General features: G+C 36.6%; 61 protein-coding genes, 1 other RNA gene and 1 riboswitch (1 of these 63 cut by a window edge). Of the genes, 37 read left to right on the forward strand and 25 right to left on the reverse strand.

Annotation, left to right across the window (positions count from 1 at the left end; genetic code table 11):
• The first annotated feature begins 64 nt into the window (after positions 1-64).
• A complete protein-coding gene (locus NST76_RS01650) occupies positions 65-1579 on the forward strand; it encodes an SNF2-related protein (protein WP_058843977.1) in 1515 nt (504 codons plus the stop codon).
• Positions 1580-1596: 17 nt separating this feature from the next.
• The gene (locus NST76_RS01655) at positions 1597-2376 is read left to right on the forward strand and encodes a YqhG family protein (protein ID WP_036117946.1); all 780 of its coding nucleotides are present in this window, start codon (positions 1597-1599) and stop codon (positions 2374-2376) included.
• A gap of 40 nt (positions 2377-2416) precedes the next feature.
• Here NST76_RS01655 and NST76_RS01660 read toward each other — a convergent pair whose 3' ends face one another.
• Together NST76_RS01660 and NST76_RS01665 are read right to left on the reverse strand one after the other, a co-directional pair.
• The gene (locus NST76_RS01660) at positions 2417-2737 is read right to left on the reverse strand and encodes a metalloregulator ArsR/SmtB family transcription factor (RefSeq protein ID WP_271912159.1); all 321 of its coding nucleotides are present in this window, start codon (positions 2735-2737) and stop codon (positions 2417-2419) included.
• A complete protein-coding gene (locus tag NST76_RS01665) occupies positions 2737-3159 on the reverse strand; it encodes an SRPBCC domain-containing protein (protein ID WP_036117940.1) in 423 nt (140 codons plus the stop codon). The genes NST76_RS01660 and NST76_RS01665 overlap by 1 nt, the downstream gene beginning before the upstream one ends.
• Before the next feature lie 228 nt (positions 3160-3387).
• On the opposite strand from NST76_RS01665, the gene NST76_RS01670 reads away from it, so the two are divergent.
• From NST76_RS01670 to ytxJ, 6 genes are all read left to right on the forward strand, one after another.
• Entirely contained in the window at positions 3388-4026 is a 639-nt protein-coding gene (locus tag NST76_RS01670; protein ID WP_342544551.1) for a LysE family translocator, read from the forward strand.
• A gap of 398 nt (positions 4027-4424) precedes the next feature.
• Positions 4425-5333 (forward strand): LysR family transcriptional regulator, encoded by a 909-nt coding sequence (locus NST76_RS01675; RefSeq protein ID WP_101966965.1) that lies wholly within the window; start codon positions 4425-4427, stop codon positions 5331-5333.
• A gap of 83 nt (positions 5334-5416) precedes the next feature.
• On the forward strand, positions 5417-6124 hold the full coding sequence (locus tag NST76_RS01680; protein ID WP_058843972.1) for a CoA transferase subunit A: 708 nt from the start codon (positions 5417-5419) through the stop codon (positions 6122-6124).
• Positions 6124-6759, forward strand: a complete 636-nt coding sequence (locus NST76_RS01685) for a 3-oxoacid CoA-transferase subunit B (RefSeq protein ID WP_036117929.1) — start codon at positions 6124-6126, stop codon at positions 6757-6759. The genes NST76_RS01680 and NST76_RS01685 overlap by 1 nt, the downstream gene beginning before the upstream one ends.
• Before the next feature lie 72 nt (positions 6760-6831).
• Positions 6832-7245 (forward strand): VOC family protein, encoded by a 414-nt coding sequence (locus tag NST76_RS01690; RefSeq protein WP_058843970.1) that lies wholly within the window; start codon positions 6832-6834, stop codon positions 7243-7245.
• Positions 7246-7345: 100 nt separating this feature from the next.
• Entirely contained in the window at positions 7346-7684 is a 339-nt protein-coding gene (gene ytxJ, locus NST76_RS01695) for a bacillithiol system redox-active protein YtxJ (RefSeq protein WP_036117923.1), read from the forward strand.
• A gap of 39 nt (positions 7685-7723) precedes the next feature.
• On the opposite strand, the gene NST76_RS01700 is transcribed toward ytxJ, so the two are convergent.
• The gene (locus NST76_RS01700; RefSeq protein WP_058843969.1) at positions 7724-8182 is read right to left on the reverse strand and encodes a hypothetical protein; all 459 of its coding nucleotides are present in this window, start codon (positions 8180-8182) and stop codon (positions 7724-7726) included.
• A 311-nt stretch (positions 8183-8493) separates the two neighbouring features.
• Between NST76_RS01700 and NST76_RS01705 the strand changes: the two genes are divergently transcribed.
• From NST76_RS01705 to NST76_RS01720, 4 genes are all read left to right on the forward strand, one after another.
• Complete coding sequence (locus NST76_RS01705) at positions 8494-8658, forward strand: phage holin family protein (RefSeq protein WP_155273175.1); 165 nt, start codon at positions 8494-8496, stop codon at positions 8656-8658.
• 124 nt (positions 8659-8782) lie between these two features.
• Positions 8783-9109 carry an N-acetylmuramoyl-L-alanine amidase gene (locus tag NST76_RS01710; RefSeq protein WP_051891571.1) on the forward strand — a complete coding sequence of 109 codons (327 nt, stop codon included), beginning with the start codon at positions 8783-8785 and terminating at the stop codon, positions 9107-9109.
• 156 nt (positions 9110-9265) lie between these two features.
• Positions 9266-9421 carry a hypothetical protein gene (locus tag NST76_RS01715; RefSeq protein WP_170829845.1) on the forward strand — a complete coding sequence of 52 codons (156 nt, stop codon included), beginning with the start codon at positions 9266-9268 and terminating at the stop codon, positions 9419-9421.
• A 411-nt stretch (positions 9422-9832) separates the two neighbouring features.
• Positions 9833-10651: a hypothetical protein gene (locus NST76_RS01720; protein WP_036117894.1), complete on the forward strand. Its 819-nt coding sequence runs from the start codon at positions 9833-9835 to the stop codon at positions 10649-10651.
• 334 nt (positions 10652-10985) lie between these two features.
• Here the strand turns inward: NST76_RS01720 and NST76_RS01725 are convergent, their stop codons facing one another.
• Positions 10986-11159 (reverse strand): hypothetical protein, encoded by a 174-nt coding sequence (locus NST76_RS01725; RefSeq protein ID WP_244504844.1) that lies wholly within the window; start codon positions 11157-11159, stop codon positions 10986-10988.
• Positions 11160-11354: 195 nt separating this feature from the next.
• On the opposite strand from NST76_RS01725, the gene NST76_RS01730 reads away from it, so the two are divergent.
• Genes NST76_RS01730 through NST76_RS01740 form a run of 3 tightly spaced genes read left to right on the forward strand, consistent with a single transcriptional unit; the run spans position 11355 to position 12431 of the window.
• On the forward strand, positions 11355-11651 hold the full coding sequence (locus tag NST76_RS01730; RefSeq protein WP_230593749.1) for a helix-turn-helix domain-containing protein: 297 nt from the start codon (positions 11355-11357) through the stop codon (positions 11649-11651).
• Between the two features lie 9 nt (positions 11652-11660).
• Entirely contained in the window at positions 11661-12236 is a 576-nt protein-coding gene (locus tag NST76_RS01735; protein WP_230593748.1) for a helix-turn-helix domain-containing protein, read from the forward strand.
• Between the two features lie 27 nt (positions 12237-12263).
• Positions 12264-12431 carry a hypothetical protein gene (locus tag NST76_RS01740; RefSeq protein ID WP_155273174.1) on the forward strand — a complete coding sequence of 56 codons (168 nt, stop codon included), beginning with the start codon at positions 12264-12266 and terminating at the stop codon, positions 12429-12431.
• A 144-nt stretch (positions 12432-12575) separates the two neighbouring features.
• Here NST76_RS01740 and ssrS read toward each other — a convergent pair.
• Positions 12576-12768: non-coding RNA, 6S RNA (gene ssrS, locus NST76_RS01745), on the reverse strand.
• 246 nt (positions 12769-13014) lie between these two features.
• Here ssrS and NST76_RS01750 point away from each other — a divergent pair.
• Complete coding sequence (locus NST76_RS01750; RefSeq protein ID WP_036117890.1) at positions 13015-13353, forward strand: zinc ribbon domain-containing protein YjdM; 339 nt, start codon at positions 13015-13017, stop codon at positions 13351-13353.
• A 57-nt stretch (positions 13354-13410) separates the two neighbouring features.
• Here NST76_RS01750 and NST76_RS01755 read toward each other — a convergent pair whose 3' ends face one another.
• Both NST76_RS01755 and NST76_RS01760 read right to left on the reverse strand, forming a co-directional pair.
• A complete protein-coding gene (locus NST76_RS01755) occupies positions 13411-13923 on the reverse strand; it encodes a zf-HC2 domain-containing protein (RefSeq protein WP_101966956.1) in 513 nt (170 codons plus the stop codon).
• Positions 13924-14023: 100 nt separating this feature from the next.
• Complete coding sequence (locus NST76_RS01760) at positions 14024-14665, reverse strand: YfbR-like 5'-deoxynucleotidase (RefSeq protein WP_080717022.1); 642 nt, start codon at positions 14663-14665, stop codon at positions 14024-14026.
• Between the two features lie 172 nt (positions 14666-14837).
• Here NST76_RS01760 and NST76_RS01765 point away from each other — a divergent pair, with 172 nt between their 5' ends.
• The gene (locus tag NST76_RS01765) at positions 14838-15278 is read left to right on the forward strand and encodes a DUF2269 family protein (protein WP_036117885.1); all 441 of its coding nucleotides are present in this window, start codon (positions 14838-14840) and stop codon (positions 15276-15278) included.
• 152 nt (positions 15279-15430) lie between these two features.
• Here NST76_RS01765 and NST76_RS01770 read toward each other — a convergent pair whose 3' ends face one another.
• From NST76_RS01770 to NST76_RS01790, 5 genes are all read right to left on the reverse strand, one after another.
• On the reverse strand, positions 15431-17272 hold the full coding sequence (locus NST76_RS01770) for an ABC transporter permease (protein ID WP_036117882.1): 1842 nt from the start codon (positions 17270-17272) through the stop codon (positions 15431-15433).
• Positions 17262-18023 (reverse strand): ABC transporter ATP-binding protein, encoded by a 762-nt coding sequence (locus tag NST76_RS01775; protein ID WP_036117879.1) that lies wholly within the window; start codon positions 18021-18023, stop codon positions 17262-17264. The genes NST76_RS01770 and NST76_RS01775 overlap by 11 nt, the downstream gene beginning before the upstream one ends.
• Positions 18024-18192: 169 nt before the next feature.
• Positions 18193-19179 carry a sensor histidine kinase gene (locus tag NST76_RS01780; protein WP_036117876.1) on the reverse strand — a complete coding sequence of 329 codons (987 nt, stop codon included), beginning with the start codon at positions 19177-19179 and terminating at the stop codon, positions 18193-18195.
• Positions 19176-19865, reverse strand: coding sequence for a response regulator transcription factor (locus tag NST76_RS01785; protein ID WP_036117873.1), 690 nt, complete (start codon positions 19863-19865; stop codon positions 19176-19178). The genes NST76_RS01780 and NST76_RS01785 overlap by 4 nt, the downstream gene beginning before the upstream one ends.
• A 136-nt stretch (positions 19866-20001) precedes the next feature.
• Entirely contained in the window at positions 20002-23043 is a 3042-nt protein-coding gene (locus tag NST76_RS01790) for an ATP-binding protein (protein WP_051891569.1), read from the reverse strand.
• 294 nt (positions 23044-23337) lie between these two features.
• Between NST76_RS01790 and NST76_RS01795 the strand changes: the two genes are divergently transcribed.
• Positions 23338-24354, forward strand: coding sequence for a GGDEF domain-containing protein (locus tag NST76_RS01795; protein ID WP_271912195.1), 1017 nt, complete (start codon positions 23338-23340; stop codon positions 24352-24354).
• A 59-nt stretch (positions 24355-24413) separates the two neighbouring features.
• On the opposite strand, the gene NST76_RS01800 is transcribed toward NST76_RS01795, so the two are convergent.
• Positions 24414-25565 (reverse strand): response regulator, encoded by a 1152-nt coding sequence (locus tag NST76_RS01800; protein WP_271912197.1) that lies wholly within the window; start codon positions 25563-25565, stop codon positions 24414-24416.
• A gap of 35 nt (positions 25566-25600) precedes the next feature.
• Positions 25601-25780 carry a YjfB family protein gene (locus NST76_RS01805; RefSeq protein WP_141905175.1) on the reverse strand — a complete coding sequence of 60 codons (180 nt, stop codon included), beginning with the start codon at positions 25778-25780 and terminating at the stop codon, positions 25601-25603.
• Positions 25781-26078: 298 nt separating this feature from the next.
• Between NST76_RS01805 and NST76_RS01810 the strand changes: the two genes are divergently transcribed.
• The 5 genes from NST76_RS01810 to nhaC all read left to right on the forward strand — a co-directional run bounded on the left by NST76_RS01810 (position 26079) and on the right by nhaC (position 30975).
• Positions 26079-26855: a 3D domain-containing protein gene (locus tag NST76_RS01810; RefSeq protein WP_036117861.1), complete on the forward strand. Its 777-nt coding sequence runs from the start codon at positions 26079-26081 to the stop codon at positions 26853-26855.
• Positions 26856-27044: 189 nt separating this feature from the next.
• Positions 27045-27593 carry a superoxide dismutase family protein gene (locus NST76_RS01815; protein WP_036117859.1) on the forward strand — a complete coding sequence of 183 codons (549 nt, stop codon included), beginning with the start codon at positions 27045-27047 and terminating at the stop codon, positions 27591-27593.
• A gap of 192 nt (positions 27594-27785) precedes the next feature.
• A complete protein-coding gene (locus tag NST76_RS01820; RefSeq protein WP_170829843.1) occupies positions 27786-27929 on the forward strand; it encodes a hypothetical protein in 144 nt (47 codons plus the stop codon).
• 205 nt (positions 27930-28134) lie between these two features.
• On the forward strand, positions 28135-29244 hold the full coding sequence (locus NST76_RS01825) for an amidohydrolase (RefSeq protein ID WP_271912199.1): 1110 nt from the start codon (positions 28135-28137) through the stop codon (positions 29242-29244).
• 282 nt (positions 29245-29526) lie between these two features.
• On the forward strand, positions 29527-30975 hold the full coding sequence (gene nhaC, locus NST76_RS01830) for a Na+/H+ antiporter NhaC (RefSeq protein WP_340809782.1): 1449 nt from the start codon (positions 29527-29529) through the stop codon (positions 30973-30975).
• A 62-nt stretch (positions 30976-31037) separates the two neighbouring features.
• Here the strand turns inward: nhaC and NST76_RS01835 are convergent, their stop codons facing one another.
• The gene (locus tag NST76_RS01835; RefSeq protein ID WP_342544555.1) at positions 31038-32279 is read right to left on the reverse strand and encodes a hypothetical protein; all 1242 of its coding nucleotides are present in this window, start codon (positions 32277-32279) and stop codon (positions 31038-31040) included.
• Between the two features lie 80 nt (positions 32280-32359).
• Between NST76_RS01835 and NST76_RS01840 the strand changes: the two genes are divergently transcribed.
• Both NST76_RS01840 and NST76_RS01845 read left to right on the forward strand, forming a co-directional pair.
• Positions 32360-33472: a dipeptide epimerase gene (locus NST76_RS01840; RefSeq protein WP_340809882.1), complete on the forward strand. Its 1113-nt coding sequence runs from the start codon at positions 32360-32362 to the stop codon at positions 33470-33472.
• A gap of 11 nt (positions 33473-33483) precedes the next feature.
• Complete coding sequence (locus tag NST76_RS01845; RefSeq protein ID WP_036117848.1) at positions 33484-34167, forward strand: hypothetical protein; 684 nt, start codon at positions 33484-33486, stop codon at positions 34165-34167.
• A gap of 59 nt (positions 34168-34226) precedes the next feature.
• Here NST76_RS01845 and NST76_RS01850 read toward each other — a convergent pair whose 3' ends face one another.
• Positions 34227-34937, reverse strand: coding sequence for a Fe-S oxidoreductase (locus NST76_RS01850; protein WP_036117844.1), 711 nt, complete (start codon positions 34935-34937; stop codon positions 34227-34229).
• A gap of 118 nt (positions 34938-35055) precedes the next feature.
• On the opposite strand from NST76_RS01850, the gene NST76_RS01855 reads away from it, so the two are divergent.
• Positions 35056-35487 carry a DUF4395 domain-containing protein gene (locus tag NST76_RS01855; RefSeq protein ID WP_058844788.1) on the forward strand — a complete coding sequence of 144 codons (432 nt, stop codon included), beginning with the start codon at positions 35056-35058 and terminating at the stop codon, positions 35485-35487.
• A 281-nt stretch (positions 35488-35768) separates the two neighbouring features.
• Here NST76_RS01855 and NST76_RS01860 read toward each other — a convergent pair whose 3' ends face one another.
• From NST76_RS01860 to NST76_RS01870, 3 genes are all read right to left on the reverse strand, one after another.
• Positions 35769-36731, reverse strand: coding sequence for a multidrug resistance efflux transporter family protein (locus tag NST76_RS01860; protein WP_036117785.1), 963 nt, complete (start codon positions 36729-36731; stop codon positions 35769-35771).
• A gap of 180 nt (positions 36732-36911) precedes the next feature.
• The gene (pepT, locus tag NST76_RS01865) at positions 36912-38141 is read right to left on the reverse strand and encodes a peptidase T (RefSeq protein ID WP_271912205.1); all 1230 of its coding nucleotides are present in this window, start codon (positions 38139-38141) and stop codon (positions 36912-36914) included.
• An 89-nt stretch (positions 38142-38230) separates the two neighbouring features.
• Positions 38231-38881 carry a lysoplasmalogenase gene (locus tag NST76_RS01870; protein ID WP_036117779.1) on the reverse strand — a complete coding sequence of 217 codons (651 nt, stop codon included), beginning with the start codon at positions 38879-38881 and terminating at the stop codon, positions 38231-38233.
• A gap of 131 nt (positions 38882-39012) precedes the next feature.
• Between NST76_RS01870 and NST76_RS01875 the strand changes: the two genes are divergently transcribed.
• Complete coding sequence (locus NST76_RS01875; RefSeq protein ID WP_036117776.1) at positions 39013-40692, forward strand: hypothetical protein; 1680 nt, start codon at positions 39013-39015, stop codon at positions 40690-40692.
• Between the two features lie 42 nt (positions 40693-40734).
• On the opposite strand, the gene NST76_RS01880 is transcribed toward NST76_RS01875, so the two are convergent.
• Both NST76_RS01880 and chrR read right to left on the reverse strand, forming a co-directional pair.
• Positions 40735-41163 (reverse strand): hypothetical protein, encoded by a 429-nt coding sequence (locus NST76_RS01880; RefSeq protein ID WP_036117773.1) that lies wholly within the window; start codon positions 41161-41163, stop codon positions 40735-40737.
• Positions 41164-41368: 205 nt separating this feature from the next.
• Positions 41369-42100, reverse strand: a complete 732-nt coding sequence (chrR, locus tag NST76_RS01885) for a class II chromate reductase ChrR (protein WP_141905162.1) — start codon at positions 42098-42100, stop codon at positions 41369-41371.
• 359 nt (positions 42101-42459) lie between these two features.
• Between chrR and NST76_RS01890 the strand changes: the two genes are divergently transcribed.
• Positions 42460-43983, forward strand: coding sequence for a succinate CoA transferase (locus NST76_RS01890; RefSeq protein ID WP_271912210.1), 1524 nt, complete (start codon positions 42460-42462; stop codon positions 43981-43983).
• Between the two features lie 68 nt (positions 43984-44051).
• Here the strand turns inward: NST76_RS01890 and NST76_RS01895 are convergent, their stop codons facing one another.
• Positions 44052-45533, reverse strand: a complete 1482-nt coding sequence (locus NST76_RS01895; protein WP_058844783.1) for a DASS family sodium-coupled anion symporter — start codon at positions 45531-45533, stop codon at positions 44052-44054.
• A gap of 196 nt (positions 45534-45729) precedes the next feature.
• Positions 45730-46362, reverse strand: a complete 633-nt coding sequence (locus NST76_RS01900) for a glycerol-3-phosphate acyltransferase (RefSeq protein WP_271912213.1) — start codon at positions 46360-46362, stop codon at positions 45730-45732.
• A 155-nt stretch (positions 46363-46517) separates the two neighbouring features.
• A riboswitch (SAM riboswitch) is annotated at positions 46518-46631 on the forward strand.
• A gap of 111 nt (positions 46632-46742) precedes the next feature.
• Between NST76_RS01900 and NST76_RS01905 the strand changes: the two genes are divergently transcribed.
• From NST76_RS01905 to NST76_RS01915, 3 genes are all read left to right on the forward strand, one after another.
• Entirely contained in the window at positions 46743-48044 is a 1302-nt protein-coding gene (locus NST76_RS01905; protein WP_036117757.1) for an O-acetylhomoserine aminocarboxypropyltransferase/cysteine synthase family protein, read from the forward strand.
• A gap of 336 nt (positions 48045-48380) precedes the next feature.
• A complete protein-coding gene (locus NST76_RS01910; protein ID WP_342504175.1) occupies positions 48381-48767 on the forward strand; it encodes a hypothetical protein in 387 nt (128 codons plus the stop codon).
• 477 nt (positions 48768-49244) lie between these two features.
• Complete coding sequence (locus NST76_RS01915) at positions 49245-50231, forward strand: homoserine dehydrogenase (protein WP_036117793.1); 987 nt, start codon at positions 49245-49247, stop codon at positions 50229-50231.
• Positions 50232-50295: 64 nt separating this feature from the next.
• On the opposite strand, the gene NST76_RS01920 is transcribed toward NST76_RS01915, so the two are convergent.
• The gene (locus NST76_RS01920; protein WP_036117751.1) at positions 50296-50526 is read right to left on the reverse strand and encodes an excisionase; all 231 of its coding nucleotides are present in this window, start codon (positions 50524-50526) and stop codon (positions 50296-50298) included.
• 156 nt (positions 50527-50682) lie between these two features.
• On the opposite strand from NST76_RS01920, the gene NST76_RS01925 reads away from it, so the two are divergent.
• The 4 genes from NST76_RS01925 (at position 50683) to NST76_RS01940 (ending at position 54668) form a co-directional block, all read left to right on the forward strand.
• Complete coding sequence (locus tag NST76_RS01925; protein WP_036117748.1) at positions 50683-51546, forward strand: EamA family transporter; 864 nt, start codon at positions 50683-50685, stop codon at positions 51544-51546.
• Between the two features lie 76 nt (positions 51547-51622).
• Positions 51623-52315 carry a response regulator transcription factor gene (locus NST76_RS01930; protein WP_036117745.1) on the forward strand — a complete coding sequence of 231 codons (693 nt, stop codon included), beginning with the start codon at positions 51623-51625 and terminating at the stop codon, positions 52313-52315.
• Entirely contained in the window at positions 52293-52448 is a 156-nt protein-coding gene (locus NST76_RS01935; protein ID WP_155273172.1) for a hypothetical protein, read from the forward strand. Before NST76_RS01930 ends, NST76_RS01935 begins: the two co-directional genes overlap by 23 nt.
• Positions 52449-52463: 15 nt before the next feature.
• Positions 52464-54668: a HAMP domain-containing sensor histidine kinase gene (locus NST76_RS01940; RefSeq protein ID WP_058844779.1), complete on the forward strand. Its 2205-nt coding sequence runs from the start codon at positions 52464-52466 to the stop codon at positions 54666-54668.
• 35 nt (positions 54669-54703) lie between these two features.
• On the opposite strand, the gene NST76_RS01945 is transcribed toward NST76_RS01940, so the two are convergent.
• Positions 54704-55852, reverse strand: coding sequence for an acyl-CoA dehydrogenase family protein (locus tag NST76_RS01945; RefSeq protein WP_058844778.1), 1149 nt, complete (start codon positions 55850-55852; stop codon positions 54704-54706).
• Positions 55853-56155: 303 nt separating this feature from the next.
• Here NST76_RS01945 and NST76_RS01950 point away from each other — a divergent pair, with 303 nt between their 5' ends.
• Positions 56156-57235: a metallophosphoesterase gene (locus tag NST76_RS01950; RefSeq protein WP_342544557.1), complete on the forward strand. Its 1080-nt coding sequence runs from the start codon at positions 56156-56158 to the stop codon at positions 57233-57235.
• Positions 57236-57342: 107 nt separating this feature from the next.
• Positions 57343-57671, forward strand: the 5' end (the start) of a protein-coding gene (locus NST76_RS01955; RefSeq protein ID WP_036117790.1) for an undecaprenyl-diphosphate phosphatase. Its footprint extends 505 nt past the window's final position; 329 of the gene's 834 nt are visible here — the first part of the coding sequence; the start codon lies at positions 57343-57345; the stop codon falls past the right edge of the window.

Genomic DNA, 57671 nt, shown 5'->3' on the forward strand with positions numbered 1-57671 from the left:
ATCTAAAAAGAACATATCTTTCCCTTTTTTGGACAACCTAAGCTAGAAAAAATAACATGAGGTGATGATCATGAAAATAGAAAGGTCGTCCGAGTGGGAAGAAGGCTTTAGCAATCGATTAAATCATCTTGAACAATGGCAGAGCTGGACATTATATAAGATGAACTATGATATTGTGAAAAGGAAATTAATCCCTGATTTTACGGGATTACAAGCAACTAAGTATTTACCGCACTTAAAACCATTAGTACACCAGTTAGAAGCGGCTGAAACAGTTATTGAGCGCATGAATGGAAAAGCGATTTTAGCCGATGAAGTAGGTCTTGGTAAAACGATTGAAGCGGGCTTAATTTTAAAGGAATACCTTATTCGAGGCCTTGTTAAAAGGGCATTAATTTTAGCACCTGCTTCTCTCATTAATCAGTGGATTGAAGAGTTAAATTTAAAATTTCATATACCGGCCATCGCCTATAAGAAAAATTGTCCAATAGAGCGCTACGATGTCCTCATTATGAGTATGGATACGGCTAAAAAAAGTCCCCATAAAGAGCGCATTTATGAGCAGGATTACGACATGATTATTATTGATGAGGCACATAAATTAAAGAATAATAAAACACAAATTTATGAGTTCGTACAAGGGTTAAAGAAAAAGTTTTGCTTATTATTAACAGCCACACCTATTCAGAACGATGTGTTCGAACTGTATTATTTAATTTCCTTATTAAAGCCAGGGCATTTAGGGAATTACGATACATTCCAGTCAGCCTTCTCTGCTAGTAAGCATCATTTAGAACATGATGATTATTTAAAAGAATTGGTCAATCAGGTAATGGTGAGAAATCGGCGAGAAGATACAGGGATTGAATGGACAAATCGCTGTGTTCAAATTGTACCGATTACATTTACGGAGGCAGAGAGGGAAGTTTACGATTTGCTTGGAGCCCTTGAAAATACAGGTTCCTTTTCATTAATTACTTTACAAAAGGAAATGTGTAGTAGCAAGGAAGCCACAGCATTAACACTAACGAATATGCTAGATGATCATGTGCAGCCACAAGAACTTGAAGCGATTTTAGCAAAGCTTATGGCCTTAGAAGTAAATTCAAAGGCGGAGAAAACGCTAGAAATCGTAAAACAAGCAGATGACAAGGTTATTATTTTTACAGAGTATCGGGCTACTCAAGTTTATTTACAATGGTATTTGCATACTAATGGCATAACGAGTGTCCTGTTTAATGGGAAGTTCAATAAAAGCAAACGAGATTATATGAAGCATCTCTTTAAAGAGAGAGCACAGGTACTCATCGCAACTGAGGCAGGAGGCGAAGGAATCAACCTTCAATTTTGTCATCATGTCATCAACTATGATCTACCATGGAATCCAATGAAGCTAGAGCAACGTATTGGTCGTGTCCATCGTTTGGGACAGGAGCATGACGTCCATATTTATAATCTTGCGATTGAAAATACCATTGAAGAAAAAATATTGGAGTTACTTCATACAAAAATTGATGTGTTCGAGAAAGTGGTTGGCGATTTAGATGCGATTTTAACAAACTTTAAAGAATCTGTATGAGGTAAGGAGGGGCAACCATGTATCCGCAACAAGTCCATCACTATTTAAAAGAATTTTTTAACGAGAATGACTGCGCTATTTTAGGTGAAGAGGATCATTATTTAACAGTTCAACTAACGGTGGATATTGATAAAAGGATTATGAATAGGCCATTTTATTGGCAGTATATTGAAGCGACTAATAGTGAGCCAAACCCAGCTCAAGTAACCTTCATAACAAATCAAACGTCAATAGCTGGTAACTTATTTGGAGAGGCCATTCATTACGGCTCACCACGTTTAAATCAGCTATTTGTAGCAACAAAAGAATTAGGAGCCTATGTTCAACTGTTTGAAAAGGTGGATAGTGCAATGGGTCAGGTCATCCTAACACCTTGGTTAGGTGTTAACTTTAAAGTTTCTTATTGCTGTGATCGCACAAAAGAAATGCTTTATTCATTTGGTATCAATTTATTGACAGGTGTGGTAAAGGAAGACTTTCATGAAACGATTTGTACCTCAGAATTCGACATGGAGCCCGCAGATAATGTATTTCATGTGCAATATATTATTAAGCCACTTCGAGCACTGGAACGACTACATGCAGCAGTTGAAGCCATCATTGAACAAGATGATCATTCATGGGCAATTGAAGCACAGAAACGTTGGCAACGAGATCAACGAGTCTTAGATTATTTTTATGAGGATGTGGAGGATAAACCTGAATGCTATGAAATTGAACGCAAAGCATTAGAGGAGCAATACGAATCTAAAATTAAAATTGAAATCATTAATGGGGGGGTATTTTATCTCTTTTAAATGTGGAGCTGTCCAGTATAAAGACAGCTCCTTTTTTGCTTTAATCCTCTTCAACCATTCTTTGAAGCTGCACCAATTTATTGTCCCAAAATAAATGGAAGTACTGAAGCCAATCTTCAATTTCCTGCAAACGCTCACTATGCAAAGTATAGATTTTTTCTCGACCCTTTTTTTCAGCAGAAATGAGCTCAGCCTGCTCTAATATTTTTAAATGCTTTACGACAGCAGTTCGACTAATAGCAAAGTGCTCAGAAATATTGGAAATAGGTCTATCACTTGCGGCAAGTATCTGTAAAATATTCCTTCTTGTGGGATCAGCAATGGCTTGAAAAACATCATATTTTACGGCTGATTGAGTCATTAGGATTCGGCAATCTCTTTTAATTTATGCTGAATAAGTATTGTCCAGCCGTCATCCATTTTTGTCCGAATAGCTTCAGCAGCAGTATTCGCTTTAGGAATAATATGAGAAGCTTCCTTCCAGCCACCATGCGTTAACGTAAATTCTGTTTGATCGCCAACCTCTTTTAGCTCAAAAGTGACGAACCATCCATCTTGATCCCAGGCAAAACGTAAATAATATGGTGCTTCGACACGTTCTACTTTACAGGGTGAAGGACCAAACGGTGATTGAATAGTGAATTCATGTCCTTCGATTGGTTGAAAATCATTTGGCATAAACCATGAAGCAATTTTTTCAGCGGTTGCGACTGTCTCCCACACTTTTTCAATAGGGGCATTCAAAGTAATCGTTTTGACAATATCCTGTAATTTTTCAGTCATGTATAGTTACTCCTTTATTGTTTGATGAAATGACACTGATGGTACGAGCCTGCTCAAACCAAAAGCGTTTGCAGAGTTGAGTGACATATAACCATAAGGTGTTATGAATATATAACACCTTATGGTTATATGTCAATGGAAAAAGATGATATTATTTTCTATCTTTCAGTAGGTCATCGCTTATGTTAAAATTATTTATAATTTTCTGACATAGAAAGGAGATGTACTATGGTTAACATATCCGTGTTCTTAATTATGTGCATTTTGCTCATTATTTTACCTGGTCCTGATACAGCGATTGCAACTAAGAATACCTTGACTGTAAGTAGAAAGGGAGGATTACAGACAATCTTAGGATCTTGTTGTGGTTTATCAATTCACACATGTGCTGCTGTAATTGGTCTTTCTGCTATTATTGTGAAATCTGCCTATGTATTTGCTGCTTTAAAGTACATTGGTGCAGTTTATTTATGTTATTTAGGTATCAAAACATTATGGACACTACGGACAATTCGCACACAATCACCTGTAGTGCAAGATGCTGCAAATATGGATCACAAATATTCGCAGCAGTCCTGCTTTAAACAAGGGTTTCTTACAAATGTGACAAATCCAAAGGTCGCTGTATTTTTCCTAACGTTTCTACCTCAATTTGTAGACGGTACGAGCGGGACATTTTTTCCATTTTTAATAATGGGTCTTATTTATACAGCATTAACAATGTTATGGTTTGTCTTCTATGTGTATCTATTAGATCGAATTAGCGCCTTTATGAAAAAGCCATCGACGAAGGCAATAATTGAAGGCGTAACGGGTGCTGTATTAATTGGATTCGGTATTAAACTGGCATTAGAAAAAGCCCATTAAATGGGTAGTGACTCCTTAAAAATAGAGTTTTAGTTATGTAGCTAATCGGCTGGCATAAGTTCGGTATTTTACCAGGCTCATGTCTGCCTATTTTTGCTTAATTCGATCGTTATTATAGTAATCGATATATTCCTCTATTTTCTTCTTTAACGCTTCATAGGAAATTAATTCTTCTCCCTATTACATTTCTTGTTTGAGTAAGCCAAAAAAGTTCTTCATGTGATAGTGATACGTTGCTTCTGGAATATCGACTTGTTTAAAGATGTCTTTTAATCGGAACCCTTCTTCTTTGGGTTCTTTATCCAGTAAAGGATTAAACGAATTGAAGGAGAATTTATTACTAAAAGGAATTCTATATATCATTTCATAATAAATATGAATAAATGAGGAAGATGTTTATGGAATTACGGGATTTAAAAGCATTTATGGCTGTGGTTGAACAGGGAAGTTTTACAAAGGCTGCAAATGTGTCCTTTGTATCTCAGCCATCACTAAGCAAAAGTATCAAGAAATTAGAAGAAACATTACAAGTTGAATTGTTGAACAGGTCTACTCGCAAAGTAGAGCTAACAGACGCAGGGAGTATTGTCTTTCAACAGGGACAAAAAATATTGCACGGTGTTCAAGAGTTGCATATTTTATTGGATGATTTATTGAATATTAAAACAGGCGCTATCAAATTAGGGATTCCACCTCTAATTGGCACATTATTTTTTCCTGACATCGCCAGGAAATTTCATCAACTATACCCAGAGGTGCATTTAGAGCTTGTCGAACGAGGCGCTAAAATGGTAGAAATGCTAGTTGAAAATGGCGATGTTGATATGGGCATTGTTGTATTACCAGCAGATGAAAGGAAATTTTCCGTTCAGCCATTTGTAGAGGATCAATTTTTTGTATTTATGAATGAATCCCATCCATTGGCAAAAGAGGATTCTATAGCTTTGAAGGATTTAAAAAACGAAACGTTTATTATCTTTGCAGAGGAGTTCACGCTCCATGACTATATTATCAAATCATGTAAAAGCGTAGGCTTTACACCGATAGTCGGCTATAAAAGTTCACAATGGGATTTGATTTTGGAATTAGTATCCTCCAATTTGGGCGTTACACTATTACCCTTCTCAATTGCCGCGAAGCAAACAAATGCCAATGTGAGAACGATCCCATTACATCAATTTCATATGCCATGGCGTTTAGGGATTATTACGAAGAAAAACACGTATCAATCTTATGCGTTAAAGCAGTTACTCAAAACGATTGGGAGAAATACTGAAAATGGATTTATTCCAATAAGGAATAAATAGTATTCAAATTAATTCCTTTACTTGTAAAATAGCAATGATGTAGAATTTTTCTTAATAAGCGAGCAATTATAGGGGGTTTCGAGATGGGGAATGGGAAAGTATGGAGTTCGTTTGAGGAAGCTGTTGCGGATATTAGAGATGGAGACACATTAGCTGTAGGAGGATTTGGGCTCTGTGGTATACCAGAAAAATCGATTGCAGCGTTAGTACAGCAGGGCACAAAGGATTTAACGGTTGTCAGTAATAACTGCGGTGTAGATGATTGGGGTTTAGGTCTACTCTTAGCGAATAAGCAGATAAAAAAAATGGTGGCTTCCTATGTAGGAGAAAATAAAATTTTTGAACAACAATTTTTAAGTGGCGAGCTAGAAGTGGAATTATCGCCTCAGGGAACACTTGCGGAGCGACTACGTGCAGGTGGCGCAGGAATTCCAGGATTTTATACTGCGACAGGTGTTGGAACGCCAATTGCGGAAGGAAAGGAAGTAAAGGTTTTTGATGGGAAGGAATTTATTCTGGAAGAAGGCATTGTGGCTGATTTTGCCCTTGTCAAAGCATGGAAAGCAGATAAGCAAGGAAATTTAGTCTACAGAAAAACATCACGTAATTTTAATCCATTGGCTGCAATGGCAGGGAAAATTACGATTGCTGAGGTTGAAGAAATTGTGGAAGTGGGCGAGCTAGATCCAGATCACATTCACACACCAGGTGTTTTTGTACAACGTGTATTGGTAGGTGAAAATTATGAGAAGCGTATCGAGCGTTTAACGGTGAAAAAGGGGGAAGCGTAATGGATACAAGACAAAAAATGGTTAACAGAGCAGTAAAGGAAATAGCAAATGGGATGAATGTTAATCTAGGTATAGGCATCCCAACACTTGTTGCCAATGTGATTCCAGCCGATTATGACGTGCTGTTACAATCTGAAAATGGCCTTCTCGGTATTGGACCTTATCCAGTAGAGGAAGCCGTTGACCCTGATTTAATTAATGCGGGGAAGGAAACGGTCACTGCAGTTCCAGGAGCATCCTTCTTTGACAGTGCAGAATCATTTGCAATGATTCGAGGCGGTCATATTGACCTTGCCATTTTAGGTGGCATGGAGGTATCTGAAACAGGAGACCTTGCAAACTGGATGATTCCAGGGAAAATGGTAAAGGGAATGGGTGGCGCTATGGACCTTGTTGTAGGAGCTAAAAGAGTGATCGTCGTAATGGAGCATGTAAATAAAAACGGTGAATCTAAAATTAAAAAGCAATGTGAGCTCCCCTTAACAGGTAAAGGAGTAGTACATCGCTTAATTACAGACTTAGCTGTTTTTGATTTTACTAAAGATGGCATGCAACTAATAGAGTTAGCAGAAGGTGTTACTTTAGAGGAAGTAAAAGAGAAGACAGCTGCTTCGTTTAGCGTTGCTTTAGCATAATAACTTCAGACCTAGGACTGTTTCCAGCATTACTGTCTCATTCTACAATAGTTTAAAAAGGGAGGCATAACGATGGAACAACAATGGACAAATGAATTAGCAGTTGCACAGGTTAGAGTAGCAAGACCAACAGATCAATTACAAGAAATAGAGCGTTTTTACTGTGAAGGAGTCGGCTTAAAGAAAATAGGCTCTTTTACGGCACACCGTGGCTATGATGGAATTATGATTGGTCTCCCGAATGTAGGCTATCACCTAGAATTTACAGCGCATGTTGATGGAAGTCCTTGTCCAGCACCAACTAGGGACAACCTTTTAGTACTTTATATTCCAAATAGTGAAACCATTCGTCATATTACCGAACGTCTCGAACTTATGGGATATCCCGAAGTGGAGCCTGAAAATCCTTATTGGGCAGAGCAAGGGATAACTATTGAAGACCCAGACGGCTGGCGTCTTGTATTAATGAATACAGCGGGCATCTAACTAAAGAATCCAAAGCACGAGCTATACATATAGTCTCGTGTTTTTTTATGATGATAAATACCCATTGTGGTATATAATGATTTATAAAGGAGGTTATGCTATGCAACGAATAAAGACATTGGATAATTGGAGCGAGGTGTTAGAGCAATCAAAGCACATGCCATGTCTTGTATTAAAAATTAGCATGACATGTATGAGCAGTATTGCAGCTATAAAGGAATATAAAGCACTCATAACAAAATTGCCGAAGTATCTTGTGATTGTCCAAATGGATAGAGTGGTTTCTAATGCTATTGCAGGTGATCTTCAGGTGAAGCATGAATCACCACAGCTATTAATATTGCAGGATGGGAAGGGAATTTGGCAAGCAACGCATGACAAGATAAAACAACCTCTTTTAGTAGAGGCTATAAAGCAGTATGTAAAAACAACAACTTAAAAAAGATACCTCACAATAGATTGTGGGGTATCTTAATGGTTAATCCTCTAAAGCCTCATCTTCGTGAAAGTTCGTAGCGCTAGATTCTATATCCACCTGTAGATAATTTGCCCAGTCTATTTTATGATAATCCTCTTCACTAAAATAAATATTCAAGACCTCTGTCATTGTTTTATCACCATCAGGCTCAGTGAGTGGAGCATACCAAGTAATAGCAGGTGTCTTCACACTTTTTAGCTTGGATAATTCAGCAAAAATTTTAGTGGAATCCTTCAACATTTGACTTTTTGATCCCTCTGTCACATCTGTATCCTGAATGGAAATTGTGACAACACCATCTTTAGATTCCTCTACAGAGAATTCATTTTTCACAATCGCACCTACTATATCTTCAACGGTCGTGTTTTGATCGACGGCTACTTCCTTTGGATCCGCACTTTTTCCACAGGCTGCTAAAAGTAGTGAAGTGAATACAAGTAAATAAATTATTTTTTTCAATATCCTAACCTCCCTTGTTACTCCATATATGCGCAAAATGGGAGGGAATTATACAGGCTATGGAAAGGTTGTACAGACTTTTTAAATTAGGAGGGGAACTAGTCGTATTATATAAAGAAGAAACGTTCCATATTATGTAAAAGGTTATGGCGTTTTCTATAATGAAATTTGTAAAGTGGAAAGTATATTAAAAAAGCAAAGAACTTTAACTCCACAAATAAAAAAAGATGATGTTAATAATAGAAAAAGACCCTTTGGCAAGGCGAGAGGTTGATTTCCGTTCCGCCAGCGTCCTTTCCAGGGGAAGCCCGATGAGTCGCTTCGCTCGGGTCGTTAATCAAAACTTAAACAGTCATACAGGCTTTAACGGAATCATACGAAAGATTTATTATTTAATGCTGGTCGGGTCAATTTACTTATTGCCCGTTGTGATTCCTAGCATTGAGTACGCAGGGGATGAGGCAGCCAATGCCTGACTTTATCAAAAACATTTTGGCAATCGTGAAGGATAAAACAGGAGAGGATGAGGTTAAATGAGTTACTTATTTCAAACAAACTCTTTTACCTTCAAACAAGTATTCACTAAAGGCACCTTTCATCATGGCACCACAATTTATTACAGTACATAGTACAGCCAATGATGGACCAGCTACTAATAAAATTTCGTACATGATTGGAAATAACAATTATGTATCATATCACGTTGCTCTAGATGATAAAGAGGTTATTCAAGCAATTCCTTTCAACCGTAACACTTGGCATTGTGGAGATGGCGGAGGCAGTAGTGATCCTAACGCTTTAAAGAAAGGCAACCGTCTTTCTATTAGCATCGAAATTTGTTACAGCAAAAGTGGTGGTGTACGTTATGGAGTTGCGGAGGAAAACGCTGTTCAATACATTGCAAAGCTTTTAAAGCAATACGATTAGAGCATTGAACGAGTGAAGAAACACCAGGACTGGAATGGCAAATATTGCCCTCACCGTATACTAGCGGAAGATCGTTGGGGTAGTTTCTTGAAAAGAATTGAAGAATCAATGAAACCAAAAGAATCCGATTAACCAACTGAAAAGGATTATGACACAATGAAATTCACAAATGAGACAACTAAAACTGCAGTCCGGGATTACCTCAAAAAAGCAGTAGATAAAAAGCTTATTGATAAGTCACACCTAGACAAATTTGATACTGGTACGTTGACAGGTGGCGATTTTGAAGGAATAAAAATTACAGCGGAATAGTAAATAAGAGAAAAGAGGGGCACTGAAAAATAAAAACTACATCAAGTGCCCTCATAAAAAAACTATTAATTAATTTCCTATAGCTACGGTATAGCTGATACTCCATATAATTAAAATAAACATTATTGTCATAACACTTGCTTCGACATTTGTATCATTCTGTCCCTTTATTAATTTCTTTATTAATTTTATAAAATAGAAACAAAATAAAAACCCATATACTGGCATAAGAAAAAAGCAGCTGAAAGAAAAGAATGCCTCCATTATCTAAACCTCCCTATCTATGTATTATTATAATAAACTAATATACTTCTGAAAAAACTAGTACTTTTTATTCAAATTTAAAATATTTATCCAAAAATGATAAAATATGTATATAATTAAAATTGTAAAAAATAGGGAGGCATGGAAATGAAGAAAAATAGTATTTTAATGTTTTTAGGTGTCATTTTTGCACTAACTTTGGGATTCAATCATCAAGTTGAAGCTGCAGAAGGTGAATCATCTTTAACGGATGCTGAAAAGGATTATTTATATGGCTTGAATTTTAGTAAGGTAGAAGTTGAGAATATGCCATATGAAGAACTAAAGTTCTTAGTTGATAGTGAAGCTGAAATATTAACAAGTTTTGAAGAGATTTATAGTTTTGATGAAGTAACAAGCGATCCATCAGAAGTTACAACTTTTGGTGATATTCCGAGTGCAGATATGAGTTTTAAAGGTAATGTGTTAAAGCTGAATAATAGTACTGTTTCGGGTTACAATGCATTTTATGCACACGCAAACTTCAGATGGTTAAATAAACCGATTTTTGCTTTGACAGATAAAATAGCTATTGGTTTCCCATCAAGTCTTGGTGTTTATATACCAGCTCAATCAGGAAAACTTCAAGGTTTTAACTCAACATATTCTTTATACAATACTTCAACAGGAGGAACTACGTTAATGTCAAGTAGTACTACACCATCAACGTGGGACCCATCTTTAGGAGTAGCAGGTTCGTTTGATCTTAGTGGAACTTTAAATAAATTCCAAACACATGAAGGCACTATTGCTCAAACATTCTATATTAAGTCTTCATCTTCAGGTAAAGCAACAGTTAAGTTCGAATATGGTCATAAGAAATTTACAGGTACAATAGGTATCTCAGTACTTCCTATTGGAGTAAGTATTACACCTAATCAATCAAATGTCGATATAAGAAGTTATGCTGCTAGCTTTAGTTATTAATTAAAATTAATTGAAATTTATCTTACGAAAAAGACCAGGCGCTCAATTGAGTACCTGGTCTTTTTTAGATGTAAGTGAAAATAAATGATGTACTTATTACGTATCCAATGCTAATACAGTTTATTTTGATGTTACCTCTTATGAAAGTATTAACACAATATATTACTAAAGATAAAAATTGCCCAAACCAAAATATGAATAAAACACTAAACCAAATACCAGTTAACATTATAATCCACCTCCTTTAAAAAACAAAAAAAGAGAGCACGCCCTAACAAATAAACGAATTAACGTCTATTAAATGTTAGGGGTACTCCCTTTTTTGTTTTTAAATTTACATATATTCCAATACCATTTGAGTCTTGTTCATTAATTTACTGCCTTGGAACATAAGAGAAGCATTTGCACCTAAAGACTTACCATTATAGCTGTACATAACTACATCTCCAGATTCAGAAATAACGGCACCTTCACCACCAAGGATTTCAAATACTTGATCTTTTGTCATGCCATTTTCTAATTTGTTAAATTGAACAATAGTGCAATTACCGATACTCATAAGTATCAAAATCGATTGAAGTGGACTATTAGGTATCATAGTTTGCTTACAGATTTAGAAGTAAAAGAGATACGTGATAATTTACGTAAAGCATTTAAGTAAAAACGAACAATATTGATTCAATGGATCCTAGAAAGTTCGGAATTGGAAAGCGAGGTGAAAACGAGGGCATTTGAATACTTAGCAACTTACAAAACATTTGATTCAATAGCAGATATGGATTCAGCTGTAGAGAATCATAAGGCTGCTCATTATTACGATTTAACTGAGTCAGAACGTGTCATCGTTTTCAAACTCGCTAGTCATGCTTTAGAGAATCCAGGAGCTTGTCATTTGAAAGCTGCCACAATTGCTGCAGCAATGGAGATCAGCACAAAGACAGTTTATCGAGCTATATCAAAACTGGAATCTTTAGGGATTGTTAAAAAGAAACGACTGTAAAAAGCAAAGGTGGACAAGGAGCAAGCATCTACATTATTTTGCCTTACAATGCCCCAACGTGGAAATGCTGAAAAACCCTGTGAGAGTAAGGTTGAAGCGCAACTATCTGAAAACCAATCATCTAAATATTTTAATCATTTATCTTTTAAAACAAGCACTTTACAAAATATATATAATAATGCACACGCTGAAAAAGAAGCTCATAAGGAATACATGAACGAGTACCAGGTGATGCTATTCGATTTCATGAATAGTTTGCCATTAGCTGATAACTTGAAAGACGAATTGCACAAAGTAGTATTAGCTACTCAGGTTCAAAATGCACCTGACTTTATAAAAGTTAAGAACGTGCTATTTAAAATTGTCATGGATATTAAAGAAGGTGTTCTGACAGTTACAAGCACATTGAGAGCCGTATTTGCAGGAGCGTATAACAAGGCTGTGGAGCGTTCAAGTGTGAAGCTTAGGAAATCATCATCTATTGAAGAAACAGCTAATAGAGAACGTCCAGTACCTTTCTATAATTGGCTGAATGAGCGTGCTAATCGTTCGGAAATATGCAGTAGACCAAACTTAGAAAACTGACTTGAATGGTGAAAGGGGAAATAGAAAATGACGCATTTTGAATATATGGAGCAACAAGGGCAATTATCGATTTTTGATTTAGAGGACCAATATGAGGAAATGAAATTCAAAAAGGCATCCACAATTGTTAGTAAACCTATTGATAAAAAGACTGTGGTTGTCCCATGTAAGGTGGGGCATATTGTGTGTAGGTAATTACTAATATGTGTTAAGTATTATCGTTAATTATTATTAATTTTTGCAACAGTTTTGCAACAATGCCCATTTTGATAATAAAAAACTCACCCTCCAATTAAGTAGGGTGAGTCGCTTCAAAGCCATGTGGCTGTAAGATCAAACTAAAAAGCCGCGTATGCCGTAGTTATTATAGAAAGTTTTAAACCACCACTCCTCAAAGTGGGTGTTCGCAGAAGTTTTCCTGCTTATCCTCATGCACCGTAGTGTGAGGCCCGTCATTCCAACTCCAATAATAAAACTCCCTTTTACAGCTTAAAGGTTAAAACTTAATATTATACGAACAATGCAGCCTTTATGGATATAATAAAGCATGATCGACGAACATGCAAGTAAGATGATTACTGTAAATTAGTCAATGGGCAAGTGTTCCAAATGGTGTAATCGACATCTAGAAATACCTTCAAAATGGTGCCACTGCTTCATATTTTTTTCACAAATACGAACGGAAAATACGAACAGTCTTTACTTATTATGATTGATTATGTAAAGATAGGAGCATAAAGAGGATTTTCCTAGAAAATATGTAAAGGAGGAAGCGGAAATGGCAGCTTATCCAAATTGTCCAAAATGTCATTCTGAATATACGTATGAGGATGGCGTAAACTATGTGTGTCCGGAATGTGCACATGAGTGGAGTATGAACGCATCAGAACAGGAGTCGGATGCACTTATTGTAAAGGATGCAAATGGCAATCTGTTAGCTGACGGCGATTCAGTTACCATTATTAAGGATTTAAAGGTGAAGGGTAGTTCTTCCACTTTAAAAATTGGGACAAAGGTAAAAAGTATTCGTCTTGTAGAAGGCGATCATAATATTGACTGTAAAATTGATGGCTTTGGTGCTATGAAATTAAAGTCAGAATTCGTGAAAAAAGCATAAAAACCAAAAGGCACCTAAACTTTAGAAATCAGTTTAAGGTGCTTTTTGTATAATTATTTATTGAAAAACCCTACGTAGTAGAATGGCAAAAGCAGCACCTAATAAGGCGAAAATTGTATGTAAAAGAGCGATGTAGCCGGCTGCAATCACGAGTGCTCCTATTTCTGCGAAGGAATAGGTTGTAATATAGAGCCCATTATTTAGATTATTAATGATAGCCCAAACAAATACAGGCACGGAGCTTATGATAAAGACAATCCAGATGTTTTTATAGAAAAGGTAAGAAAGACAACCGAAAAGTGCATATGAGATAACAAAGCCCTTTTGATTGCCGAGTAAGGATGAATTAATGGCAAACATAAAAGATAACACAATAAATATGATGTGAAAAAAGGATAATGTTCTTTTCATGGGTAAGTATTCATCTTGAGTTGGCTGTGAATGGGCTAGCCGCTGACATTGCTGACAAGTTGTTAGATGTTGTTCTACAAATTCTATCGTCGGTGCTTGGAGCTTTTGTTTTTTATAAAGAGGTATTAAATCTTCTACAATCGAGCATTCCTGTGACAATACTTTCCCTCCAATCCATGTCCTCTCATTATACGATTTTTTTTAGAAAATAAAAAAAGCCTTCCGTGAATTTTTCAATCGGAAAACTTGTACATGCATCTTATTTATTTGGCTTTAGTACTTCATCTGTTAAGGCTTGAATATCGATATGCGTTTTTTCCTTTACTGCATCCTTTAAAATTTCTGTGCGGAAATATTGCACTGTTGCTTCAAGTGGAATCGCCAAAAGTTTTGAAAGGGCTGATTGGTACATATAGACAAATTCTTTGTCAGTATTGCCACGCTTTAATTCAGCGAAAGCTTCATAAAATTGATCGAGCTTATCCGCAAATTCGAGCAAACGCCCCTCTAACGTGTTGTCCTTACCTTCCTTCATCCGTTCAAAAAATATAGCCTGAAATTCTTGTGGAATTTCATTGATAATAAATTTTTCCATCATCTTTTCTTCCACATGTGCTAGCATTTGCTTTAGCTCTGGACTCGCATGTTTGACAGGGGTCTTTATATCTCCAATAAAAACTTCAGCAAAGTCATGGTTGATGGTTTTTTCATATAAGGACTTCCAATCCACTTCTGCTCCATTCATTTCTTCTAATGTTGCGAAGAACATTGCGTATTGTGAGACTTTCCAAGAATGGGCAGCCACATTATGCTCTTCGAACTTGAAGCGACCAGGGCAGCGAATGATACGCTCTAAGTCATTAAGGTTTGTAAAAAATTGATGAATTCCTATAAAAATCACTCCTTTTTGTTCTATAAATGCATGTTACTATAAACAATACCCTCTTTGTGCAGTTTTCAAACAATTTAACAATGATTCAAGCTGTGTTTACAAAGGATTCACAATTGCTGATAAAGTAGACTTAGGTTGGGTGCTATAATGTAGAGGACTGATGAAAAGGGGAGTACACATCATGTTTTCCATTTATACACTTCTTCTTTATATACATATTTTAAGTGCCGTTCTTTCGATTGGGCCTTTGTTCGTTGTGTTAACGATTGTTAAAAAAATGCGCACAGCTTCCAATGATGAAATGCCACCATATATAGAAGCGTTTAAAGGGGCTATTGCTATTGTTAAACATTCAGGACATGTCCTAGTAGCCTCAGGTATTTTGCTAATGTGGTATGCAGGCTATCATTGGAATACTTCATGGATTGTCATGACCTTCCTTGTGATGTTTGCATCCATTGTATTTTTAGCTAGAGCGTTTAAACCGACGTTACGTACATTTAATACGCCTTCTTATAATCAACAACAATTTGTTTCTCTTTTACAGCGTAAAACGTGGATGTATATTTTATTATTGCTTATCATGCTTTGGTTAATGGTAGCAAAGCCGATTTTCTGGTAAAAAGAGCATGGAACAAAAAGATTTTAGCCAATAAAACCCGGACTATTTGACAAAACACAATTAGTATCTTGTCATAGTTCGGGTTTTCTGCGTATATCTATTTGTTAATTGTATCTAGATTGCGTGATGGCCAAAGTTGTAGTCCAGCCTCTTTAGCTTACAAGGCGTTTAAAATAGCTTTTACGAATAAATAGGTAACTAATGAGGAAAAGCACAAAGAAACAGCAAGAGCTAGCCATGGAAACCTGTAAAAATGCCGTAGAGACCATTGTACGCATAGACAATAATGTCGTCAGCAATAGCATAATGGCAATAGTGAACGGCACAAATATAAGGATCGCTAACTCTTTGGCAATAACGGTAGCTAATTCTTTTTTGGAAAGCCCTAGCTTACGGATGCCAATATACTTTTCCTTCTCCTGTAGTAATGTAGTTTGCAAATAGAAATACAGTATACTCATGGCAGCACTTAAGAAAATTAAACTTAACATAGAGCCTATAAAGAACATGACGCTTTTGATAAACATCTCCGTGTCATACAAATCAATTTTGGAAGTAACATAACGTTCTCCAGGTAGAGATGGTATGTTTTTAGTAATTATATTCGCCAATTCTATATGGGCAGCCCAGTTGTCTAGCTCATAAATATAGGTTTTATAAACTGGGTAGTCTATGGCTTGGTAGATGCTGTCAGGTACAATGAAATAACTATGCTGGAAACCAGTAGATAGCAGATTTTGCTCAATCGTTTTAGTAAGTTTGAACGACTTTATATACGGGTCACTGGCATTGTCTGTTATAGTCGCTACACCTCGACTTCCTGCTACAGCAATAAATTCATTTTGATGTAGGACATTTTCCTGTTGTTGTAACAGGTTATAATCCGATAATGCCATATAGCCAATGCGTTGATCCTCATTTGATTTAAATTCAATAAAAAACTTTTGTGCACGAACCGATGATAGATTATTTTCAAGATAATCAAGATCAGCCTTTACCATATTGTCGTCAGCCTTTGGATCAGCAATGTATTGAAAGCTATACGGGTAATTTTCTTCACTATCCTTTTTTACATTGTAATAAGAGCTAAATAAAATGCTAGTGCATAGAAAGACACCGCTTAATAGGATAGTGATTAGAAACAGCATATTTGCATGTGATTTCATTTTTGCATTTAAATTGGATGCCAACAGCATATTCGTTTTACGAAGATAGGCAGGGGACCTTTCAAATATTTTTAAAAATAGCCTCAAGCCCTGTGCGATGACTAAATGAATTGTACAAAGAATACTAGTGAAAAATAACAGATAATAGAGAATACCTAGCGTGTCTACAATGGCATGCTCAGTTTTTAAGAAGTACGCTAATATACCAGTTATCATTATGCTTAAAATGAACAACACATAATGCGGCTTAATCGATTTTTCGATAATCGTATCACTTTTTAAGAGCTGAATAGATGCTTCTTTATTAATGAACCTCGTTATGACTGTCGATATCACCACAAATAAAATCAGAAATAAGCCAATCGTTAAGCCAATTGCTTGTAGAGGCATGTACATACCAAACGTTTCTGCCTTTAAAACAACCTTTGCCCCCATTAAAAAAAGTGGCGTAATGACAAGTCCGAGAACGATCGCAAATAGAATAGCTAAAATGCCAATTAACAAATTTTCTCGGAATACAAGCTTACGAATTTGCTTCATGGAAGCTCCCGTAATCATAAATATTCCTAGCGTTTTGGTCTTCTTACGTAAAAACGCCATAATTGAATAGGTGATATAAATAAAAGAAAATAAATAAACGAGCATACTAGCTAACATCAGTGAGATACCAAGTGTCGAATCGGGGTCTAAGCTTTTCAGACTTGGATGAAAGACGATCACAGAAAATAAAAAGAAAATAATAATGGAAAACATGCTACTTAAGAAATAAGAAACGTATGTCCATTTGTCCCGTAAAATATTTTGAAGGACGATGTGATTAAAGCTCATGATGCCCACCACCTAAAAAAGCAAGCGTATCCATTATTTCTTGGTAAAATTGCTTGCGGTTGTTGCCACGATGTATTTCATTATACAACTTGCCATCTTTCATAAAAATAATTCGATTGGCGAAGCTGGCTACATAAGGATCATGGGTCACCATGAGAATAGCTGTTTTGAGCTCGTGATTAATGGAGGTAAATAAGTTCATCACATCATTGACCGCCTTTGAATCTAGATTTCCTGTAGGTTCATCTGCTAACAATAGGCTAGGTTCATGAATAACAGCTCGAGCTATGGCTACTCGTTGTTTTTGTCCACCTGAAATTTCATAAATACGTTTAGGTAACAGTTCCTCGATACCAAGAAATTGAGCGACATGCTTTAAGCGCTGACGCATTTTGGGTGCAGGAAAGCTATCTAATGTTAATGGCAATAAAATATTTTCTTTCACTGTTAGTGTATGCACAAGATTAAAATCTTGAAAAACAAAGCCTAGTTCAGAGCGTCTAAACTGGGCGAGTTCTTCATCATTTAAGACATAGGGATTTCTATTATTGATGATGATATCACCAGCAGTAGGCCGATCAATAGTAGATACACTATTTAAAAATGTTGTTTTTCCACTACCAGAAGGACCCATGACAGCTACGAATTCCTGTTGACTTAGCTGAAAATCAATTCCGTTTAACGCTTTATATGTGAGCTCACCGATATATTCTTTTTGTAAATTGGTTACTTGAAGTATTGTATTCCCCACTTGAAACAACTCCTTTATGATCATTAGATAACTTTAGTATAAAAAAGGAGCGGGATATAACCTATTTCGCTTGATGACGTGAAGATGACAAAGTTGTCATCTTCGTTCATGTTGATAAAGGATGACGTCATAGTAGAAAAAGCCCTCTTGGCTGACACAGTTCCTATGTTTATTTTTTTTGGCTGTTTGAAAAATTTATGGAAAAAGTCGTAACACGGTCAGAGGATTGAAGAGTGAAGGGGTGATCTAATGTAGTTAATATCTTTTTCACTAAATATAATCCTATACCTGTTGCTTCGCCACTCGTTCGCCCCTTCATACCCGTATAAAATAAATCAAACACTCGTGATATTTCGCTAGTAGGGATTGTTTCACCATAGTTTTTTATGTGTAAAGTGGCGTTGTCATAATGAATTTGAATTGTGCTTGCTATGTCACTATATTTAATGGCGTTATTGAACACTTGATAAAGTACAATTTTTAACCATTTTCGATCTGAATAAATAATATGGTTTTCAGCAAGCATCATTTTTGGAAAAATGTCATTCATGATAAAGTAATCCTTCAAATCATTGATGACCTCCTGCACTAGTTCCTTTAAAACAATGGGTTCAACTTTTAAATCGGCTACTAAATGAGATGTGCGCTCATACGTTAATAGCTGATTAAGTGTAAATGTCAGTTTATCGCATTCTTTATTAACGATTTGCCATTGTAGTAATTCTTCAGTAGTTTTGTTGGATGCGGATTGAACAATTAATTGAATAACAGATAATGGCGTCTTCATTTGATGTGCAAAATGTGATAGAACCAATTGCTTTTCTTGTGCTTGTTCGTCTAATTGTTGTTGCTGAGTTAAAAATAGATACTGTATTTGTCTCAATCTTTCGCTATAAACTTGTTCAATTGGTGCACGTGGTTCAAACAGATGAAGATCCTCCTGTGTGTGGATATCTTTCTGTAGATGCTTATAAAACTTTCGTCTACGATAATAACGACCTAGTAGCCATATACTAAACAGAAAGCTGGCAAGAAAGATAAAGTAGCCATAGTGTGACGCAAGGTCATCTAAAGTATGAATAATCCAAGGTAATAGCAGAAAGCTTATGCCATAGAGAATAAGAATGCTTAGATGTTCTCGAAAGAATAGCTTCATTTACCTTCCTCCACTAATTGATAACCTAGACCACGAATGGTTTTAATCTCAAGTTGTGAGTGGATTGCTTCCATTTTTCTACGTAGTCGACCAATGTTCACGGACAATGTATTTTCCTCTACAAAGGCTTCATCATCCCAAATAGCACTTAGTAGCTTTTGACGAGGCACAACATTGGGATAGGCTTCAAATAATAGCTTACTTAGCTGCATTTCTTTTAATGTTAACAGGCTCTCATTACCTTCTGCCTGAAGACGAACTGTATCTGGATTTAATGTAGTATTAGCTATGGTCATGGTAGTTGTTTCGGTTGAAGCATATTCACCATATGTGCGTCGGAGTAATCCATTAACCTTTGCCATAAAGACGTCTAATGAAAAAGGTTTCGTGATAAAGTCGTCAGCCCCATTTTCAATACCATATACTTGATCAATATCATTTACTCTGGCAGAAACAATGATGATGGGGCAGGTTGAGAGCTGACGAATTTTTCGTGACCAAAAATAGCCATCATAGGTTGGGAGATTGATATCCATAATGACTAGATGGGGTTGAATGGCATTAAATTCTTCGATAATGTGCTGAAATTGTTGGACAGGATAGCATTCATACTGGTACTTGGATAAATGCTCAACGATTAGTGAAGCAATATTTACATCGTCCTCTATTATGTATATTTTGTACATATCTATCGATCCTTCCTTTCTTCATTCTATATGTATAATGTACCCTGATTCCCTAAATCTATAGAAGAATTGTAATTTGAAATAAGGAATAAGAGCCACTCCAAACTCGGAAAGAGGATGTAATGACTCTTATTTATTATTTTTTGGGAATATGGAAGGTTACATTTGTGCCTTGATTGACTGTACTTTGAATTTGTAATCGCTGACCATAAATTCTTTTAAGGCGTAAATCCGTATTTCGTATACCTATACCAGAGCATGCAGTTTCGTGATTTGCTTGTAATTCCTCTAATAGACTAGGGCTAATTCCCACACCATCATCAATCACGCTAATGGCTATATAAGTTGTGTAATCTTTAATACGGATACAAACAGTACCGCCTTCTGTCTTTTTTAAAATACCGTGTCGAATGGCGTTTTCAACTAAAGTCTGTAAAGAAATGGGGGGTATTTCAATTTCTATATTTTCATCAATATCCCATTCAATATGAATTAATTCCCCAAATCGCTGTTGTTTAATGTAAAGGTAAGAGTGAACTAACTCGAGCTCGTGCTCTAGCGGTACAACTCGTTGAAGATTACGAACATCAAAGCTGGCATGTAAATACTCACCAAAATGGTGCATTAAGTCAATCATTCTATCAGTATCAATGGTACTAAGAGAAGCAATCGTATTGAGCGTATTAAATAAAAAATGTGGTTGGATTTGAGCTTGAAGCCAGGCACTTTCCAAATGTAAGTGTTGTTGAATACTGTATTTTAAATCAATTAAGGCGCGACTTCTTACTTTTAACTCTAATGCATTAATAGGTTTTGTTACATAATCATTGGCCCCATAGGCAAAGCCTGTATAAACATCCTCAGGGTGCTTTCTTATTGTTAGTAATAAGATAGGTAATTCGAGCAATGAGTATTGTTTTCGTATTCTTTCGATTACAGCGTAGCCTGAAATATAGGGCAGCATTGCGTCCACAATCACTAAATCCCATGAGGCTTGCTGAATGAGCGTTAAAGCTTTCTCACTGCTTGTAACAGTAGTAACTTTGTATTCAGACTTCGAAAATATACTTTTCATCGTTGTTAAATTTGTAGGATCATCATCAATCATTAAAATACTGAAATGCTTTTCTGATACTGTGGACAGCCTTTGTTCTATAGTTGGTAACTGAGTATTATCTTGAAACATGTAGGATGTATGTTCGCTCTGTTTACTTTCATCTGCAAGCGGTAATGTAAAATAAATGTCTGATCCTTTATTTTGAACAGATTGTATATGCATCGTACCACCATGTAACTCAATTAGTTTTTTTGAAATGAGAAGCCCAATTCCAATGCCTTCATCATGTTCTTGACCTTGTTCATAAGGTGTAAACACAAGACTTTTCACAAAATCGTCCATTCCTTGTCCAGTGTCACGAATGTGGATAATGGCCATATGCTGTTCCTCACGAGCGGTAATTTCTATAGAGCCTTCACTTGTATATTTTAGCGCATTATGCAAAAGGTTAAAAAGGATTTGAATAAGACGATTTTCGTCAGCTAACACATTTGGGAAATTTCGAGGTACCGATGATACCATATGTATTTGCTTTCCGTCTATAATAAAACGAAGCATATCAAAGACCCCATAAACAGCACCTTGAAGGTTTACACTTTGTGTATGAAGATGTAAATTACCCTCTTTTAAGCGGGTATAGTCCAGTATGTCGTTTAATGTGAAGGACATACTTCTCCCTATATCAATCAGATGTTTAAGATTTCGATGATCTTCAGCTACAAGTCTATTCTTCGGATTATCATAAATAGACTGACCTAGGGTAATCATCCTATTCATCGGACTCCACAGTTTCTGTGCATTACTTGTGAGAAATTCATCTTTCAAAGTATCCTCCTTTTGTAGTTTTGCGACTAACTTTTGGATTTGCTGGGAGTTCTCATGAAAACGTCTAAACCAATAACTAGAAAAACCGAGCATAACAAATAAATAATCAAATGGATAAACAGGTATGTCAAATACGTAAATAGATTTGATTAATCCCCATAAAATACCGTTTGTTGTACCAACAGCTGTTAGAGCAATAAAAGCAGAGCTCCTTTTTTGGTTTTCTAAATACTCTCTAAGAGCCAGTACCACGACGTAGAGAAAGGACACTAGATAAAGTACAAAGAAAATCATTTTAGTAGGTACCAGCCACGACATTGGTAAAATTATAATGAATACAGCGTCTAGTACATAAAAGGCAACAATCCATTGAAATGTTTTAGTGCTGTGATATTTAACCAAGAGGACTCTCATAAATTGAACAAAGAAAAAAGAGGCTCCGAGAAAAATAATAGAAGAAAGCTTATAGGACCATACATAATCAAGGTGCAACCAATCTAGCAGAGAGCGATCAAACGTAATTAATTCATCTGCCAAGGGTAGTAGAAAGCCAAATGTAAATAGTAAAACGATAGGTTTCCTATAGATGAACAGAAATACAAGTATGCTAAAAAGAGCAAACAGTATTAGCATAACGACAATTGTTGAAAGAGATAGACCTGTAATTAATTGATGATGAGTCATCGCTGACGCAGTGCCAAATGAAATCCTTTTATTAATAATTGGGCTTTTAGATGTATCAAAATTAGATACATGAAGCATGATGTTAATTTCAGAATGCGTATTTGTAAAATAAACTGTGTAGGGTGCAGCTTGCCCTTTATGATCCTGCCTGTTATCTGCCACTTTACCTGACTGTCCTACAAGTTCGCCATTTATATACAAGGAAGAGGCGGTTGAGATAGCAGGAATACGAATGGCATATCGGCTGTTATCTGCAAGATTAGGTAGCAGAATTTTTAGTTGATAAGTGCCGTAGGGGTGAATTGTTTTCCCGCCTTTTAGTGTAGGAAGAGTTTGGATAGTATGGTCCTCGATATTGGTCTTTTGACTACTTCCTTTATTTTCAGGATTGACGAACTGTCCAGGGGAATAGAGCCATTCGCCATTTAAAGAAAGAACTTCTTCATTCAAAAGGTCCTGATTGTTCAGATCTACAATACCACCTTGGGCACTAGGCTGATGATTAGAGGGCAGGAAGTAGTTTAACCATAGCAATCGTAAAGAAGTAAGGACTATAAAAATGGCAATTATAATAAGTAGATGTCGGATAGTCGTTTTTCTCAACACAGCCATTTTCCCTCCTAATGTATTTCTTAAATAACTTCATCTACCATGCCATGGAATTGGAAAAAAGGAAATATGAAGGGGTGTAAAAGAATACTTTAAACCTATATAAATAGAACTATATGGGGGTCGTAGTACTATCGATTTTTTCCTATTAATCTGAAAAAAAGTAAAATCTCATTAGTTTTTAAGTTTTCTTTAAGAGATATGGCTTATGATGATTGAATAAATATATTAAATTTTGAGTTGAAACATAGATAAGATTTAACGAAAAAATCATCTCAATGGGAGAAATGATCTATTGTGGGTAAATTCAAGTTAAAGTTATCGTTTCTTATTGTTAGTATGACGATTGTCGTTGTACTCGCGACATCTAGTATTAGTATTTGGAGTAGCTATCGAAATTTTAATGAAATTTTGAAGGAAAATAAAACAGACATGCAAGAAATCTATGTAAAGGAAGTCTCTACAATTACGGAAGACTATTTACAAGGTGCTAAGACAAATGATCATTCATTAGAACCGTATATGGAACAAGTAGTTGATACTTTACTTGATGAAAGAATGGTTTCTTTTAGTTTGTTTTTTAAGAAAATTATTGTCCCAATCATCATAGTTGTAGCAGCTGTATTGGGCCTAACTGTATGGTTAGCTATCAAAATTACACAGCCTCTAAAAGATCTTTCAACAAAAATTGAAGTAGGTGAAGAGGGCCAGGAGACTGAGGAGATTGCTGATTGGTATTATGAAGCAAAGCTGTTGAAAAACAATGTACAAAAAATGGTGATTTGCTCGCAAAGTAAAATTTCTGATTTAACAGAGCAATTAAACTTAGATTCATTAACAGGAATCCCTAATCGCAGAAGAATGGATCAAACTTTACATGAATTGATTGTAGATAAGGTCCCGCATGCCATCATCTTAATAGATCTAGATGATTTTAAAAGTATAAATGATACATATGGTCATACAGTAGGGGATGAAGTTTTAAAAGCCTTTGCTATTAATATGCAAAACAGTGTGGGGGATCAAGGTTTTTGCTTTAGATATGGCGGAGAAGAATTTATGGTCATCCTGCCTTCAATGAACATAGATGATGCTGTACAATTAGCAGAAAGTCTACGGATTAAGCAAGCCTTACAAGAAACTGCATGTGGTAGACCCGTAACCATGTCTGCTGGAATTACGGCTTTTACACCAAATATCCAGAGTCCTAACCAATTGATAGAAATTGCAGACCATGCTTTGTATAAAGCTAAACAATCAGGACGTAACTGTTTATGTGTAGTTAGAAATATGAGACAAATGATTGTTAAATAATGTAAAAGCATGCTAGTACTGTACACTAGCATGCTTTTTCCTATCCTCAACATGATGGGTTATATACTTTTTTCAAGCTCCTTTGCTTGTGCCTGTACAACATTTTGAAAAAGGTCTGTTGTCTCCTGAGTGGGTGATACATTTAATTCTGACAATAAAAGGCTATTAAAAGAATGATACATTTTTATGGCTTCAGCACGATTACCAATCTCAGTGTAATGCCGAATTAATAGCTGAACAGTTTTATCGGAATATGGATTTAACTCTAAAGCTAACAATAATGAACGTTCTCTATTTTTAAAATTCCGGTTTTTAGTGTAATAATGAATCAATTCATCGAGTAATTGAGTAAATTGTTTATTCATTAAGTTAGCTTTACTAGCAGTCCATGAATAGTCCAATGTCGCCATAAACTCACCATGATAATTTTGGATGAGCTCCTCCGCCTTCTCGATATCCAATCTTCCTGTTTCTGCTTTAGTATTTAAAATATACTCCAAATCATGGGCATCACATTGAAAATCCTCTAGTTTCAAAATATAGCAGCCATTCGTATATTCAATCACATCAGAGTAACCATACGATGAAAGCGTTGTACGCAAGTATGAAACGGTAGTATGCAATTGGACTCTTGCCTTTTTAATATCCGTATCACTCCAAAGTGTATCTAGGATGGTATCACGAGGTACTGGCATATGAAGCTGTAAAAAAAGAAAGGCAAACAATTCTTTTGTTTTAATCGTTCTCCAATGAATTGCTTTTTCTTCATAAGAAACGACAAATTCCCCAAAGCATCTGATCGTAAGCGAAGGCTTTTGATGAGTTTGAGCTGCTGATGTTAGATCTTTCTGGAACAGCTCTTGAATTCTATTAATCGTCGTTTCTAAGCGAGATTTCGAAATCGGCTTTAATAAGTAATCAAGAGATTGTACATCAAATGCTTGAACAGCATAGTCTCGATAGGCAGTTACAAAAATGATACAGATGTTTTTGTCCCATGTTTTTATTAGTTGTGCAACTTCTAAACCGCTCATACCTGGCATTTCAACGTCTAAAAAGGCTACTTGAAAGTCTAAGGTAGGTCCTTCTATCAGTAAGTCTTTTGCTGTAGTAAACGTTTCAATGACCTCAATGTCATCAAATGCATTTAAATGTTTTTTTATATTAACAAGAGCTAATGGTTCATCGTCCATCACAATTACCCGGATCATATAAGGACCACCTTCCGCTAAATATAGCTGCATTATCAGACTGAGATGTCTATTCTTGATCCTTTGTATGGATGTGTAGGAACTTGCTGAGGTAGATCTTGTAATAATTCAATAGCTGTAGATGTGTTCAAATTGAGTGCGTTTTGCATTACGCTCATTTGTACGGTTTGTTGAAGCTCCATCAGCTGTGATGACATGAGTGAATTAATTTCCATTTCTACATTCCCCCCTTTCTTTATTTATCGGCTAAAAATAGCAAATATCTAATATAAAAAAGTCCGAAACTGTGCTACAAAATTATAGATTTTTTACCCTCAAAATCTGCGAATTACTAAAAAATTAATTGAAATTGTATATTTTTCCGTTTTTATAGTAATAATTCCTAATATCAGGCGGATAACCCTGAGTTATTAATTTGCAAACTTATGGTTGCTGTCATAGTAGAGCTTTCAACTCTAGCGTGCTAGCAGCAGATTTGCAACAAATAATAAAATGATGGAGGTATTACTAAACATGAAGAAAAAAGCATTAGCTTTAGCAGTAGCGATGACCTTTGGTTTGAGTCTGTATGCAAGTCCTTCCTCTGCGAAGGACAAATCACCAGGCAATATACTATGGGCAATTCCTGAGATTTATAATTTAACGGTTGGAGAATTCCAGCAACTAAATGAGATGGAGTCGTTGTGGTTCTATCCAGAGCTGGATTTAGTGAAGGACACGACAACAAAAACAGAGTCGGCAAATGAAGATGAATATGTCATCAAAGGCGGTGACACATTATTTTCAATCGCTCGTACAAATAATGTGACGGTTGATGAACTAAAAGCATGGAATAACCTTGGTTCAGATTTAATTTTAGCTGGTGAGTCATTGGCTATTAAGGCTTCGGCTGCAAAACCAAAGCCCAAAACTTCTGAGGGAATTGCAGCTGCAAAACCTGCTACAACGACTACAACTAAACCAGCAAGTGCTCCGGCAAGTGCTCCAGCAACTGGTTCTGGTAAAACATTGACAATGCGTGCGACTGCATATACGGCCTATTGTGAAGGTTGTTCAGGTATTACCGCAAATGGCACAGATATTAGATCTAATCCCAACTTAAAAGTCATTGCAGTAGACCCTAGAGTTATTCCTCTTGGTACAAAAGTTTGGGTGGAAGGCTATGGTGAAGCGATAGCAGCTGATACAGGGGGAGCTATTAAGGGTAATAAAATTGATGTATTTATTCCTACTGAAGGACAAGCACTCCAATGGGGTGTGAAACACGTAACAGTAAAAATTTTAGATTAACTATGAAAAGGGATTTCTCAAGCTTTGGGAAGTCCTTTTTTGATTCAGCAAAAATATTTCATACTAAAAACGATGTACAGAGATTAAAAATACTCCTTTTTCCTAGGAGAGGAGGAGGTCGTATTTATTTGTTTTGTGCATAAGTACTGGGTAAGTTGGTAATCATCAGAAATAGAGGAGGAATTTTTTATGAAAAAAATAAGTTTAATTGGCATTTCTTTATTAGTTTTTGTTGGTGGTTGTAGTTTCTTTAATAAAGAAGAAAAGTTACCTGTAAATGCGACGTCCCCCTTAACGGCTACTGCAAAAGTGATTGGTGCAAATAACGAAAGCTATGGGAATGCGTTTTTTCAAGAAGAGGATAATGGCGTTAGAATGACGCTGGCCTTAACTGGCTTACCGCCAGGCACACATGGTATTCATATTCATGAAGTAGGGAAATGTGAACCACCTAAATTTGAATCGGCTGGTGGACACTTTAATCCAACTAATAAAGAGCATGGTAAATTAAATCCAAACGGCTATCACTTAGGGGATTTACCAAATTTAGAGATTGGTGAGGATGGTAATGTTGATTTAGATTTCCTAGCTGAGGGATTGACTTTACAAAAAGATCAACCAAATTCGTTATTAGATAGCGATGGCAGTGCTATTGTTATTCATGAATCAGCTGACGATTATAAAACAGATCCAGCAGGTAATTCTGGAGCAAGAATTGCTTGCGGTGTAATTCAATAAAATGATGTGGAAGACTGTATCTAATAATTATTAGATGCAGTTTTTTATTATATGGAATAAAATGGTGTTCTATCTAATGATGAGATCAGTTTTATATTTATAATGCATAATGTGTATTATTTATTGCACTTTGCTAAATTACTATTGTATAATTCTTTTATCAGAAAATTCAATCAAATAAGGAGTGATACAATGGGGAAATTGTTAAATTCAAAATTTGAAACGTATTTAATGGATCAAGAGTTTGATTTCTATGAAGAGGAAGAAAAAAATGAGGAGCAAATGGTGAAGGTACATTATGAAGAATATCCAGAAGGGTTTTTTACAAGTTTATAATGAATATTTGATGGGCTATGTTGAAAGTGATGATAACTTTTAACATAGCCCATTACTTTCTGCACCTCTATTTATAAACAGCTTGTTAGGAGCATAATAATGAAATACATCCCTTTACTATTTTAGTTAGGTCTTAAGGCATATGTACTTTTCTGAAATAGATTCATGTATAATGGGAAACAAAAATGCGTATAGAGGTGTAGTTATGTCAAAAGCTTTAACAGTAGAAGAAACGATTTATCAATGGTTTGATCATTTTCACAAATATCCAGAAGTAAGCTGGAAGGAGTTCGAGACAACTAAGAAAATCGCTTCGATACTGGATGAATTACAGATTAGTTATCGTTTACTAGGTGACATACCTGGGTTAATAGCTGAAATTGGAACAGGTGAAGAAATAATTGCAGTCCGCGCTGATATCGATGCTTTATGGCAAGAAGTTGATGGAAAATGGCAAGCGAATCATTCTTGTGGACATGATGCCAATATGACAATGGTTCTTGGGGCATTACTACTACTGAAGGATCGCCCATTGCAACATCGTGTGCGTTTCATTTTCCAACCTGCTGAAGAATTAGGAAATGGTGCATGTGCAGCCTTCGATCGAGGAGCGGTTGATGGGGTAACACATTTATTTGGAGTCCATTTAAGACCAATTGAAGAATTACCACTTGGTAAAGTTTCGCCAGCAATCCATCATGGTGCAGCTTATTTTTTAGAGGGGACTATTCAAGGCATTGATGCACATGGCGCTAGACCTCACCAAGGTAAAAATGCGATTGATGTCATTATGGCTGTGCAACAAATGCTACACAGTATTCATTTATCTCCATTTGAACCACATTCTGCGAAGTTAACGAAAATTATCGCAGATGGAGGTAGTACAAATATTATTCCAGGTAATGCTAGCTTTTCAATGGATATTCGAGCACAACACAATCAACAACTCGAATTGCTACGCAGCAAAATTGAGTTTGGTTTAACATCAATACAGCGACAATTTGAAATTGATATGACTTGGAATTGGGTTGATTTTACGCCAGGTGCTGAAGTTTCACCAATTGCGGCAAACATGGCGAAGGCTGCCATCATTGAAACTTTAGGTGAAGAACATTTAGCGGATGAAATAACGACACCAGGTAGTGATGATTTCCATTTCTATACAGTGAAAAAGCCAGAATTAAAAGCAGCGATGATTGGAATCGGGGCAAACCTAACGCCAGGATTACATCATCCTAAGATGACATTTGATCGTAGTGCTTTAATGGATGCTGCAAAAGTACTTGCTTGTGTATTAGAAAAAAAACCTGAATAAAAAAATAATTTTTAAGCTATATGAAAAAATGTAATTTATTTTTTCATATAGCTTTTTTTGCATGAACATTTTCTTAAATGTATGGATATTCAAGGGTTTGCATTGCTTTTTATTGCTACTTGAAAACGTTTTATTACGCTAAAACAAAGGGATTTGCTAGAGAGGCATAAATTTTTTGCGTTGACTTTTAATTTTTTGAATATTAAGCTAAAAAACGTAAAAAATTATTTGCGTCTTTGAAAAACCGAAATGGGATTTGGTGCAAAAAAAGGGGATGGAAGAATGAAAAAGGATATTAATGCAGGTTGGGCACTACTAACTTTTGCAATTATGATTATTACAATGTTGATTACAGTAGTTGTTTTAGAGCAAAGTCCTCACGTACCTCTTCTTGTTGGCACAACTGTAGCAGCAATTGTTGCCAAAATGCATGGATACAAATGGTCAGAAATTGAAGAAATGATGTATAAGGGGATACGACTGGCATTACCTGCCATTGTCATTATTATTTTAGTAGGTTTGACAATTGGGGCATGGATTGGCGGCGGGGTCGTAGCAACGATGATTTTCTATGGCTTAAAATTAATTTCTCCAGCGTGGTTCTTAGTGACAATCATGGTGTTATGTTCAATCGTGTCATTAGCTATTGGTAGTTCATGGTCAACGATGGCGACAATTGGTGTCGCAGGTATGGGTATTGGTTTAAGTATGGGTATTCCAGCGGCTATGATTGCTGGTGCGGTTATTTCAGGTTCATACTTTGGAGATAAGATGTCACCACTATCAGATACAACGAATCTAGCAGCAGGTTTAACAGGTACAGATTTATTTGAGCATATTAAGCATATGCTTTATACAACAATTCCAGCGTTAATTATTTCGCTTGTTGTTTTTGGAATTCTCGGTAGAAAATTTGCAGATGTTTCCATGAAATCAGAAGAAATTTTAACAACGTTAAAAGTGATGGAAGAAAGCTTTGTCATTTCTCCTTTACTATTACTTGTACCAGTGGGTGTTATTGTTTTAGTAGCTAAAAAGGTGCCAGCAATTCCAGCTTTGATTATTGGTATTGTTTCAGGTTTCTTACTACAAATTTTTGTACAAGGTGGTTCAGCTGCAAGTGCTGTACAAGCATTGCAAGCTGGATTTGAAATCTCGACAGGTAATCACATGGTGGATGATTTATTTAACCGTGGTGGTTTAGACTCAATGATGAATACGGTTTCAATGACCATTGTAGCAATGACTTTTGGTGGTATTTTAGAGTATTCAGGAATGTTAAAAGCACTTATGAACGTAATTGTGAAGTTTGCTAAATCTACAGGAAGTCTTATTGCTTCAACTATTGCAGCATGTGTAACAACAAACGCAACTTGTTCTGAGCAATATATTTCAATTGTTGTCCCTTCACGTATGTTTGCGGGGGTATATCAACAACGTGGTTTGCATTCTAAAAACCTATCTCGTGCATTAGAAGATGGGGGAACATTAACATCTGTTTTCTTCCCTTGGAATACTTGTGGTGTATTTATTTTAGCCACTTTAGGTGTAAGTGCTATGGAGTACGCACCATATGCCATTCTTAATTTTGCTGTACCTATTATCTCCATCATTTATGGATATATTGGATTTGCCATTGTTAAATTAACACCAGAGGAAATAGCAGAAGCTGAGAAGCGTAAAAAAGAATTAGAGCTAGAAAGTTCTGAGAATGTAGCGATTGCAGATTAAAATAAAATTCTCGTAGATACATGTTTATCTACGAGAATTGCTTTTTCTCTTGATGCCATCATTTAGTAGGTCGCAAAATTCAATTCATAAATGGTACGAGGGCGGCCTTGTTGATGGGTCATTTCCTCACCGACAACGTTTGCATAACCATTATCAACTAATTTTTTGATAATACGTTCGGTTGTTCGTCGAGTAACTTGAAGATATTCAGCAAGATTTTGTGATGTAAATTGTGCGGATTGTCGATCATGGCTGAAATTGATTAGTTTAGAGATATTTAATGGACTGAGGCTTGTTAGCTTGGCCATTTGTAAAACGTAGGGATCATCTGTTTTTAAAGACACTTTACCTTCTGAATTCGGAAAAGGTCCTAATAGATTTTTATGTTCATCAAGAATGAAAATCTCGAAAGGCTTCGTAAATGTTAAAGCTTGCTGTGCATTTTGTGTTGCTTCCAAAATGGAGTAACCATAACCGAATGCTAGCTTAAATGGTTGTTCGATTTGTTGTATTAGTTCTTCTAAGCTTTCCCTTTCTAGTGCATTTTGTAAATGACCTGCGGTTGTGTAGAGCTCAAAGGTGTGGGCAGCAATTTGCTTGTACGTTGAAAAGGTAGCCTTAGCAATTTGATTTAAAATAGTTGATTCGATTGAAGAATCCCCCTGAATTTCTAATAGACCGACAACGGCTTTAAAGGCTTCGGATTTGGTTAGTAATGACTTGGATTTAGTTTCTTCTAGACATTGCAGAATAGAATTTGTAGTATCTAGCATACGCATTGCGGGTATGTGAAGTGCTTGTAATTCATCGAAAACACTATGAATACTTGTAATGACAAATTCTATACTTTTGGCATTCCACAAGGTGATATGACGCTGTAAAATATGTTCAGTTGGTTCTATAATCGATATATGCTGAACATGTGGCTTAGGTCCAGTATATTCTATTTCTGTTAAAACATTGTAAACGAATGCTGGATTCATGACATCAATGGAAATTCTATCGATTGCTACACTATGTTTGGCTACTAGTGATAAGAGTGTTGTAGAAATGGCTGTTTCATCTTGTTTAATATAATTCCATGGTATTGGGATTTCCGAAAGTAATGACTGGGCATGTAAATAGGGTAATGTTCCTCCTAATAGCAGTGCGTCACATGGTTTAATTTGCTTCATTAAAGTTGGTGCTTCAGATGGGTGGTTGTAAAGATAAAATTCTAATTGAACATCGGCTATGTTTTGTGCGATACTAATAATACGATTCATAAATGCTTTAGAACAAATAATCGCTATTTTGGTAGACATGGGCATCGTTCCTTTTCTATTTTTTTAAATATTTAACGACGTATTAACGACATATATAACGACAAGGGAGATTGATTATGATGAAAATCCAACAAGTAGAAATCTTTGCAATACATTTACCTCTAATTGATCCATTTATCATTAGTTATGCTACATATGATACAATGCCTTCTATTATTTTAAAAGTGACTACCGATACAGGTATTGTGGGGTACGGGGAAGCAGTTCCTGATGAGCATGTAACAGGGGAATCATGGGAAAGCACATATGCTGTGCTAAAACATCAACTTGCTCCTGCGGTTATTGGAGAAAATCCAATGGCTTTTGAAAAGCTGCACGAAAAAATGAATAAAATTGTAAAAGACGTACCAGCTGCAAAAGCAGCACTTGATATTGCTTGCTTCGATATCACTGGGAAAGCATTAGGAGTCCCTGTATACCAACTTTTAGGTGGACGTTATCATGACAAATTCCCAATTACCCATGTATTAAGTATTGGGATGCCTGAAGAGATGGCAGAAGAGGCTGCTAATCGAGTAGAAATGGGCTATCGTTCTTTTAAAATGAAAGTAGGCACAGAGGTAACTCGTGATGTTGCACGCATTAAAGCAGTACGTGAACGTGTAGGTGAAGATATTGCTATCCGAGTGGATGTAAATCAAGGGTGGGGCAATGCGTCTACTACCTTACAGGGTTTACGTGCTATGAAGGATTTAAACATTGATTGGTTAGAGCAACCGGTAGATAGTGAAGATATTGATGGAATGGTTGAGATTAAATCAAAATCCGATGTGTCATTAATGATTGATGAAGGACTTCGTGGTGTACGTGAAATGCGTGAAATTATTGCCAAGCGTGCCGCTGATAAAGTAAATATTAAGTTAATGAAGTGTGGTGGCATCTACCCTGCGATGAAGCTAGCTGTCATGGCAGAGATGGCGGGAATTGAATGTCAAATTGGCTCCATGGTAGAATCATCTGTTGGCTCTGCTGCAGGTTTTCATGTAGCATTCTCTAAGAAAATTATGACAAGTGTAGAATTAACAGGCCCGCTAAAATTCTCTAAAGATGTAGGGAATCTACATTATGATGTTCCATTTATTTGCTTAAATGAACAGGCTGGGCTAGGTGTAGAAGTGGATGAGGATGTAATCCAGGAACTATGTAAGTTCTCAACTGTTGTAACAGCCTAAGGAGGCGTAATATGGAAAAGATTTATGAAGGTATGCTTGATAAGACGCCGTTTTTTGTCATAAAATTAACACCTCAGCATTTACAACAAATTGAGGAGTTACAGGTTGAAGTTTATGAAGCATTAGCAGATCAAAGTATCTTGCAGCCTTTAAGTACAGAGGAATTTGAATATATTCTAAATGGCAACGGTATGATGATTGGTGCTTATGTAGAGGACGAATTAATTGCCTTTCGAGCACTGTTAAATCCGCCTATTGATGAGGAACATCTAGGCTATGATTGTGGAATTACGGAAAATGAATTTCAGCGTGTTTTATATCAAGAAATATCGAATGTTTCACCGAAATATCGAGGTTATGGCTTACAAAAAACATTGGCTACAGTAGTAATGAATGCGATTGATTTAGAAAAATATGATTATGTTTGCTCCACTGTAAAGCCATATAATATACCAAGTTTAAAAGATAAATTTTCGCAAGATCTCGTTATTAAAGGCTTGAAAATTAAATATGTTGATAAGCTCCGTTATATTTTCTATAAAGACTTACAACAGGAATTGTCCCCAGTATTTACTGACAAACAAATAATATCAATGGGGGATACAGCCGCACAACAGCAACTGCTAAAACAAGGCTTTCTTGGTACGAGGATGTTTGAAGAAAACAATGATTGGTTTGTTGTATACGAAAAATAAAGTAAAGCCTTACCCTTCGCATAAATTGGTGGAGGGTAAGGCTTTTTTACGAGAGTCTATTATTTCTTCATTGGACAAAAGCCACAGGCCATTAAACCAGGGATATCTTTAGAAAAACAACAAGATTTTCTAACAGGAATATTGATTAAATTCGTAGGGCTCTGACAGCCTGTATATTGCGCCCACCAAGATTTATTTGAGAAGCGTGCCCATGTTTCTGGATTTTCTAAAGCTTCAATATCGTCCATGGCTTGATCGGCCAAGCCTGGATTAGATAACAAAACATGATAGTGCCATAGCAAATAACCAAAGAAGTTTTCCCAAATGGTAAGAGGGGAAATCGATGTTACTTTACGAAGCTGTTGAACAATCACATGGCCATCATAAAGGATTTTCTCAATGACCGCTTGACGTTCATCTTCCTCAACATAACGCCAATCATTTGGATTGGCGAACATGGCAACGGTAAAGCTATTGAATTCCTTTGCAGCATCGAAACGTAATTCGAGTGGCTTGCCATCCCATACCTCATCATAAGCGGCAAGCATATAAAATTGCATAGCAAAGAACATACCATAGCGGCGAGCAAAATGAGAAATAGCGGCCGTTTCTGTTGCGGCATCTGTTATACCCATCATGAGGTTCAAAAAATCAGGATGGTAAAAATCTTTATGTATATCAGCTAATGTAAATAAAGTCCGCTTAGGTTCAGCTGTGTAGATGCTATAGGAATTTAATTGTTGAACTTGATCCATCGTTAAAGCTGGCATGGTAATCCTCTTTTCCTTTGAACTCTGTTAATTTCATTATAAAGTAATCAATTTTGCTTCACAAATGGAATGTCATGCAGTAAAATAAATTAAACATATCTGAAAGGTAGGTTTTAGAATGTCAGTGCCTCATGCAATTCCAAGACCACTCGTTCGACTGAATCAATGGATCATTCTTTTAAGTGTTATCTTTACATGGCTAACAGGGGTTACATGGCTTCTAGTCATTCCACTGACTGCAAATTTATTGGGTATTATATGCCATTATAACCCTATTATTCGTGTCGGTAAGCTATTTCTAAAAAAGGCCCCATCTGCTTATATACCAGAGGATGCACAACAGCAAAAATTTAATTCCAGCATTGCTAGCTTTTGTTTAGGGGTAGGCTTGTTAGGTTATATGTTGAATTGGGCTGTTGTCGGTTATATCTTTACTAGCATGGTGGCAATCGCATCATCTATCGCAATCGCAGGTTTTTGTATTGGTTGTTTTCTACATTTTCAATTGAAGCAATGGCAGTACCGTCGTTCATTAAAAAAATCTTTTTAAAAAAGGGAAAAATTTTATTAGATTATTGTTGACAATTTAATTGATAATGATTATCATTATCGTATAAAGATTATTCCTCCGCTACAATACAGTGTAGAGAGGATGAACTTTAGCTACTTTTCTCCAGAAGTTTGCTAGTTCATGATTACGCTCCTAAAACCCCCCTCATTTTTTGGGAACGTGAAAATCTCAGACGACTCATTCTATTTAATAGGATGGAGTCGTCTTTTTTGTTGGTAAATTTATTACGCCTACTAAAAAAACAGCCCATAAAAGGACTGTTAGGAAGATATATTCTGTTGAACAGCATTTTTTTTCCCAATGATCATAGTATAGTAACTATGTAATAGCATACCTACGATGATGACGCCCAGACCTGCAAGTGCAATAGGGCTAGGGAATGCAATACCTAATAATAAAACCTCACCGATAATAACAAATAAAATTTCTGTTGATTGGGTTGCTTCCACAGCGGCTAGTTTCCCTTGATGGTCTCTTACACGATCGGTTGCTATGAAAAACAATACTGTTGCAATGACACCTGAACTAATTCCTACGAGTAATGATTGGAACATCTGACTTGCTGAGGGCAGTCCAACTGTAAGACTGGCATAAATAGCTATGATGATCCATGCTGGCATTGAAGCAATGGTCATACCAAGTACTCGTTGAAAAGTATCGATCCGTCCCCCACAAATCTCCATCATCTTGCGATTACCAAGAGGATAGGCAAATGCTGCGACGATGACAGGTAAAATACCGAGCATTAAACTTCTAAACGAAACCGATTGTGCATGAGGTATTTGTATAAGTAGAATACCTACTAAGATGACACATGAAATTAGAAGAGATATGAAGGGTATTTTTTGACGTATTGTTTTACCCGCAATAACTGAAACAAAGAGGGGAGCTAATAATACACCAGCAACAATTGTAAATTGCCATGTGCCAGAAACCAACCAACCTGGACCAAACGCTGCGGCAAAGGTTAATGGTGCATAGAATAAAACAAATCCAACAAAGCTCCAAAGTAACCAAGCTATAGGCTGTGCTTTCATTTCACCTGAAAGCTGTGAAAAGCCTTTGCGATAAAAGACAATGATAAGTAAAAAGGGTAGCATGAAAAAGAATCTTAGTGATGCACTCCATAGCCAACTGCCACCTTGCATTTCCATTGCGTGATTTAAAATAAAAGTCACGGCAAAGAAAAGAGAAGCTAAAATGCCTAAGGCAATTTCTTTCATATCGTTCACCTCAATTTGAGTTTAGAGCTTAAACCCTTTATGTAAATTGAAAATTCAGTAATTATTGCTAAAAAAATGACGAAGAAAGGAAAAGCCTTTCTTCGTAACGATGAGTATTGTTCTTTAGCGTGAGTCTAGAATCATTGAACTTACTCGAAAATTCATCAGAAATAAGATAGACTAATTAGCTTGTTGTTCAAAGAGCTGAACGATTTCAATAATAACTTGTGTTGCCTTTTCCATTGTTTCAGCAGATACATATTCAAATTTACCATGCATGTTTTCGCCACCAGCGAAAATATTAGGTGTTGGTAAGCCCATATAGGATAATTGTGAACCATCTGTACCACCACGAATTGGTAAGGTATTTGGTGTAATATCTAATTTTTCCATTGCGGCACGTGCGATATCAACAATTTCTTTTACAGGCTCAATTTTTTCGCCCATATTGTAGTATTGATCTTCAATAGTAATACTTAGGGCATGTTCGCCATATTGTGCTTGAATTTTTGCAGCCGTATCGAGCATTAATTGTTTTTTCTCTTCGAATTTTTGACGATCATGGTCACGCACGATATAAGATAGCTCAGTATGCTCAAGAGCCCCTTTAAAGCCCATTAAATGAATGAAACCTTCATAACCTTCTGTCTTTTCAGGAACTGCGTCAGCAGGCATTTCATTTTGGAAGGCAATGGCCATTGTGATAGCATTCACCATTTTATTTTTCGCAGAACCAGGGTGTACACTTGTTCCATTTGTAACAACCTTTACGCCAGCGGCATTGAAGCTTTCGTATTGTAGCTCACCAAGTGGTCCGCCATCCATTGTATAGGCATAGTCTGCTCCAAACGCGGCAACATCAAATTTATGTGGGCCACGTCCAATTTCCTCATCTGGTGTAAAGGCTACACGAATTTTTCCATGTTTAATAGTAGGGTTTTTAATGAGGTATTCCATCGCTGTTATAATTTCAGCAATACCAGCCTTATCATCAGCCCCTAATAACGTAGTGCCATCTGTTGTAATAAGTGTCTGACCCACGTAATTTTTAAGCTCAGGGAAGTCAGTTGGGGACATCACTAAATGTTCATTTAACTGAATATCTCCACCATCATAATTATCTATGCGCTGTGGATTCACATTTGTGCCCGTGTAGTCGGTAGCTGTATCAACATGGGCTAAAAAGCCGATAGTTGGTACTTCTTTATCTGTATTAGCCTCTAATGAAGCAAATAAATAGCCATTTTCATCTAATGTAATTTCTGTTAAGCCAATTTCAGCAAGTTCGTCTTTCAGGACATGTAACAGGTCAAATTGTTTTTGGGTAGAAGGAGTTGTTTCGCTTGTGAAGTCTGATTGTGTATCAATTTTTGCATAGCGTATTAATCGCTCGATTACTTGTTCTTTCATAAGTATGGCCTCCTAATGTGTATATGTTAAAATTCTTTGTGCATTCACAAAGTTGATTCTGGGCGCATTATGCCAAGGCATAATTGATATTATTGTAACACTTTACTTCGGATTTCGGAATATTGAAGGATACTTAATGCAATAAGTAATTGAGCGCTATAATAAGTTAGCATGATTACTTCGTGTGAAAAAGCTAGTGGCGTGACAAATTTATTAATAGCTAAATAAGAATCAGAAGCAATAAATAACAGAGCACCAATTGTCGCCAATGTAGAATCGGTTTTTATGGCCGTCCATCCCATAGTGAGAATCACTGAAATATAGGCAATCACTGCGATACCAAGTATCGTTTCACCTGTTTTAAAGACAGACCCTGCAATCCAGATGGCCATGCTCGCTCCGTAAAGCAGTAAGAGTATTTTTGCCCACGTGGGTACTTGCCGCTCGTTTGCGGTAGAGAAAGCAAAAATATAAAAGACATGACCTATAAGAAAGCTAGTCAGACCAATTAAAAACCACTGCAATGTATAGTCCCCAATCATACAAAATATAAGCCCAGCAATAATTAAAAGTTGGTATTTTTTAATATGTAATGGCTTCTGAATCGCAGCTAAAATAATGATGAGCAACATGGGAATCACTTTAAAAATGAGTTTTAAACTTTCGGCAATATGGGAAAAGAGAAATATATAATAAAGACCAAATAAAATAATGAAACCTATTAGAAATTTTTTTAACAAATTTTTCAGCTCCTTTCCTTTTGAAATTCAATATTTATGGTAGAATTCCTTTCTGTACAACGTATGTATGAAACTTTTTTAGTATGTAACCGTAAATAAGTAGACAGAAAGCTGAAGAGAGGATGAACCAAATGACTAAGCTACTGATAGCTTCTGCAGTCATTGCATTGATCGCGAGTGTGTTAGTGACACCGCTTATTACAAAGAAGCGAGAAGATGGTAAATCAAGAAAGGTGATTGGATACTTTTTTATTGGTGTCTTTGTACTAGGATTTTTAGCTACTGCAATCACTCTATATGTAACAAAAATTGATGTAAACTGGCTTGTTTTTTGGCCTGCTATTATTTTATTAACGTTAGCTGGCGCCCTGCTTGCAAGTGGTATTGAACGGAAAATAAAAGGTATTTTATTTTTAGCAAGTTTAGGCGTAGCTGTGTATGTATTATCGGCTCCTCTATGGAATGCTAATGAAAAATTTGAATCCTCAGAAATGAAGGAAGAAGTTGAAATAAAACCATTCGATGAGACACAAACACCTGCAAGTGTACCACCGAAATTTGCTCGCAATAAAATGAAAAAAGCTTTCGGGCAAGTGCCAAACACTAGTTACTATGAGTTAGGACGCTTACAAATCCAAAAAGTGAAGGGTGATTATGTTTATATCGCACCTGTTGAATTTTCAGGATTCTTTAAATGGATGAATGGGGATACAACACCTGGTTACTTTATTATGAGTGCCACAGATTCTGCAGATAATCCTAAATTCGTTAAAGAGGAAATGAAATATGTTCCTTCTGCATATTTAAATGCTAATTTAGAACGTCATATGCGTTTACAACATCCATTCCTTATTTTTTATGGAGACGTTCAGCTTGAAGTAGATGATGAAGGTAAGCCTTATTACATTCGTTCATATGGTGAATTTATTACCGCGCGTAATGGCTTTGATGTGAAAGGGATTGTTTTAGTTGATGCACTAACAGGGAAATCGGAAACGGTTGAACTGGACAAAATACCTGAATTTATTGATGGTGCAGTTTCACCAGAGACAGTAAGTTTACAAAACAGTTATTTTGGTAATTATGTTCACGGTTTTTGGAACAGTATGTTTGGTAAAAAGGATGTAAAGATCCCTTCCGATGAAGGAACAGAATCGAATGTAAGTCCAATTTTCGATGAGAAGGGTGATATGTATTACTTTACTGATTTTACAAGCCCTAAAGAAGGTGTAGATTCAATGTTAGGCTATTCCTTAACGAATGCTCGTACAGGGGATGCCACATACTATACAGGAAATTTAGATTCAAGTTATATGGATTCACAGGGTAATTTACAAATTATCGAGAAGAAATTTATTGAGAAAAAATGGACTGGTGAAATGCCAGTGTTATATAACTTTTATGGTGAAGCAAGCTGGCTGACAGCGGTGCTAGATTCCAACGGCTTTTTACAAAACTACTTCATCGTGTCTGCTGCCAATCCTGAAATATCTGTTTATGCTACTACTCCTAAAGAGGCACTAAAGCTATATAAAACGGCCTTAAGTCGTGGAGGAAATACAGTAGATGGTAGCTCAAATGCGGAAGAGAAACAAGTGAGCGGGAAGGTAATGCGTGTTTACAAAGAACGTCTAGGTGATTTTACAATGGTATCTTTCTTATTAAATAATGGTGAAAATTATTTAATTAGTGCCGAAACAGAGCCTTTAGCAATATATTTACAAGAAGGTGATGAGGTCATTCTCACATATGGCGATACAGGTGAACAATTCTTGCCAGTTCGATCCCTCATGATTAAGGGATTACAATAAAAGAACAAAAGACGATCTTCGATATATCAAGATCGTCTTTTATTATGTGGATTTGTCCTCTTGAATAAAAGTTAGCATTTTTTCTTTATGGTTCATAAAGAGTGTTTTTGCGTGGTCATTTAATGTAAAGATTTCATGTAAATAGCCTTGCAGTAATCTATTTTCGTACGCAAAAGAATGTGTGGATTCGCGTTCTAAAATATAGGATAAAAAAAGAGTATGTAAAACAGCTACTTCTAAATTTTGTGTATTGGTAATAAATTTTAAGTTGAGAATAGAGGTATGGGAAACGAACTGATTAACATAATCAATAGCCTGTTTATACAGTGTCAAATCAACATTAGGCTCTAATCGTTTTCTTAGCTGTGTACATGCATTATTTAATTCCTCTATTTTTAAAAATAAACCTCTTACACTTCTTTTATGTTGTTGTTCTAAAGTACGAGCAAGATGTTTATTGATATTGGACATTATTCATTTAACTCCTTTCATCCATTAGGGATCATTTATTAATATGAATGGAATAGCTGAAAAAGGGAAGAGGCTTTTCGTTTAATTTATTGGTGAACTTACTATCTATATCGAGACAAAATCACTAGCCTTAATATCGATGAGTAATAAAATTATGAAAAAAATGGGGTTCTAATCATACGATAGTAACCCCATTTATATTTGGTTATTTCCAGTTAAATCCTTTTGTAGCTAAAAACTCTTTGATATGAGGACGTCGTTGTTCGACTAAAAAATCAGCCATTTGTTTAGTCCAATTATCAATTTTTCTGTTTGATGAACGATTATTGTAATACATTTCCATTGTCTCATTATAAGCTGGTAAAAGCTCTTCATATTTTTCAACATTGTATTCATTTTCATGTAGTATGGCAGATACAGGTAAACGTGGTTTTACTTCATTGCGACGAGCTGGGACACCGATTGTCAGACCGAATAATGGGAAAACGTGATCAGGTAAATTAAACAATTCACTTATTTCAGAAGGTTTATTTCGTACTCCTCCAATATAGCAAATTCCATACCCCATTGACTCTGCTGCAATAACAAAATTCTGTGCAAACAATGAAACATCTGCGACACCAACAAGGACATTTTCAGCTGAATCAGCCACAATGTCTACTCCCTCTAATTTTCCTGCCATTTGAAGACGCTTGAAATCGACGCAGAAGACAAATGCACCACCTGAAGTTTCATATTGACGTGGGTTACCAGAGAGTAAACCTAATTTTTCTTTTTTATCTGCATCTGTTACCCATATAACACTATAGGCCTGCACAAAATGGGATGTTGCAGCCATTTGTGCTGTTGCGATCAAATCTTCGATGATTTCCTTTGAAATTGGTTGTCCATCATAAATACGTACCGATGAATGATTGCGTAATAATTCTTTAACCATTTAAAAACTCTCTCCTTTATGCGTGCTTTATATCAAGAGCATAGCACGCTTTGTCGCCAAAATCGAATGAAAAAAAGATAGATAGTTATATTTAAATAGTTTACAAATGTAGAAATTATCTCGTAAAGTAAAATATTTCATTTAATATAGATTAAATATTCTAAATAGTTTAAAATTATTGAAGCGACTGTTTATTTGGTTGTGCTACCAAAAAATACAATTTCTTTATTCAACGGATGTTAGTGTTTATCTGATGCAACATTATTTGGATAAAGATATAGCTTCTGACGAATGTCACACATTTAATGGAACCAAATATGCAAGTTGAACAAAAATATAGTGGGATGGGGGAATAAGGAATGGAAGAAAAGTTAGCGAAAAAGCTTCGCCATGAACAATTGCGGAGCAAGATTGTAACAGCAGAAGAAGCAGCATCTTGGATTAAAGATGGTATGGTATTAGGGATGAGTGGATTCACACGTGCTGGCGATGTAAAAGTCGTACCTCTTGCACTTGTAGAGAAAGCTAAAAAAGAGAAATTTCAAGTAGATGTCTTTACAGGTGCATCACTTGGTCCTGAAGTAGACCAATATTTAGCAGAAGCAGGTGTCATTCGTAAACGAGGCCCTTTCCAAGCAGATGCTGGTATTCGTAATAAAATCAATAGCGGTGATATCACATTTGTAGATGCCCATCTTTCTCATAATGCTGAACTTGTTCGCCAAGGTATTATAGGTCCTATTGATTTCGCGATTATTGAAGCTGCTGCCATTACAGAAGACGGCTTATTAATTCCTACAACTTCAGTTGGTAACTCTCCGATTTTTGTACAAGAAGCAGACCAAATCATCATTGAATTAAATGTAGCACAGCTTGATGCATTAGAGGGAGTGCATGATATTTTCGTACCTGCGCCACAAGGTAAGCGTGATCCAATTCCTTTGCAAAATGTGTCTGATCGTCTTGGTATAATTGGGATTCCGCTAGATTTAGATAAAGTAAAGGGCATCGTTATTTCAGATATATTAGATGCGCCATCAACAATTGTTCCTGCTGATGGGGAGACAGATGTAATGGCGAATCATTTATTAAATTTCCTACGTGAAGAGATTAAAGTAGGTCGCTTAACAACGAGCTTGCGACCAATTCAATCAGGAGTAGGCTCGGTAGCAAACGCCGTATTGTTAGGCTTTAAAGATTCTGAGTTCGAGAACTTAGAAGTTTATTCAGAAGTTCTACAGGATGCAGTATTTGAATTAATCGATGCAGGGAAAGTAAATTTCGCTTCCGCTACTTCTATTACCCTTTCAGAGCAAGTAGGAAACCGTGTTTATGGGAACTTTGAAAAGTATGCTGATAAATTAGTATTACGTCCACAAGAAATTTCCAATCAACCAGAAATTATTCGTCGACTCGGACTTATTTCAGTGAATACAGCATTGGAAGTTGATATATACGGCAATGTTAATTCAACACATGTTTCTGGTACAAAGATGATGAATGGCATTGGAGGGTCTGGTGACTTTGCACGTAATGCACGTCTAGGGATTTTTGTGACGAAATCGTATGCTAAAGGTGGCAACATTTCAAGTATTGTCCCTATGGTTTCACATGTGGACCATACTGAGCATGATGTGGATGTCATCGTAACTGAGCAGGGTGTAGCTGATTTACGTGGGCTTGCCCCGAAAGAGCGAGCGGCGCTTATCATTGATAATTGTGCACACCCCGATTATCGTGAGCAACTATGGCAGTATTATAATGATGCCAATGAGGCGACTGGTGGACATCATACGCCACACGATCTAGAAAAAGCACTGTCATGGCATGTTCATTATGCAAAAAGTGGGACAATGAAGGACCCTGCGTTTACGAAACAATAAAATACCATCATTAAAGCCTTGAAGGACAATTGTGCTTCAAGGCTTTTTGTTGTGAGCATATTAGAGTTTTATAATAATCCAATCCATTTCCAATAAGTAGCTGAGAACAGAAGAATTAGAAGGAAGCCGATAATCGTTAATGGAATACCAGATTTCAAGAAATCCTTTGTTGTAAATGCTCCTGTCCCATAGGCAAGCATATTTTGTGGTGCGCTAATTGGTAATAGGAAGCCAAAACTTATGACGAATTGTTGCACGATGACAAAGCCAACTTGATCAACATTCGTTGTTAATGTAGAGGCTAGTACGATGAATACAGGTATCAGTGCAGAGGCTAAGCTTGTTGCACTTGCAAAGCCTAAATGAATTAAAATATTAAATAATGTTACGAGTGCGATGGTTGCTAGTATTGGCATCGTATCTAGCCCAAGTGAACCAAATACTTTATCGGATAACCATGATGCACCTTCCGTCTTAAGTAAAATGGTTCCTAGCATAATACCTACGGCAAAGACGATAATTGTCCCCCACGGGATATGAGGTTCAACTTCCTTCCATGAATAAACACCGATTTTAGGCATTAATAAAATAGCGATGGCAATAATTGTGACTGTAGTTGTGTCAAAGGGATGCAATTTCCCTTCAGTTGCCCAGAAAAATAGCAAAACGATTGATGTTATGATTAAGCGAATTTCAGGAGCCTTCAATGGGCCAAGCTCTGAAAGCTGTTTTTTGATGACCTCTTTACCACCTTCGATATTGCTAGTCTCAGGCTTAATTAAAGCGATCATAATGAAAAATAGAGCTACAGACATAATGATTGAGAAGGGGGCAGCATAGAGCAACCAAGCACCCCAGGAGATATCCACATTAAATTGTTCCTGAATAAAGTTTAAAGCGACCATATTTTGAGCTGCTGCTGTCTTGATACCGATATTCCAAATGGAAACGGCTTGTACCGAAGTAATAACAAGTAAAGCGGCGAGTCGACTATCGCGTGGTAAACCAAATGCTGCGACCATCCCTAGCAATATTGGTACGACTGCGCCTGCACGTGCTGTGGCAGAAGGAACAAAAAAAGCGAGGGCTATAGAAACTAAAATGGCGCCGAATACGATAGCTTTTGTTTTTGTTCCTACAAGTGAAAGGATCCAGAGAGCAAGCCGTTTATGTAAGTTGGTAATTTGCATGGCTGCTGCTAAAAAAAGAGCTGCTGCTACTAATGCGACAGCGGAATTACTAAATCCACTTAAGGATAATTTTAAAGCGCCAGCAGTTCCTAATTCTGTAGCAGGATCGTCCATTGATGGAGCGAGCCCTAGTAGAACAGTTACAAGTGCAATGATCATGGCTGAGCTAACGGGATAGGACACGGCCTCTGTTACCCATAGGATGACTGCGAATGCTAAGATGGCTAAAGCTCGTTGTCCAGCAATCGGTAAGTCACCGTTATTAGGTAAAAAAGTAATGATGATTAGTAAAGCAAAGGCCAAGCCAATCCATAGTGGCTTTAAATTCCGTTTCGTAGCTGTTTGATTGGGTGAAGACATATTTTCTCATCCTTTCTACGATAAATATGACGATTATTATCCATAACATCGGTTAGTAAAATGTTTTATTAAGATAAGAACTTGTCTATTTTATTGTAAAAAAATAAGTATGCAGAATAGCTGCTTTTTACAGCGATATAAGTAGATAAAGAGAAAATATACGGTCATAAAAAATACAAAAATATCCATTGTAATATTATTTCTTTTTCTTAAATGCAGACGTTACTTTAGGCTCTGTACCCTTCGCTAATCGTTGGATATTTTCGATGTGCAGGATAATAGCTATGCCAAAAAGAAGGACAGCAATTATAGTTGGGCCAATTCCAGGAATCCATAAATATGTTGCCGTACAAAAGACGAGATAAAACTCTAGAACACCGACAATTAAATAGTTAGTTGCAAAGGATAAAATGACAAATAAAATAAGTGCAAATAAACCAATCTTCCAATCTACAGCAAGTAGAATTCCAATAATAGAGGCAGTTCCTTTCCCACCATTGAAGCCCATATAAAATGGGAAATTATGACCCAAAATAACCCCTGCAGCAATAATGTAGGTCAGGAGCCATATTTCTCCTTCGGTTAAATGCGGAGCATCTGCTAAATAAAAGTGTGCACCGATAATAGCTACAACGCCTTTGCCAATATCGATTAGGGCTACTAAAACGCCATATTTCCAGCCGAGGGAAAGTGTAGCATTAGAGGCACCTGCATTGCCATGGCCAGCTTTTTTTAAATCAACCCCCGATAAAAATTGTGCCACTTTAGAGCCGTGAATACAGCCAATTAAATATCCAACTAAGAGAAAAATGATCACGGCTTTTACCATAAAAATACTCCTTTCAAATTTTTTTCTAAATTAGTGTATGCGTTCATATTACGTATAAGAGCTGACAGAAGTTTCGGAAAAAATAAAATTTACATATTGACAGAAAAAAACTCTATGTTTATACTGTGTTACAACGATGGAAATTGAATCTCATACTCTTATCAAGAGCGGCGGAGGGATAGGCCCTATGATGCCCAGCAACCAGTAAGTGATGAACTTACTAAGGTGCTAATTCCTACAGATTCTTACTTGGATCTGGCAGATAAGGGGAGGAAAACTTGCAACCGCAACCCTCTTCTTAACAGGAGAGGGTTTTGTTTTCTACACATAAATCCTCCTCATCTCCGGTACCATCGTAAAAAAATAATTGGAGGTACACAATGACAAATTTTAAACCAGAAACATTGCTGTTACATGGTGGTCAAGAGCCAGACCCAGTGACGGGCTCTAGAACAGTTCCTGTCTATCGCTCAACTGCTTTCGTATTTAAGGACACTGCTCATGCGCAACGTCTTTTTGCCTTAGAGGAAGCGGGGAACATTTACACACGGATTACAAATCCGACAGTGGATGTTTTTGAAAAGCGTGTGGCCTTATTGGAAGGTGGAACAGCAGCAGTAGCACTTTCATCTGGTGCAGCAGCTATCGCATTTTCCATTTTAAATCTAGCTGGAGCAGGCGATGAAATAGTAGCAGGTAGTTCTTTATATGGTGGTACGTATAATTTATTGGCTAACACATTACCGAAGTATGGCATTAAAACAATTTTTGTAGATGAAACAAACCCAGAGAATTTTAAGGCTGCGATTACCGATAAAACGAAAGCTGTCTTCGCTGAAATTTATGGTAATCCAAGTTTAAAAGTTTTAGATATTGAAGCAGTAGCTAAGATTGCACATGATAACAGTTTACCATTAATTATCGATAGTACATTTGCTTCTCCTTATGGTTCCACACCAATTGAATACGGTGCAGATATTGTTGTTCACTCCGCAACTAAATGGATAGGTGGTCATGGTACAACTTTAGGTGGGGTTGTTGTAGACGCTGGTAAGTTTGATTGGACTAGTGGACGATTCCCTGGATTTACGGAACCAGATGCTTCTTACCATGGATTACGTTACGGAATTGATACAGCTTCTGCTGCTTTTGCTACGAAGCTACGCGTACAGTTGTTACGTGACTTCGGTCCAACATTAAGTGCTGACGCAGCGTTTAATTTACTACAAGGTTTAGAAACGCTTCATTTGCGTATCCCTAAACACAATGAAAATGCGTTGGCAGTTGCTGAATATTTACGAAACCACCCATCTGTGGAGTATGTAAACTATAATGGCCTAGAAGATTTTGCGACACATGATTTGGCGAAAAAATACTTGAAAAATGGCTTCGGTTCTGTGCTTACATTTGGCATTAAAGGTGGACGTGAGGCTGGTCGAAAGCTAATTGATAGCGTGAAGCTGTTTTCACATGTAGCAAATGTAGGGGATGCCAAATCGCTCATTATTCACCCAGCATCTACTACACATCAGCAATTATCAACAGATGAATTAATTCAAGCTGGCGTAACCGAGTCGCTCATTCGCTTATCCATCGGTTTAGAGGCAGTAGAGGATATTATTGCTGATTTAGAACAAGCCATTACGCTTGCCACAACAACTGAACAAACTGTAGAAGCTTAAGTTTTAGAACGCAAGGGAGGATGTTGTAGAGTTTACGTATTTTCTCATTCGAATTGCCTCATTTGGCATTGCGTCAAACGTTGCTACATCAACCAAGTATAAAATCCATCAATTATCAGAACTTTTTTAAAAATAATACCAAGTATTTTTATGTGTATTATTGACTTAATTAATTCCGTGTTATATACTAGGGAATAAGTTAAGAATACGAAAATTCTTGTTATAAGGTAAATGTTTTCAAAAGTGCTCCCCCCACTTTTGAATATATAGAAGAAGAGTGGTCGCATAGCCAGTGACTGCTCTTCCAAAAAAACTGATGATAAAGGAGTGTTTAAAATGGGTAATATCTATAGTGCACAAAACATTGCATCCTATCTAATTTATGAGCTGAATGAAGGTCATGTCTTTGTCAACAATCAATCCATTCAACACTTACTTACATCAGTCGATAAAAAATGGAAGCAAGTCTTTGGTCATACAGCATTTCAAGAGTATGTTGTGGCTGAAGAGGAGGGCTATACTGTAAAGGAAGTTTTTGAGGCATATGAACATTACGGTGTGAGCCATATTGCACTTCCTGCAACAGAGCTTTACTTAAAATACGGTACATTTCAATTAGTGAAACGTACGTATGCAATACCAAATTTTACAGAAGAAGAAATTAGTCTTGTTCAACAAGCTTTAACACATTATCGTTATCAATTGCTTTCAAAAGCAAGTTGAAATCCCCCATATATTAAAGCTCATTCTCTGCTGCTACAGGGAATGAGTTTTTTCTTTAGAGGTCATTAAAATAGTAACAAGATGATGGGTGTCCAAGCATACATATATAATAGAAGAAAGACATTCATATATTTAAATGGAAATAGTCAATTTTTGTTCAAATCTTATAGATCAACTAAAAAAACGTATAATAAAGGGAATGAAACCGATTTCTTTTGCACATCTAGAGAAAACAAATGTCCTTCCTAGAAAGATTTTTCTTGTGCTAAGTATGTATTTGCGTTACAATTTTCTTTAAGATAAATTTAGAATTATTTGAATTTGTATGTGTTCCAACACATACTAAAATAGCGAAACTCGTACAAAGAAGAGTAATTAGCTAAAGCTTGCGGTGGGTGTCCAATTATCATGACACAACCCCATGGAGAAATTAGCTTTGATGAAACTGCGGAATGTAAGTTGGAGGGAATAACAGAAATGGCAACTATAAAGGCAGCGATTTTAGGATTTGGAACGGTAGGTCAAGGGATCTATCATATTTTAAATGAAAAGCGAGAAGAGCTAAAAAATAAATTAGGTATTGAATTAGAGGTAGCAAAGATTTTAGTGACAGATGCTAGTCGTGAACGTGTACCAGGTACAGCGCATTTAATGACGACGAGTATGGATGATGTCTTAGCAGAGCCAGGTATGCAGGTTGTGTTTGAAGCGATTGTAAATGAAGAGCCTGCATACAGTTATTTAAAAAGAGCAGTTGAGCATAAATGTCACGTTGTTACAGCCAACAAAGTGATGTTTGCTAAACGAGGCTTAGAGTTGCAGGATCTGGCAAAAGCAAATGGTGTTTTTGTAGGCTATGAGGCAACTACTGCAGGTGGCGTACCTGTTATTAAAACAATGAAAAATATTTTACTTGTTAATGATGTGAGCCGTATTCAAGGAGTCCTGAATGGCACATGTAATTATATTTTAACAAAAATGCGTGCACAAGGCTGGTCATTCGAAACAGCTTTAAAAGAGGCGCAAAGTTTAGGTTATGCCGAGGCGGATCCATATAATGATATTTCTGGTCAGGATGCCTTTAAAAAATTAATGATTTTAAGTGCTTTAGCTTTCGGAGAGCAACCAGATTGGGCTGATGTAGAAGTAATTGGTATCGATAGCATTTCGGCTGAACAAGTCCGTGAAGCGTGTGAAAACGGTCTGCGTTACCGCCATGTCGCTGAAGTGGAAAAAAGGGCTGACGGTAAAATTATCGCTAAAGTTGGTCCTCAACTGGTTGATAAAGAACATCCACTTTATCCCGTTGATGATGTGTTCAACGCGGTAGCGTTAGAGACTAACTATATTGGGACATTAACATTAGTTGGCCCTGGAGCAGGAATGTACCCAACTGCGAGTGTCATGGTAGAGGACTATGCTGAAATCATTGGGAAAAGAGCAGGATTTGTTGTGACAATCTAATAAACTTATTTTTTAAAATTACCCGCCACTCAACAATGTTCGATTGTATGAATGGTGGGTTTTTTTAATCTTCATCTTTCACATCTATATCTTCTGGAATAGGGGTAGAACGCCAAATTTCGATTTCCTCTTTAATACGTTCCAATTGTTTAAAATACGTGCTAAATTGGCCGCTATTGATTAGGGTTTGTTCTCCATCGTAAACAGAACGGATACGCCCCTCATAAACTAGACGCATAATTTGATCCTCAGGCATACCAAGATCAACAGCTGTCTCTGCAATTGTTTTGTACATACGATTCGCTCCTTTTACTGTATATATTATAACTTCCATTGTTGAGAAAGCATACTAGGCTAATTGAAAGAAAAAGTAAAAATGATAATTGTTTGATTTTGGATAAATATGTATTATTAGTATTAATGAAGTAATAAAGCGAGGATGAATTGATAAATGTTAAATCCGTTGTTGGTATTACTAGCAGCCATTCTATGGGGAATGACAGGAACAGCTCAAACATTTTTAAATCAAGGGGTATCTCCAATAGCAGTGGCCACTATTCGTTCTGCAATTGGTGGCGGTCTATTATTAGCCATTACCATTTCATTACGGAAAATTAACTTTCGAAAATGGTCATGGAAATGGACGATTTTAGCTGCAGCCAGTATTGCTCTTTTCCAGGGTCTTTTCTTTTCATCTATCCGTCTAACAGGAGTAGCCATTGGAACAGTTGCAACAATTGGTAGTGCACCAGTATTTTCTGGTGTTTTAGAATGGCTTATTTGGAAAACTCGTCCGACAGCGGTATGGGGACTTGCTACACTGATGGCGATTATCGGATGTCTTTTATTATTTATGAATAATGGAGACGAGTCTGTTCATATAGGTGGATTTGCGCTAGCACTTTGTGCAGGTGTGTCCTTTGCATTTTATACAAACATTAGTAAAAAATTAATGGCACAGGAAGAGGCATTGCCAGCAGTCGCCATGACATTCTCTATTTGTACGTTATTTTTACTGCCGTTTTCTTTTGAAAATGGATTTGCTTGGCTAGGGAATACACATAACTTATGGACAATGCTATTCATGGGAATTATGTGTACAAGCGTGGCGTATTTATTGTTTTTAAATGGTCTGCAAAAAATTAGTTCATCCTCAGCTGTAACACTGTCATTAGCGGAGCCATTAACTGCTGCCATTCTTGGGGTGTTTTTCATTGGAGAACAATTAAGTATCGTGTCCTGGCTTGGTCTAGCAATGCTACTAGGTGGCATTGTTGTTTTAACCATAGGTGGAAGGAAAAAACGAAAACCTTAAGAAATTCTTCATTTTTATAATAGCTGGTTTTTAAGATTTGAAAGGTACACTGATATTTGAGAGCGAGGTGTATATCATGACGAAATTAACAGTTCTTGTTACAGATGACGATCAAGATATTCGTGATGGTATTGAAATTTATTTAAAAAATGAAGGCTATCATGTCATTAAAGCAGCAGACGGCCAAGATGCATTAGAAAAGCTAGAGAACAATGAAGTACATTTAATTATTTTAGATATCATGATGCCAAACATGGATGGCATTACAGCAACCTTTAAAATTAGGGAGGAGCGCAATATTCCAATTATTATGCTGAGTGCAAAGGCAGAGGATGGCGATAAAATACATGGGCTATCCGTTGGAGCTGATGATTATGTGACGAAGCCATTTCATCCATTAGAACTATTGGCACGAGTGAAATCGCAGTTGCGACGTTATGTGCAACTAGGGACGTATAGTGAAGGAGCGACAAAAGTGGAAATTGACGGACTTGTTCTTGATGAAGATGCAAAAGAGGTCATACTAGAAGGAGAACCTGTTCGACTAACTCCAATAGAATATAAAATCACGGAATTATTAATGAAAAATGTAGGGCGTGTTTTTTCGATACGTGAAATTTATGAACGTGTTTGGAATGAGGAGGCGTACAATGCTGAAAATATTGTAGCTGTTCACATTCGGAAGATACGTGAAAAAATTGAAGCAGATCCGAAAAATCCGCGCTATCTAAAGGTGGTATGGGGCGTTGGCTATAAAATGGAAAAATAAACTAGAGAAGTATATGACGATTGCAGGATTTATAGCAGGTGTTGTTGGGCTCATTTATTTTGGTGTTTATGCCTATCAAATCGTCGATTCTCGCTCCTCAGAGGTTTTGCAATTTTTGGAAAGAATTTTTTAGAGGAGTGTAAGAGGTATGATAAAAAAATGGAAATCCTCTCTAGTGTTAATGTGTTTCATTTGGACAATTTTTGGTATTTTTACTTTTTGGCATGTAGGTTATCAGTATATTGGTAAATCCTATTTCCAATCGGAAAATTTCCAGCATGAAATCGATAATTTCACAGCAGAACTAGGACCGTTAGTGTTAAATGTACCGAATGCCGCAGATTTTAAAGATGAAATAGAAATTACGCAATCAGAAATAGAAGATCATCGTAATTACTATGGTACATTGGGACAGCAAATCGATAATATTAAACAGCAATACGGACAGCGAATTCAAGAAGCAGTGGATGCCAATGCTGCAGAATTACAAATAAAGCTAGAGACTGAACGCGATAATAAGATTAAAGATATTACGGCAAACTTTGAAAATGATGAGCATGTGCGAAAGAAGATTCGTGCTGAAAAAGAAGCATTAATTGATAAATATATTAAGTCAGTACAAGCCGAAGCGAAAAGCTTTGGAAAAAACTATGACTACTGGTCCTATGAGTTGACGAATATTGAAACAGGTAAAATATACCGTGCAGGTGATGTTTCAGAAAGCAGTGCCTATAAAATAAAATATTCTGAGCGAAACCCATTATATGCAGGAAATATTAGTAATAATTTAAGGGATATTTTTTACAGTACAGAAGCATATGTGGATGTAGATAATTTTTATGAAACAGCTGAATATATGGGTGTCTTAACCATCTCGAAAAAAGCAGTTCAATCATTAGGCGTTATGCAGGATTATAATCGTTTTCACCGTAATCAATATACCTTTTTCTTTGTGTGGCTGACTAGTATAGTAACGGCAATCTTTGCATGGAGAGGTCGTAAGGTTGTACTACAAACTGTCACGAATATGAAGGAAAAAGAGATTTTAACTAAGGTAAAGTTTGACTTTCAGGTTATTCTAGTATTGATTACAGGATTTATGTATCTTTTTACTTCCCAAATTGTTTTTGAATCTATTGAATACACTTACGATTACAATTATCAATATAATTATGTACGGTCTATACTAGATTCTGCCTTTAAAATAGCTGTGTTATTCGTTATAGGCAGTGCTTTCTTTGTACAATTAATTTGGCTGTATACAAGAGTGGATACTTTGAAAAAGCTAGAAGAAAATATGAAATCAAGTTATTTATGGTCACTTGGCGATTCGATGACTGATTTATTTATCAATCGTTCTATTGCATTGCATTCATTGGTCATGTTAGCTGCAGCCTTCTTTGGGGGAGGTAGCCTTGTCGCTTCTATGTTAAGAGGAGGCGGTTTTCCAGTTCTTGTTCTTGCTATGTGTATGTTCGTAGGAATTCCTGCTCTGGTTGTTTTCCTATCAAGAATGGGTTATTTAAATCGCATTATGAAGGATACGAAGAATATGGCTGAAGGACGTTTAAACCGAGATGTGAAGGTAAAAGGCAAATCACCGCTTGCAGGTCATGCTGAAAATCTTAACCATTTACGAGAAGGTGTTCGTACGTCCATGCATGAGCAGGCGAAAAGTGAACGTTTGAAAACAGAGCTTATTACAAATGTGAGTCATGATTTACGTACGCCATTAACCTCTATTATTACGTATACGGATTTACTGAAAAAGCCCACTATTACAGACGAAGAACGTCAACAATACATTCAAATTCTCGATAAAAAATCTGAGCGTTTAAAAGTATTGATTGAAGACCTTTTTGAAGTGTCAAAAATGGCAAGTGGCAATATTGAACTCCATCGCAGTCGAGTAGATTTGACGCAGCTTATTCAGCAAGCGGTAGGGGAGCATAAAGAGGATTTGACACAGTCAAGCTTAGATTTACGTATGACGATGCCACACGATCCCATCTATGCATATGTGGACGGTCAAAAATGGTGGAGACTCATCGATAATTTAATTGTGAATGTCTTGAAATATGCGTTAGAAGGAACACGTGTATACGTGACGTTGAAACGTACGGCAGATGGTGATGCTGAATTTACAGTGAAAAATGTTGCGAAATATGAAATCAGTGAGGATGCCGAGGAATTATTTGAACGCTTTAAACGTGCAGATGCTTCAAGACATACAGAGGGCTCAGGACTTGGATTAGCGATTGCACAATCTATTGTCGACTTACATGGGGCAAGAATGAGTATTGATGTAGATGGCGATCTATTTAAAGTAATTGTTCGAATTCCAGCAGTATAATGGAAAGATGGCGGCAGAAATTTGCCGCCATCTTTTTATAAGCCTAAATTTTTGGCGATAATGACTTTCATCACTTCGTTGGTACCAGCATAGATGGACATAACAGGTATATCTCTATACCTTCTAGCAATTTTATATTCCTCCATATAGCCATAGCCACCATGCAATTGCATACATTGCGTGGCAAGCTCACGTGCATTTTCTGTGATCCAGTATTTTGCCATAGATACTTTTGTCACAACCTCTTTCCCAGCAATATGCTCTTCAATCAAGGATTCTAAAAATGATTTTCCAAGCTCAATTTTAGTAGCCATTTCAGCAATTTTAAATTTTGTATTTTGGAAGTCGCCAATTGTTTTACCAAAGGCTTGACGTGATTTTACATAGTCTAATGTCAAGGTAAGCATATCCTCTGCGGCTGTTTGTGCAGCAATCGCTACTGCTAATCGCTCTTGCTGTAGCTTTTCCATCATATAGTGAAAACCTTTGCCTTCTTCTCCAAGTAGGTTTTGCACAGGCACTCGGCAATCTTCAAAATAGAGTTCTGCCGTATCTTGGGCATGCATCCCAACCTTTTCGAGCTGTCTTCCTTTTGTAAAGCCAGGTGTACCTTCTTCAATGACAAGTAGACTGATGCCGCGATGCTTTTTCTCCACCTGTGGATTTGTTTTCACTGCAACAATGGCTAAGTTTGTATGAATGCCATTAGTGATAAAGGTTTTTTGTCCATTGACAATGTAAAAGTCACCATCGCGGATCGCGGTTGTTTGTATATTTGCCAAGTCTGAACCTGTACCAGGCTCAGTCATCGCAATCGCAGTGATATAGTCGCCTGAAATACATTTAGGCAGCCAGCGAGATTTTTGTTCATGTGTACCATAAGCCTCGATATAAGGTACGGCAATATCATTATGCAGTCCAATCCCAATAAGACTTGAACCTATACGTTCTAGCTCCTCTTGAATAATAACACCGAAGCTGAAATCCAGACCAAGCCCGCCATACTGCTCCTCGACCTGTGGGCAAAGGTAGCCCATCTCACCGAGCTTGCGCCAAAAGGAAAGTGGAATTAGATGGTCTTTTTCCCATTGAATATAATGTGGCTCAGCTTCTTCAGCTAAAAACTTACGGAAGGTTTTACGAAATAACTCATGCTCTATTGTTTCAAATTTATAACGTGTCATTCGAAATAGCACCCCTTTTTGCTCGTAAATGCGTAAATTTTCTCGTTCATCTATTATGTTACTGGAAGATTTGTAGAAATTAAAGTGGCTTTTAGTGTGAAAATGACGAAAATGTCATCTAAATACGGTGGAATGTCATGTAGAACGAGAGAATCGAAGGAAATGAAAAGGTAAACTTATAGTTGTCATCTGTAATCAGTTCCTATTTTCAGATAGAAGATTATTCAAGGGCTTCAAGCAATATGATTGTTAAGTATAATGATATAATCAACTAAATTATAGAAGAAAGTAGAGGACTAGGTTATGCCAAAAGTAATCGGTGGTATACTTTTAATTAGTATTTATAGTGCGTTGACTTTCTATTTAGGGTGGGGAGTAAAGCAGTGGCTTGTAGCGATGGGATGGTTCCGTTATCCAGTCCTATTTTGGCTGATTTTGTATATTGTTGCTTTTAGTATTATAATCGGAAGATTACATGAGTCTTTACGGTTCTTTTCGGTCATCAGTAATTACTGGATGTTTCTCTTTGAATACGGCTTATTACTGTGTTTAGCTTCACAATTGATTGTTTGGTTAACTCCCTTTAAAAATGTACAAATAATTGGTAGTATAGCAGTTGCTGTCCTAGTTTTGTTAAGTATCATCGGCTCTTATTTAGCTTATTCACCAGTAGTTCGTCATTTAGAAATAACGGTAGCCAAAAAGGAAAGTGAACTAGAATCACTGAGAGCTGTTGTGGCATCTGATTTTCATTTAGGGGTATTATCGCATAAAAGGCATTTGCAACGATTTGTAAACTTGGCAAATGAAGCGCAGCCAGATATTGTATTGTTAGCTGGCGATATCGTGGATGATGATCCAAAATGGTTTGTTCAAGAGGGTATGGCGGATGTCATGAAAGGATTAACATCTACATATGGAACGTATGGGATATTGGGTAACCATGAATATTACGGTAAAAAAATTCCTGAGTTTGTAAAGGAAATGGAAAATGCCAATGTGAAAATACTGCTAGATGAAACAATTCGTATAGAAGATGCGTTTGTATTAACAGGGCAAGAGGATAGGACGAATAAAGAAAGAAAAACACTTGAAGAATTAAAGGTATCTGATAACTTGCCATGGCTTGTGATGAACCATACACCCGATGACTTGGTAACACCAACGGCAATGGGGGTTGATTTACATATGTCAGGTCATACACATAAGGGTCAGCTATGGCCAAACCAGTATATAACGGCTCGGGTATTTGAACTGGACTATGGTTATAAGTTGAAGGAGCATATGCATACACTTGTTTCATCAGGCTATGGCTTCTGGGGACCACCGATGCGAATTGGTAGTAGATCAGAGCTTTGGGTAGTGAATATAAACTTTCAATAGTGTGTGGTAATCTTGAAATGAGCTACCTAGGTGAAATGACAGTAGTATATGAAAACGTAGTATCTTATAATAGGTGGGTATTTGATTAAAAAAGGTAAGGTGACATGGTGGAAATTATAGAATTATTAAAAGCGTTAATATTAGGCTTTGTCGAAGGTATGACGGAATTCGCACCAGTATCTTCTACGGGTCATATGATTATTGTGGACGATATGTGGTTAAAGACAGAGGAGTTTTTGGGAAAATATCCTGCTAACACATTTAAAATTGTTGTGCAGCTCGGCTCCATTTTAGCGGTTATCGTAGTGATGTGGAAACGTATGCTAAGCTTAGTTGGCTTATATAATATTGACGGTCAATCAAAATCCATAAACGGCCGTTTTAACTTATTGCATGTTATTGTTGGGATGCTGCCAGCAGTTGTTTTAGGTTTTGC

Source organism: Lysinibacillus sp. FSL W7-1291, assembly GCF_038593415.1.
In the GTDB taxonomy this organism is placed as follows: domain Bacteria; phylum Bacillota; class Bacilli; order Bacillales_A; family Planococcaceae; genus Lysinibacillus; species Lysinibacillus fusiformis_D.

Bases quoted from the DNA above. Each gene is read 5' to 3' on its own strand.
- NST76_RS01650 (WP_058843977.1), top strand. From the start codon at position 65: ATGATCATGAAAATAGAAAGGTCGTCCGAGTGGGAAGAAGGCTTTAGC.
- NST76_RS01655 (WP_036117946.1), top strand. From the start codon at position 1,597: ATGTATCCGCAACAAGTCCATCACTATTTAAAAGAATTTTTTAACGAG.
- NST76_RS01660 (WP_271912159.1), bottom strand. From the start codon at position 2,737: ATGACTCAATCAGCCGTAAAATATGATGTTTTTCAAGCCATTGCTGAT.
- NST76_RS01665 (WP_036117940.1), bottom strand. From the start codon at position 3,159: ATGACTGAAAAATTACAGGATATTGTCAAAACGATTACTTTGAATGCC.
- NST76_RS01670 (WP_342544551.1), top strand. From the start codon at position 3,388: ATGGTTAACATATCCGTGTTCTTAATTATGTGCATTTTGCTCATTATT.
- NST76_RS01675 (WP_101966965.1), top strand. From the start codon at position 4,425: ATGGAATTACGGGATTTAAAAGCATTTATGGCTGTGGTTGAACAGGGA.
- NST76_RS01680 (WP_058843972.1), top strand. From the start codon at position 5,417: ATGGGGAATGGGAAAGTATGGAGTTCGTTTGAGGAAGCTGTTGCGGAT.
- NST76_RS01685 (WP_036117929.1), top strand. From the start codon at position 6,124: ATGGATACAAGACAAAAAATGGTTAACAGAGCAGTAAAGGAAATAGCA.
- NST76_RS01690 (WP_058843970.1), top strand. From the start codon at position 6,832: ATGGAACAACAATGGACAAATGAATTAGCAGTTGCACAGGTTAGAGTA.
- ytxJ (WP_036117923.1), top strand. From the start codon at position 7,346: ATGCAACGAATAAAGACATTGGATAATTGGAGCGAGGTGTTAGAGCAA.
- NST76_RS01705 (WP_155273175.1), top strand. From the start codon at position 8,494: ATGAGTCGCTTCGCTCGGGTCGTTAATCAAAACTTAAACAGTCATACA.
- NST76_RS01710 (WP_051891571.1), top strand. From the start codon at position 8,783: ATGGCACCACAATTTATTACAGTACATAGTACAGCCAATGATGGACCA.
- NST76_RS01715 (WP_170829845.1), top strand. From the start codon at position 9,266: ATGAAATTCACAAATGAGACAACTAAAACTGCAGTCCGGGATTACCTC.
- NST76_RS01720 (WP_036117894.1), top strand. From the start codon at position 9,833: ATGAAGAAAAATAGTATTTTAATGTTTTTAGGTGTCATTTTTGCACTA.
- NST76_RS01725 (WP_244504844.1), bottom strand. From the start codon at position 11,159: ATGACAAAAGATCAAGTATTTGAAATCCTTGGTGGTGAAGGTGCCGTT.
- NST76_RS01740 (WP_155273174.1), top strand. From the start codon at position 12,264: ATGACGCATTTTGAATATATGGAGCAACAAGGGCAATTATCGATTTTT.
- NST76_RS01750 (WP_036117890.1), top strand. From the start codon at position 13,015: ATGGCAGCTTATCCAAATTGTCCAAAATGTCATTCTGAATATACGTAT.
- NST76_RS01765 (WP_036117885.1), top strand. From the start codon at position 14,838: ATGTTTTCCATTTATACACTTCTTCTTTATATACATATTTTAAGTGCC.
- NST76_RS01770 (WP_036117882.1), bottom strand. From the start codon at position 17,272: ATGAGCTTTAATCACATCGTCCTTCAAAATATTTTACGGGACAAATGG.
- NST76_RS01780 (WP_036117876.1), bottom strand. From the start codon at position 19,179: ATGAAGCTATTCTTTCGAGAACATCTAAGCATTCTTATTCTCTATGGC.
- NST76_RS01785 (WP_036117873.1), bottom strand. From the start codon at position 19,865: ATGTACAAAATATACATAATAGAGGACGATGTAAATATTGCTTCACTA.
- NST76_RS01790 (WP_051891569.1), bottom strand. From the start codon at position 23,043: ATGGCTGTGTTGAGAAAAACGACTATCCGACATCTACTTATTATAATT.
- NST76_RS01800 (WP_271912197.1), bottom strand. From the start codon at position 25,565: ATGATCCGGGTAATTGTGATGGACGATGAACCATTAGCTCTTGTTAAT.
- NST76_RS01805 (WP_141905175.1), bottom strand. From the start codon at position 25,780: ATGGAAATTAATTCACTCATGTCATCACAGCTGATGGAGCTTCAACAA.
- NST76_RS01810 (WP_036117861.1), top strand. From the start codon at position 26,079: ATGAAGAAAAAAGCATTAGCTTTAGCAGTAGCGATGACCTTTGGTTTG.
- NST76_RS01815 (WP_036117859.1), top strand. From the start codon at position 27,045: ATGAAAAAAATAAGTTTAATTGGCATTTCTTTATTAGTTTTTGTTGGT.
- NST76_RS01820 (WP_170829843.1), top strand. From the start codon at position 27,786: ATGGGGAAATTGTTAAATTCAAAATTTGAAACGTATTTAATGGATCAA.
- NST76_RS01825 (WP_271912199.1), top strand. From the start codon at position 28,135: ATGTCAAAAGCTTTAACAGTAGAAGAAACGATTTATCAATGGTTTGAT.
- nhaC (WP_340809782.1), top strand. From the start codon at position 29,527: ATGAAAAAGGATATTAATGCAGGTTGGGCACTACTAACTTTTGCAATT.
- NST76_RS01835 (WP_342544555.1), bottom strand. From the start codon at position 32,279: ATGTCTACCAAAATAGCGATTATTTGTTCTAAAGCATTTATGAATCGT.
- NST76_RS01840 (WP_340809882.1), top strand. From the start codon at position 32,360: ATGAAAATCCAACAAGTAGAAATCTTTGCAATACATTTACCTCTAATT.
- NST76_RS01845 (WP_036117848.1), top strand. From the start codon at position 33,484: ATGGAAAAGATTTATGAAGGTATGCTTGATAAGACGCCGTTTTTTGTC.
- NST76_RS01850 (WP_036117844.1), bottom strand. From the start codon at position 34,937: ATGCCAGCTTTAACGATGGATCAAGTTCAACAATTAAATTCCTATAGC.
- NST76_RS01855 (WP_058844788.1), top strand. From the start codon at position 35,056: ATGTCAGTGCCTCATGCAATTCCAAGACCACTCGTTCGACTGAATCAA.
- NST76_RS01860 (WP_036117785.1), bottom strand. From the start codon at position 36,731: ATGAAAGAAATTGCCTTAGGCATTTTAGCTTCTCTTTTCTTTGCCGTG.
- pepT (WP_271912205.1), bottom strand. From the start codon at position 38,141: ATGAAAGAACAAGTAATCGAGCGATTAATACGCTATGCAAAAATTGAT.
- NST76_RS01875 (WP_036117776.1), top strand. From the start codon at position 39,013: ATGACTAAGCTACTGATAGCTTCTGCAGTCATTGCATTGATCGCGAGT.
- NST76_RS01880 (WP_036117773.1), bottom strand. From the start codon at position 41,163: ATGTCCAATATCAATAAACATCTTGCTCGTACTTTAGAACAACAACAT.
- chrR (WP_141905162.1), bottom strand. From the start codon at position 42,100: ATGGTTAAAGAATTATTACGCAATCATTCATCGGTACGTATTTATGAT.
- NST76_RS01890 (WP_271912210.1), top strand. From the start codon at position 42,460: ATGGAAGAAAAGTTAGCGAAAAAGCTTCGCCATGAACAATTGCGGAGC.
- NST76_RS01895 (WP_058844783.1), bottom strand. From the start codon at position 45,533: ATGTCTTCACCCAATCAAACAGCTACGAAACGGAATTTAAAGCCACTA.
- NST76_RS01900 (WP_271912213.1), bottom strand. From the start codon at position 46,362: ATGGTAAAAGCCGTGATCATTTTTCTCTTAGTTGGATATTTAATTGGC.
- NST76_RS01905 (WP_036117757.1), top strand. From the start codon at position 46,743: ATGACAAATTTTAAACCAGAAACATTGCTGTTACATGGTGGTCAAGAG.
- NST76_RS01910 (WP_342504175.1), top strand. From the start codon at position 48,381: ATGGGTAATATCTATAGTGCACAAAACATTGCATCCTATCTAATTTAT.
- NST76_RS01915 (WP_036117793.1), top strand. From the start codon at position 49,245: ATGGCAACTATAAAGGCAGCGATTTTAGGATTTGGAACGGTAGGTCAA.
- NST76_RS01920 (WP_036117751.1), bottom strand. From the start codon at position 50,526: ATGTACAAAACAATTGCAGAGACAGCTGTTGATCTTGGTATGCCTGAG.
- NST76_RS01925 (WP_036117748.1), top strand. From the start codon at position 50,683: ATGTTAAATCCGTTGTTGGTATTACTAGCAGCCATTCTATGGGGAATG.
- NST76_RS01930 (WP_036117745.1), top strand. From the start codon at position 51,623: ATGACGAAATTAACAGTTCTTGTTACAGATGACGATCAAGATATTCGT.
- NST76_RS01940 (WP_058844779.1), top strand. From the start codon at position 52,464: ATGATAAAAAAATGGAAATCCTCTCTAGTGTTAATGTGTTTCATTTGG.
- NST76_RS01945 (WP_058844778.1), bottom strand. From the start codon at position 55,852: ATGACACGTTATAAATTTGAAACAATAGAGCATGAGTTATTTCGTAAA.
- NST76_RS01950 (WP_342544557.1), top strand. From the start codon at position 56,156: ATGCCAAAAGTAATCGGTGGTATACTTTTAATTAGTATTTATAGTGCG.